A 54640-nucleotide genomic window follows, 5' to 3' on the forward strand; every position below is an offset into this window, starting at 1 on the left:
TGTCCGGTCGTGTCCAGGAGGGCGCCGATCGCGGTGCGGTCGAGCTTGTCGACCAGCTCGAACAGCTCCGTCAGCAGGCCGGCAGGCGATCCGCGCCCGAGGAATCGGCGCCGCAGTTCCTCCCGGTCGCAACGCAGCCGCACGAGCGTGAGGTCGATGTGGCCCGCCTCAGCACTGCCCGCGAAGAACGGTTCGACGCCCAGCTTCGGATCCACGACACCGGAAACGATCACCTGCTGAACACCGCGACGTCGCAGCAAAGCGATCACCCGCAGCAGGTTGGCGGCCTTGATCTCGTGGCTCGCATCGCCGCCACCCGGCGGCGGCCCGATCAAGCCGAGCTGATCGATGTCGACGTAGGCGACGCTGCCGCCCCGCCCGGAGATGCGGGTGAACAACCCCCAGCCGCTCGTCGACTTCCCCGCCCCAGGCGCCCCGGTCACCCAAAGCACCGGAATCTTGCTGCTCCCCATACCCAACGATCCTAGGAACCTTGGTCAACTGAAATTCACCAATCGAGGCCAGGAATCGCTGCTTCGCACTCGCTCAGCGGAGCAGGGCTGCGTCCAGTTCCGCCAGCAGTTGTGCCTTCGGCCGCGCGCCGACGACCGCGTGCACGGGCCGACCATCGAGGAAGAGCATCAGCGTCGGCAGTGACATGACCTGGTATTCCCTTGCCACGAGCTGGTTCTCGTCGGTGTTGACCTTGCGGACGGCCAGCGAGTCGGCACGTTCGCTCGCGATCTCGGCGAGGACCGGCGCGATCATGTGGCAGGGCGGGCACCACTTCGCCCAGAAGTCCACCAGAACGGGCTTTTCGTGTCGGAGGACGTCCCGTTCGAAGGTTTCGTCCGTGACCGCGGAAACCTCGCTGGGAAGGTTGGTGGCCGGCATCAGGGCTCCTCTGTTTCGTTCGCTTCGCTGGAGATTCGGTCGGTCACGCCGCACGTCCCGGGGTGCCTCGCCAACGCCTTGCCCAGCTTGGTGAGGAGACTCGTCCGCACCGAGTTGAGCTGTTCGAGGCAGGCGTCCACCTCTGCCAGCTTTCGCTGGTAGACCTCGATCGAATCGGCGCACGAGTCGCCGGACTCGTTGCCGGCGCGCAGGCATTCGACGAACGGCCTGGTGTCGTCGAGGCAGAATCCGACGGCTTGCAGCGCGCGGATCTCGTTGACGAGCCGGGCGTCGTCCTCGCCGTACTCCCGGTAGCCGTTCGTCGAGCGGCGCGCTTCGAGGAGGCCCTGTGCCTCGTAGAACCGCAGCGCGCGTGTCGTCGTTCCAACGCGTCTGGCCAGCTCACCGATCCGCATGACGTCGAAGTTAAACGTTGCCCTTGGCGTCAAGGCAACGCGCTGATCCCGCGTCCCACGCTGCGGTCGATCCAGAACAGTTCAGCCCTTGCTGTTATATCATTGCTCGATGTACTGTTCGACTCATGCTGACGTGTGAGACGCGGGGTGCGGCGCTGGCTCGACTGGGCAAGGCGCTGGCCGATCCGACGCGGTGCCGGATCCTGGTCGCGCTGCTGGACGGGGTGAGCTATCCGGGCGTGCTGGCCGAGCAGCTGGGGCTGAGCCGTTCGAACGTGTCCAACCACCTGGCCTGCCTGCGCGGTTGCGGGCTGGTCGTTGCGACCTACGAAGGCCGCCAGGTTCGCTACGCGCTGGCCGACGCCCACTTGGCGCGTGCGCTCGGCGAGCTGGTCCACGTCGTGCTCGCCGTCGAAACGGACCAGCCGTGCCTCAACGATGCCCAGCCCGCGGCAGCGACGGTCGAACCGGAGGCAGCGCGGTGAGCGAGGATCTCGAGCGCCGGAAACCGGTCGAGCCGGATGCCTGCGTCGACGACTGCTGCGCGGCGGATGCCACGATCGATCCGCATCGACGGGCAGTGCTGGCTCGCCGGGTGCGGTGGCTGGTCGCCGCGACGATCACCTACAACGTCGTCGAGGCGGTCGTGGCGATCTCGGCCGGAACGGTGGCCTCCTCGACAGCGTTGATCGGCTTCGGCCTGGACTCGGTGATCGAGGTCGCCTCCGCAGCCGCGGTCGCCTGGCAGTTCTCCGGCAGCGATCCCGAGGCCCGGGAGCGGGCGGCGCTGAAGGTGATCGCGGTGTCGTTCTTCGCGCTGGCCGCCTACGTCACGGTCGAATCGGTGCGCACGCTGCTCGGCGCGGAGTCCGCCGACCACTCGACGGTGGGCATCGCGCTGGCCGCCGTGTCGCTGCTGGTGATGCCGTTCCTGTCGGCCGCCCAGCGCCGCGCCGGCCGAGAACTCGGCTCGGCCAGTGCGGTCGCCGACTCCAAGCAGACCCTGCTGTGCACCTACTTGTCCGGCGTCCTGCTGCTGGGACTGCTGCTCAACAGCCTGCTCGGCTGGTCCTGGGCCGATCCCATCGTCGCCCTGGTGATCGCAGCAGTGGCGGTCAAGGAAGGCCGCGAAGCCTGGCGCGGCCAACACTGCTGCTAACACCCGAGACCGCGAGAACACCCGAGATCTCGACTACACGGCCGCGCCGAGCGGCCGGATGGTGACGGTGTTGACGTCGACGCCCTCGGGCTGGTTCAGCACCCAGACGATCGAGTCGGCCACCTGCTCGGCACTCAGTCCTCCGCCTGCCGGCGCGCCCCCGACCGGATCCCAGAACGCGGTGTCGACTCGGCCCGGCGAGATGAGGCTGACGCCGACTCCGTCCGCGGTCACCAGCCTCCGGGTGTTCTCGGCCAAGCCGGTCACCGCCCACTTCGTCGCCCCGTAGAGGTTGCCGGGCGTGTGGACCATGCCGGCCACGCTGCCGACGAGCACGATCCGGCCCCGGCTGCGGGTGAGCTGCGGCAATGCGGCGTTGATCAGCAGCGCCGGGCCCAGCACGTTGGTCCGCACCATCCCGTCCCAGGCAGCCGGATCGCCGTCGGCGACGCTGTCGTGGAGGGCGTAACCGGCGTTGGCGACGACCGCGTCCAGCCGCCCGAACCGCTCGACGGTCGCGGCGACCGCTTCGGCCGTCGCCGCGTGATCGCCGGCGTCGGCGACCAGCGTCAGCAGGTCGGGGGTGTCCAGTTCTGCGGCCAGCTCGGCCAGCCGTCCGGGATCGCGGCCGGTCACGGCCACTCGCCGACCCTGCACCAGCAGCCGCCGCGCCAGGGCGGCGCCGATACCGCTGGAACCGCCCGTCACCAACGAAACGTGGGAGTTGCTCATGGGGCGGCACGGTAGGAGCTGGAGTCGACTCCAGCTCAAGTCCCTAAGCTCGGCACCATGACCGACCCCACTCCGAATCTGACCATCGGGCAGGTCACCGACCGAACCGGCCTGAGCGTGGACACCCTCCGCTTCTACGAACGCGAGGAGCTCTTCGCGCACCCGGTCGGCCGCGATCGGCAGGGACGCCGCGTCTACAGCGAGTACGACGTGGAGTGGCTGGGCATCTGCACCATGCTGCGCGCCACGGGAATGCCACTGGCCGAAATCCGCCGCTACACCGCGCTCGTGCGCCAGGGCAACGGCAACGAACGCGACCGGCTGGCCATCCTGCGGGAACACGAAGAGCGCGTAACCGGCCAACTGGCACAGATCAACCGGTGTTTGGACCTGATCAGCTACAAGGTCCGCGTCTACCAGGAACGCCTCGGCCAAGGCACCGCCGACGAGCTGTGGACCGCGCAGCGCCACTAGCGAGCGCGGTACTCACAAGATCGCCTCCGACCGGACGTCACCGAGTCCGGCCCCGAAAAGCAAGAATCCCCCTGCACGAGGGGGCTTCTGCTGTCTCGACCAGACGTGCGCCCGAAGGGATTCGAACCCCTAACCTTCTGATCCGTAGTCGTTCGTCGAACCTGCTGGGTGAGGTTGCAGCGTCCGCCCCGATCCGATCCATGCTGGTCGAGTCGGGGCGGCGTTCTCACTCGTGCCGCGCAGTGCCGCCCCGAACTCCCCGGTCCCGGTCCGTCCGGTCTCACTTCGGTCTCACCAAGAATCCACTATGGATGTTTACGCGCGAGAGCAAGGAGTCGATCCACACCCACCAGGCGGACACGCACGGTAATGAAGTGCGACACCAGGCGCTCCCAGCTCCCCCGACCAATCAAGATCCATTGTGGATGGCATGCGCCTCTTCCCGGCCGTATGCGGACTCCAGGGTCTGCTTGATAACGGCGAATCCCTGCTCCATCGCTGCCGCCAATGGCTTCGCGAGATCGTCGGGCAGGACGTCGTGGATCCACACCAGTCGGCTGTGGTCGGTTCCTTCAGGCAGGACTTGCATCGAGCTGTTGTCGTGCACCGGCTGGAGGGTGTCCCCGATGACCGCGTAGACGATGCGGCGTGCCTCTTCGTCGATGGTGACAAGCCGTTCGCGGGCTACCGTTCCGTCGGTGAAGGTGACGATGCGGACGTCATCCTCAAGGCTGGTACTGGAAACGAAGCCCGGTGCCATCCGGTCCGGCCCGCCGCCGAAGTCCCGGATCACAGACCAGACCTCCTCGGCAGTGGCCTCGATCAGCAGTTCCCGTTGCACGGAAGCCATGCTTCGCTCCTCTGTCAGCTCGCCGCGATGCAGAACAGGTGCCCCTCGGGATCGGCGAGAACCGTCCACTCGCCGTCACCGGGCTGGAATTCGGGCCGGCTCGCCCCGATCGCGACCAATTCCTTGATCGCCCGTTCCACATCGCTGACCGCGAAGTCGAGATGGGCGTGCTTGGCGTCGTCCGGCCAGCCAGGACCCCGGTAGCCCTCGACCCGTTGGAAGATCAGGGAAATCGGGCCGTTGAGGCTCGCGGACTCCTCGTCGCTGTGCGCGAGTTCCCAACCGGTCACTTTGCGGTAGAACTCGCCCAGCGCGGCGGGATCGGCGCAGTCGATGGCGATCGTGGTCAACTCGGCGATTGCGGACATACTGTGGTGCCTCCTCGAATCCATGTCCTCGATGCACAACAGCCTGTCCTGACGAGCAGCGCCGCGTCTTGTACATCCTTGCGCTGTCGGAGCCGTGGCGTAGCTTCCGGACGTGCTCTCGACAGTCGCCTCCGTCCACCGTCCCGCTTTCACCATCAGTGCGGTGGAATGCCGCAGCGACCACCGGGGATGGTCGGAGGCGGAGGTGCACGAGAGCTACCGGATGGTCCTGGTCCGAAGCGGACGTTTCCGCAGGCGCGTGGCCGGAGTCGCCGCCGACATCACGCCCACCAGCGCTTACCTCGGAGTACCCGGTGAAGAGGAGCACTTCGCGCATCCCGCGGGCGGCGACGTTTGCACCTCGATCGGCTTGACGCCGGAGCTCTGGCGGAGCCTGGCCGGCGAATCGTCCCGGCCGCGCCCGACCGCCTACGTCGATGCCCAGCTCGACCTCGCGCACCGGCGCGTCCTGGCGACGATGGCCACTGGAGACGCGGGCTACGCGCTCACCGAGCAGTTGCTGGGCCTGCTCACGACCGCCCTCACCCAGGTCGTCGACGGCCGGACGCCGTCGGAAGCGCCGCCCGCTACCGCGGTCCTGGTCTCGGCCGCGCGCGAGGCGATCGCCGCGGGGCATCCGGCGGCACGCGGGCTGCTCCCGCTCGCGGAACTCCTCGGCGTCTCTCCGTACCGGTTGAGCCGGGCGTTCCCACTGCTGCTGGGGGTGTCGCTGACCCGGTACCGAAACCGCGTCCGCGTCGGCCAGGCGCTCGACCGGCTGGAGCAGGGCGAACGCAGCCTCGGCGAGCTCGCCGCCGACCTGGGCTTCGCGGACCAGGCACACCTGTGCCGGACCGTGCGGGCGCATTTGGGACACACCCCGACCGAACTGCGCCGCCTCCTCGCGGCTTGATCCCTTCACCCGGGTGCTCAGCAGGGCGGCAAACGCTGGACCGTCGAATCCCGGAAAGGCCCCGAAAAGCAAGGAACCCCCCTTGACTAGAGGGGGTTCCTGCTGTCTCGACCAGACGTGCGCCCGAAGGGATTCGAACCCCTAACCTTCTGATCCGTAGTCAGATGCTCTATCCGTTGAGCTACGGGCGCGTCTTCAGTTATGTGATCTCCACCTTGCGGTGGAGGCCACAGCGGAGGCTCCGGGATTTGAACCCGGGAGGGGGCGTAACCCCCAACCGCATTAGCAGTGCGGCGCCATAGACCAGACTAGGCGAAGCCTCCCGGTAACCCTCGTGGCCACCGGAGAAAAGATTACACAACCCTCCGAATGGCCGTCACGGGGGGGTCGGTTTTTCGTCCGTCAGCCCTTCGGGTGAGCGCTGAGCTGCACGAACGGCTCCAGGGCCGCCGGGTTCAGCAGGGCGTCGCGGCTGACCGCCCGCTCCGGCGGCGTGCCGGCGAGGATCTTCTTCACCGGAACCTCCAGCTTCTTGCCGTTGAGGGTGCGCGGCACCTCGTCGACGACGATGAACCGGTTCGGCACGTGCCGCGGCGAGAGCTCCGTGCGCAGCGCCGCCTTGAGCTTCGGCCGGACCTCGTCCAGCTGTGCTCCCTCGGCCAGCACCAGGAAGCACAGCAGTTCGCCGTCGGCCTCGCCCGCGCCCGAGGTGTCGATCACCAGCGAGTCGGCGATCTCCTCGAAGCCCTCCACCACCCGGTAGAACTCCGCGGTGCCCATCCGGACGCCACCGCGGTTGAGCGTCGAGTCGCTGCGGCCGTAGATCACCACGGTGCCGCGGTCGGTGAGCCGCACCCAGTCGCCGTGCCGCCACACGCCCGGGAACGTGTCGAAGTACGCCTCCCGCAGCCGGGAGCCGTCCGGGTCGTTCCAGAAGAACACCGGCATCGTCGGCATCGGCTTGGTCAGCACCAGCTCGCCCACCTCCTCGTGCAGCTCCCGGCCGGACTCGTCGTAGGAGGCCACCGCCGCGCCGAGCAGCGGGCAGGAGATCTCGCCCAGCCACACCGGCACGTCCGGCGCGGCGCCCACGAACGCGGTGCACAGGTCGGTGCCGCCGGAGACGCTGGCGATCTGCACGTCCGCACCGATCGCGTCGGCCAACCAGCGGAAGCCGTCGGTGCTCAGCGGCGCTCCGGTCGAGCCGACTGCGCGCAGCGCCGACAGGTCGAAGTCGTCCTTCGGGCGCAGGCCGCGCTTCAGGCAGCTCTGGATGAACGGCGCCGACGTGCCGAAGTAGTTCACCCGGTGCCGGGCCGCCAGTTGCCACAGCGCCGACAGCGACGGGTAGCCCGGGTTGCCGTCGAACAGCACCAGGGTCGTGCCGGTCAGCAGGCCTCCGACCAGGAAGTTCCACATCATCCAGCCGGTCGTGGTGAACCAGAAGAACCGGTCGCCCGGGCCGAGGTCGCAGTGCAGGCCGATGGTCTTGAGGTGCTCCAGCACCATGCCGCCGTGGCCGTGCACGATGCCCTTCGGCAGGCCGGTGGTGCCCGAGGAGTACAGCACCCACAGCGGGTGGTCGAACGGCACCGGGTCGAACTCCAGCGGCGCGCCGCGGTGCCGCGCGAGCAGGTCGTTCCAGCCGACGGTGCCCGCGAGCTCGGCGCCCTCGCCGAGGTAGTCGACCAGCACCATGCCCGCCAGGCCCGACATCGCCCCGCGCAGTTGATCCACAGTGGACCGAACGTCGAAAGTGCTTCCGCCGTAGCAATATCCGTCGACCGCGATCAGCACCTTCGGCTCGATCTGCACGAAGCGGTCCGCGACCGCCCGCGCGCCGAAGTCCGGCGAGCACGACGACCAGGTCGCGCCGAGGCTCGCCGCGGCGAGGAACGCCACGAGCGTCTCGGGGCAGTTCGGCGCCAGCGCCGCGACGCGGTCGCCGGCCCGCACGCCCAGCGCCGCGAGGCCCGCGCGCGCCGCGGCCACCCGGGCCCGCAGCTCGCCGTATGTGATCTCCTCGCCGCGGCCGTCCTCGCGGGCGAAGATCACCGCCAGGTCGTCGTCCGCCTTGCCCGCGCCGTCGCGCAGCGCGTGCTCGGCGTAGTTCAGGGTGGCGCCGGGGAACCACTGCGCGCCGGGCATGACCTCGGCGACCAGGACCTGCTCGGCGCGGTCGCGGAAGCGGACGTCGAAGAACTCCGCCACCGCCGACCAGAAGGCGTTCAGATCCGACACCGACCACTGCCACAGCGCCCGGTAGTCGAGCAGGTCGACGCCGCGCTCGGTGCGCAACCAATCGCGGAACGCGGCCATCCGGCTCGCGGCCACGCGTTCCGGGCTGGGCTGCCACAACAGCTCGGGAACCTGTTCGGAATCGGTGCTCGACGGCATGTGCTCTTCGTAACCCACGAGACCCTGTTCAGCCAGCCATCGGCGCCGGTGAGCTGCCGGTTCGCACCGGCAGCCCCAGACGTCACCGCAGGTGGAGATCCAGCCAGTTGCGGGCTCGGCGCCACGCCTCCGCCGCCGCTTCCGCGTCGCGGTCGAAACGGTGCCCGACGCCCTCGTAGCCGACCACGTCGGTCACCGTCGGCGAGGCGTCGGTGACCTCGCGGAGCTTCTCGACCTCACCGGCCTCGATCTCGTCGTCGTCGCCGTACAGGCCGAGCCACGGGCAGGACAGCTCGCCCGCGATCTCCACCAGCGGCGGCAGCCCGGCCGACAGCGGTTCGAGGATGCCGCGCCCGCCGACGCTCACCGCGGCGCCCACGGTGCGGCTGGCCGCCACCACCAGCGCCGCCGAGCCGCCGATGTCGAACCCGATGACGCCCTGCCGGTCGGCCGGCACGCCGCGGTCGGAAAGCCAGAGGAAGGAGGCGTCGGTGTCGGCCAGGATCGCGTCGCCGGACAGGCGCCGCACCTGGTCGTCCACGTGCTCGTCCGGGTGGTGGTCGTGGATTTCGTCGGTGCCGTCGCGGTGGTAGAGGTGCGGCGCGACGGTGAGCCAGCCTTCCTCGGCGAGGGCGCTGCTCAACCGGCGCACCCGCTCCGTGACACCACGGGCCTCGTGCAGGACGACGAGCCCGCCGCGTACCACGGTGTCCGGTTCGGCAATGGTGAGCCGGAGTTGCGTGCCGTCGGTGAGCGCGAGCGTCTCGGTCCGGGTTTGGGTCATGCCGAGCAGGTAATCACGCCGAAGTGAACATGAGTCAACGACTTCAACCGGTCGGACGAGTGAATTCAACGGATGGTCACCAATATGAGGCACCGGATTGGGCCATCCGCAGCACACCCCCATCCGTGAGCGCTGTCACACGCACAACTTGCACAGTCTCGAGTGCTCATCAACCGCTCCCGCTGCACAAAATGACCCGTGCCCCCAATTCCTCTCTCGGGAGGGTTAACGTCCAGGTGACCGACCTGAGCTAGGAGTCGTAAATGACCGTGCGCACTCGTGCCGACCTCGACCAGTTGCCCGCTTATGTCGCGGGTCGCACCATCCCCGGCTCGATCAAGCTCGCCAGCAACGAGGTTTCCGAGGGCCCGCTGCCCAGCGCGGTGGCGGCGATCAACCAGGCGGCCGGCGAGGTGCACCGCTACCCGGACATGGGCGTCGGACTGCTGACCGAGGCGCTGGCCGCGCGGTTCGGCGTGGATCCGGAGCGGATCGCCGTCGGCTGCGGTTCCGTCGCGCTGTGCGAGCAGCTGGTGCAGGCCACCTGCACCGCCGAAGACGAGGTCATCTTCCCGTGGCGGTCGTTCGAGGCGTACCCGATCATCACGCACGTCGTGGGCGCCAAGCAGGTGCGGGTGCCGCTGACCTCCGAGCACGCGCTGGACCTGGAGGCGATGCTCGCCGCGATCACCCCGGCCACCCGGCTGATCTTCGTGTGCACGCCGAACAACCCGACCGGCACGCTGCTGCGGCGGGCCGAGCTGGAGTCGTTCCTGGACCGGGTGCCGTCGGACGTGCTGGTGGTGCTCGACGAGGCGTACTTCGAGTTCGTCAGCGACCCGGACGGCCCGGACGGCGTCGAGATCGCTCGGGAGCGCGAGAACGTCGCGTCGATGCGGACCTTCTCCAAGGCCTACGGCCTCGCCGGGCTGCGCGTCGGCTACACCGTCGCCCCGCCGAAGGTCGCGGCCGCGCTGCGGAAGGTGGCCATCCCGTTCAGCGTCAACGCGCTCGCCCAGGTCGCCGCGATCGCTTCGCTTGAGGCGCAGGACGAGCTGCAGAAGCGGTGCGCGAACGTGATCGCCGAGCGGGAGCGGGTGCACCGCGAGCTGGTGGCCATCGGCTACGAGGTTCCCGAGACGCAGGCGAACTTCGTGTGGCTGCCGCTGGGCGAGCGCACCGCCGAGTTCAACGAGCACTGCCTGGAGAACCGGGTCGTGGTCCGGGCCTTCGTCGGGGAGGGCGCGCGGGTCACCATCGGGCAGCCGGAGGAGAACGACGCGTTCCTGGCCGCGGCCCGCTCGTTCGACCGGATCGGCGGCTGACCGGGATTTCCCGGGATGGCTGGAAAAACAGTGGTGGTGCCCGACGAAGAGAGGGGGAGTACTTCGTCGGGCACCACCACCGGGGGTGTGATCGTTTGAGCCGAAACGACCACGTGGAGTGCGTAGTGATCTACGCAGCACCGGAATCTAGTGCTGATCAATCGTCACTGGCCACCAACGGCTTAGCCATATACCCGTTCGAGTGACATAAACCAGTCGGTCGGATGATCTCAGCCCGTGACGGCGTGGTGCCCGCGGACCGCGACCGGCGCCGGCGCGGTCGGCAGCGGCTTGGGGTCCGACACCCTCTCGATCGGCCGCGGGGTCGACCCACCGGGGTCGCAGCCGAGTCCGCCGCCGGGGTTGCCGACACCAGTAGAGCCGTTCCCGCTGGGGTTGCCGACACCAGGAGAGCCGTTCCCGCCGGGCCCGCCGGGAACGCCCGGCTGGCAGGGCTCGGGGGTGGGGGTGTGCGGCTTCGGCTTCTCGGGAACCGTCGGGTGGTCCACGATCGGCGCGTTGACGCAATCGTTCGCCTGCGGCGACAGGATCGGCACCACGGCGCCGAGCAGCGCGATGTTGTTGCCGCACAACTGGATCGGCAGCAGGCTCAGGTTGTTGTCGTTGCCCACGTTGATGCCGTCGTTGTCGGCGCTGTCCGCGAAGGCCGGCGCGGCGCCGGCCAGGAGCCCGGTGCCGGCGGCGAAAATCCCGGCGAGGCAAGCAGTCTTGCGCATACTTCGCACTTCCTTTTCTGTCGTAGTTCGGGGGATTCCATCCGCGGCGATCACCGCAGGTGGACGATGGTGCCCAACGGCAGCGTGGTGAGCAGCCGAAGCGCGTCGTCGGGCACCCGGACGCATCCGTCGCTGCCGGCCTGACCGAAGACCGCGGGGTCGGGCCAGCCGTGCAGCGCAACGGTTCCGGGGCCGCCGCCGTAGGTGCTGAAGGTTTCCGAGTGCACGCCGAGCGGCAGGATGATCGGGCTGAACCGGGTCACGGTCTCCTCGATCGCCGCCATGATGAAGGTGCGGCCGCGCGGGGTCGGGGTGTTCGGCGCGCCGACGCCGACGACCCACTCCCCGATCGCCGCGCCGTCCTTGCGCACCACCAGCCGCCGCCCGTCGATGTCGACGTCCACGACGTAGGGCGACCGCGCCCGCTCGACCTCGCTACCGGTGCGCACCCAGCCGGTCGCGCCGTTGGGCCGGGACGGGAGCAGAACCTGCAGCCACGGCCCGCGTTCCGCGATCACCGGCACCCAGGTCGGGTTTTCCAGCTGGGTCGCGGGGAGCTTGGCGAACACGGCGCCGTTGGGCGCGACGTGCACGGCGACGTCCTGCTTGACGTGCAGCACGACGCCCTCGGTCTCCGCGTTCGGTGCCGGATCCTGCGGCGCCTTGGGGAAATCCGCGAAGGTCGTCGCGGACGCCTCCATCCCGAGGTCGGCTCGCGCCATCGCGCTGGCCGGCCCGATCGACGGCGCACCAGTGCAACCGGCGAGGCCGAGGCAGAGAGCGCCGAGGGCGGCCGCCGTCGCGATGCGAGCGCGGCGTCTGGTAATTGTTGTGCGCAGCCTCATGATCAGCTCCTGGCCCGTTGGCGTACCCGTTGTCGGCAGCGTCCGGCGATGGCCGGGAAGCACCTGCGGTGGGCGACCTGATCCGAGAGATCAGGTGCCGCCGGGACGCTAACGCGGCGCTCGAGAGCACCGACGCGGGTCGACCGGGATCCGATCACGGGCGCGCACCGTCTGATCAGTACAAACAGGTCAGCGCGATCATCGACTTAGAAGCGTTACTAAAACCATATCGCTCGATCGTGTTTGGATTATCCCTCTACCGAGCGACAAAAAAGGCCGGGAAGTCCGCGCCGAGGGGCGACTCGGACAACCCGGCCCAGGGGGCCTCGCGACCTCACTTCCAGGTGGCGAGGAGGCCCAGCGGCTTGCTGTCGACGTCGGTCGGCGAGTACTCGACCGTCAGGCCGGAGGCGTCCGCCGGCACGTCGTAGATGATCTTGCCGGTCTCCGCCTTGCCCTTGTCGGTGAGCAGCTTGATGAACGACCCGGAGATCTCCATCGAAGCGATGGCCGGCTCGTACCGGTTGCCCTTGGCGTCGACGATGACGAACTCGTCCTCGCTGACGTTGCCCGCGACGCCCGAGGCCAGCTCCGCCGACGCGTCGATGACGACGTACTTGCCCTTCTCCGGCTCGAAGTCGGCCGCACCGGTGTAGTCGGACGGCGCGCCGATGGTGAGCTTCAGCTTGGTGCCCGAGTCCGTGCTGACCGTGACCGCCTGCCCGAAGGGGGCGCTCTGCGGGCCGGTGGACTCGGACTCGCCGCCGCTCTCGGTGCTGCTACTGCTGCTCGACGAGGAGGACTTGGTGTCCCCTCCGTCGGAGGTGCTCGGCTTCGAGCCGATACCGCAACCGGTCAGGGTGATCAACAGCGCCACGGATAACGGCGCAATCAGCCTCTTCAATTTTCCTCGCTCGCACGAAAGTATTTCAGGTCTACTCCGACGCGCGGAACTTTCCCACAAGCACCCAGACGGAACAATCGGAATGACAAATGTCCTACAGAACACTTGAGCTGAACTCCGGATGCGTTGCCCGACGCGACCAGATAGCACTGCCATGACCAGGTATTACGTCGCGGAACGAGCTTTCGCCGCAGCTGGGCGGCATCGATCAGCCTGTCTGAATTGTGGCCTACCTCATGCGCCCGACGGAGTGTCGTGAGTGACAAGACCGGTAAGAACCGGCTTTGCCGCTCACGACCGCACGCCCAGGGCGCTGGCCGGTGCGCGGGAGGGGAGCCGCACCGGCCGGCCCGACCCGCCAGCCGCCTATCTGGAGTACGCCGGTGGCGGTTCATGGGTGGAGAATGTGAGCGACGTTCAACATTTCGCGGACATGTTCGCCGAGGTCGCTGGATCGGCGCTCAGCACCGATGAGTCGGCCGAACTGATCCGCGCACATGCGAAGGGTTGGGATGAACAGCCTGAACTGGCGCAAGAGCAGCCGCAGCGGCACGAACAACTGCGTCGAGTTAGCCATCGGCGAGGCGGCGACCCACATCCGCGACACCAAGGACCGCAACGGCGGCACGCTACGCGTGAACCAGCGCGCCTGGGCCGAGTTCCTCAGCGACATCAAGGCCGGCCACTTCGACTGCTGACCGATCCGTGCCGGCCAGGACCCGTGTGTACTTTGTGCTGCTATAGCGACACAAAGTACACACGGGTCACGGGCGACCGCTCACGCCTCGGCCCCGTTCGCGGCGTCAGTCGAGGGCTCGGCGGAGGAAGAACTTGATTCCGAGGGCTCCGAAGACCGTTGTGGCGATCAGCAGGGCCAGGACGCAGATCCACGGTGGCATGTGCGGGACCTCCGGGAGGAGGGCTCCTCTCATGCCTTCGCTTACGTAGGTCAGCGGGTTGATCGCGCACAGGATCTGGAACCAGCGCAGGTGTTCCAGCTGCGCCCACGGGAACTGCGTCGCTCCGGTGAACATCAGCGGTGCCAGGATCACCGCGAACATGATGTTGATGCGCCGCGGCGGCACCGCCGCGCCGACCGTCAGGCCGACCGCCGCGCCGGCCAGCGAGCCCAGCACCATGCACAGCAGCGCGAACGCCAGGCCGGCGAGGTTCCAGTTGATCTCGCCCAGCATCACCATGCCGATCGGCACCATCAGCACCGCCGCGAACAGCCCGCGCAGCGCGCCGAAGAGCATCTTCTCCACCGCCACCCAGCTGATCGGCAGCGGCGCGAGCAGCCGGTCCTCGATCTCCCGGGAGAACGAGAAGTCCAGCACCAGCGGGAAAGACGTGTTCTGCAGCGACACCAGGAACGCGTTGAGCGCGATCATGCCCGGCAGCAGGATCTGCGCGTAGCCGGGCTGGGCGTAGCCGAGCTCGCTGAGCACCCTGCCGAAGATGAACAGCAGCGCCACCGGCTGCACCAGCACCTGCGCCAGGAAGCTCGGCAGCTCCCGACCGGTCACGAAGACGTCGCGGCCCAGCACCGCCGTGAACGCGCGAACCGGACTCATCGCAGCTCCCTTCCGGTCAGGTCGATGAACACGTCTTCCAGCGTCGCCGATCCCAGCGACAGGTCGCTGACCGAAACCCGCTGCTCGTGCAGGGTTTGCGCGACCGGCCCGAGCAGTGCCGCGGGCTCCTCGCCCACGTAGAGCCGCAGCCGCAGCTCCGCCGCCCCGTCCGCGGCGGTGCCGGCGCCGACCTGCTCGACCCGCTGCACACCATCCACATTGGACAGTAGATCGGTGATCCCGGCAGGCTCGTGGCCGTTGGGCCGCAGCGTGGCGTCCACCGTGCCGCTGCCGGGCAGCGACTTGATCAGCGCCTCCGGCGTGTCCAGCGTCAACAGCTTGCCGTGGTCGACCACGCCGACCCGATCCGACAGCTTCTCCGCCTCGTCCATGTCGTGCGTGGTGAGCACCACCGTCACGCCCTCGGCACGCAGGTCGTTGATCCTGTCGTGGACGAATAACCGGGCCTGCGGGTCGAGCCCCGTCGACGGCTCGTCCAGGAACAGCACCTCGGGCTTGTGGATCAGCGCGCGGGCGATCATCAGCCGCTGCGCCTGCCCGCCGGAGAGGTCGTCGACGCGGGCCTTCGCCTTCTCCCCCAAGCCCATCCGGTCGAGCAGCTCGTCGGCGAGCCGCTGCCGTTCACCGCGGGAGACGCCGTGGTACGCGGCGTGCCAGACGAGGTTTTGCCTGGCGTTGAGCGACCGGTCCAGGTTCACGCGCTGCGGCACGACCGCCACCTTGCTGCGCGCCGCGACCGGGTCGGCCGCCACGTCGACCCCCGCGACGCGCGCCGTCCCGCCGGTCAGCAGCACCCTGGTCGTCAGGATGCCGACGGTGGTGGTCTTGCCGGCGCCGTTCGGGCCCAGCAGCCCGAAGATCTCGCCCGCCGCCACCTCGAAGCTGAGCCCGTCCACCGCGTTCGTCTTGGCCTTCGGATACCGCTTGACCAGGTCGGTCACTTCAACCGCTGTGGTCACATCCGCCTTCTCTCTCGTTCAGTTCGCTCAGGATCGCAAGCAGGTACTTCCGGATCACCGCCGCTTCCGCCGGATCGATTTCCGGTTGGATCCGCCGGAACTCCGCGCTGACGCCCCGCCACGCGACGTCCAGCGCCGCCTGCCCCGCCGGGGTGATGCGCAGCCGGACCACGCGCCGGTCGGTCGTGTCGCGCCGCCGGGTCAGCAGCCCGTCTGCCTCCAGCGCGTCGATGACCGGTGTCAGCGTCGCCGGGCGCACCCAGCAGCGCTGGGCTACGTCGCGATGCGTCGGTTCGTCCTGCTCGTCGATCGTGGTCAGCGCTATCAGCGCCGTCTTGCTCAGGTCGGTGCTCTGCGCCACGGCCTGCTCCCAGTAATGCGCCAGCCGCTGACCCGCCAGCCCCACCAGCCGGGTTAGCGGCATGCGCTGCGGATCTTGTTCCAGGAAGCCGGGCATGGAACCGATCGTACCGGTGATGAATGGTTAGGAAGCAAATTGTTTTTTCTCCACCCGAATCGCCTCCGCCGACCTCGAACCTCCCGGTAGCCTGACCGAGTGACCGAGATGACCGAGCAGCGAACCAAGTGGCTGGACGACTGCGAGATGGCATCCTGGCGCTCCTACATCGTCGGCAGCGCGCTGCTGGACTACCGCCTCAACCGCGAGCTGCAGCTCGCCCACGGGCTCTCGATCGCGGACTACGAGATCCTGGTCTGCCTGTCCGAGCAGCCCGACCTGCGGATGCGGATGAGCGAGCTGGCCAACGAGGTCGCGCACTCCAAGAGCCGGATCTCGCACCAGATCCGCCGCCTGGAATCGGCCGAACTGGTGCGCCGCGACGAATGCCCCAACGACGGCCGCGGCGTGCTCGCGGTCCTCACCGAGAGGGGCATGTCGAAACTGCGCGAAGCGGCGCCGGCGCACGTCGAGGGCGTCCGGGAGCACATGATCGACCTGCTGGAGCCCCACGAGATGAAGGTCCTGGCGGAAGTTTTCCAGCGGCTGACGACGCACCTGCGAGCCCTCGACTGACCCCGGACCGGCTGTAGGAAGATCACCGCCGGTTGGCTACGCTGCGGCGTGGAAGCGTGGCAGAGCGGCCGAATGCACTCGCCTTGAAAGCGAGCGTCGCGAGAGCGACCGGGGGTTCGAATCCCCCCGCTTCCGCTTGGTTGACCAGCAAGAACAGAGCCCGGCGGGGATCTTCCCCGCCGGGCTCTGCTTGCGCTGGTCTCGTTCTTCATCCCGGTTGCCCTCGCCGGTTGCCGCGATTCGAATCGCGTACCGACGGCAACTCCACGCGCCGCTACAGCCAGTCGTGTTCGCGTGCGTACCGCGCCGCCTCATGCTGGTCTGGGTCTTCTGCATCGCGTTCGAGAAGTAGTTGCGCACCGTTCCCGCCGCGAGGTGGAGTTGGGTGGCAATGTCGGCGACCGAGTAGCTTTCGCCCGTTGCTCGCGGCACGTCGATCTCCCGATCGGTGAGCGGGCAGTCGTCGACGACGGCGAGCGCGGAGACATCCGGGGCGACCCATCGCTTGCCCTCGTGCAGGGTTCTGATGACCGAAGCGATGTGCGCCGGTTCCGCGGACTTGCTGACGAAGCCCTGAACTCCGAGTTTCAGGACTTTGCGGAGCACGCCGGGTCTGGCATGGCGGATCAGCACGGGGATCGGCTGGTCCGGCAGCGCACGACGGATCTCCGAGACGGCACGAGTCCGTCCACACCGGACATCTCCAGATCGATGACGACCCCAGCCGCTCCTCCTCGGCATCGGCGGCGGCCTCTGGAAGTCTGTGATCGACCGGCTTCTCGAGCGCGGCCTCTCGTCGCGAGAGCAAGCGGGTGCTGGGCGTGTTCCGCACGACCAGGTTGCCGGCCGATGACCCGCGGCACGAGGCCGAACTGCGGCGGAAGATTCGCGCCGTGCTGGAAGACGGCGAGAGTTCCGACACCCGCACCGCAGCGGCGATCGCGCTGCTCTCGTCGAGCGGCACCCTGCCTGCTCTTCGGCCCGCCCTCCCGTGGTCCGCCGAGGTCCCGCAAGCGCGCGAAGGAGCTCGAGAACGGCAGCTGGGGGCTCGGCCGTGAACACCGCGGTGGCTCGGACCGCCGCGGCGAATGCCGCCGTCAGCATCTCCGTGATCACGACAACCACCTAGGTGGTGCCCGGGGTTGCGAACGCAGGAACACGCGGTCCGCCACGTCGCGATGCCCCAGGGCGTGTGCAGTTTCAGCCATCGACGGGTTGGACCAGCATCCCTGTGCTGAGCATGTGCGTTCGCGCGTTCGGGACGCACGGGAAGGTGCGAGGTTGCGTCTGTATGGCGGACCCCATACCGGCGCATCCCCGCGCGCCGATGTGCGTCTTCTGGGATGACGAACCGTTGAGGAGGAATTCCGATGATCACGCACATCCGCCGTACTGCCGTTGCTCTCGCCGTCGCCGGTGCTGCCGCTGGAGCCACCGTGCTCGGCGCTGGTGCCGCGATCGCGAACCCGAGCGACGCGCCGTGTTCGAGCGCCGACGTCTCGGTCCAGGTGACGAAGGACCCCTCGCACTCGGCCGGGCACGAGGCCTTTCTGATCACCTACACGGCCGCGAGCCCGACCACGAACTGCTTGTTGCAGGGCACGCCCACCGGGATGTCCTTCGCCGACGGGGACGTTCCGGTGCCCGGTGTGGGGGTTCAGCCCGACGCGGCGCAGGCGCTGCCGGTCAACCTCACCGCCGCGCACCCGGCCCAGTCGCGGATCATCCAGGCGACCGAGGCCGCGCCGAACCCGTCGGTGCCCACCTCGGTGTCGTTCGCTCTGCCGACTCCGCCCGTGGGCCAGGCCACGCAGGTTGCTGCGGCCTGGCCGGTCGGCGAGCCGCTCAAGGGCGGCACGGTCACCGTCTCGCCCGTCAGCCCAGCCGACCAGCTGCCCACCCAGGTGCCTCCGGGCAGCCCGGGCGACACCAACGGCAACGGCCAGCTCGACTCCAGCGAAACCCCCGACAACCCCGACCAGCCGATGGCCTGATCCGGGAGCCGCGTGGCGGCCAGGATCTGCTTCCGCTGCTGTGCCCACGCCTTCTCGCTCCACACGACGTGATCAGCGGAAACGAAGTTCTGAACGATCACACGCAGACCTTGAAAGCGAGCGTCGCGAGAGCGACCGGGGGGGTTCGAATCCACCCACTTCTGCTCCTTTGAACAGCACAAACAGGGCCCGGCCGGGATCTTTCCGGCCGGGCCCTGTTTGTGCCGACGTTTCCGCGGTGCGCTCTTCGGCTTCTCCCGGCGGCCCTCCCCTACCTCGTCGGCGACCATTCCGAGCACCGCTGCGGTCACGTGCATGTCCCGCTTCTGCCGGTGGCGTAATCGATTCCCGGCACACGGCCGCAGACCTACCGTGGCCGCATGGACTCACCGATCACGGGCACGGCCGCCGGCGTGCCGTTCACCGCCCTGCCACCGGCCGACGGCGGCCCCGCGCCGCTGATCGTCACCTGGCACATGCTGGACGCGCCGAGGTCGGACGCCGCGTTCGCTGCCGCGTTGCCGATGAACGACCTGCCCGCGTGGCGGGTGCACCTCGGCATGCCGATGTGCGGGGCGCGCATGGTCGACGGCAGCATGGACGCCGGCTTGGAGTTGATGCGCAAGGACGTCCTGATGTCCTTCCTGCACCCGTTCGTCCGACAGGCGACCGAGGAATTCCCGGCCGCGCTGGCGTCGATCCGTGCGCAGCTGCCGGTCGATGACGGCCCGATCGGCGTGCTCGGCGGCTCGCTGGGCGGGGCCGTCGCGCTGCGGATCCTTGCCGACACCGAGATTCCGGTCTTCGCCGGCGCCGTCGTGAACGCCGCGATCCGGATGCGGTCCGTCGTCGGCCTGTTCCCGGGCGACTACCCGTATGACGCCGAGTCCGAGAAAGCCGTCGACAGCCTGGACTTCCTCGCCAGGGCGGGCGTCATCGCCGGTCGCGCGCCGCTGCTGGTCGTCAGCGGCGAGCTGGATCACCCGGCGCTGCGTGCCGACGCGTCCCGCCTCGTCGACGCTGTAGGGGAACGGTCCGAACTACTGTCGATCCCCGGGCTGGCGCATCCGCTCGCCGACGAGCCCGGCATCGAGCCCGCGCCGCAGCTGCCGCCAGCCCGCGAGGTGGACGCGGGCCTGACCACGTGGTTCCGGCGCCACCTCGCGGATGCAGGCTAGGCGGCGCCGGCGACCTGCTTGGTCGCGACGTCCAGCCGTGAGCTGTGCCCATCGGGCCGAGCCATCGGGGTAGAGCATGAAACGGCCGTTCTGGATCAGTGGCCGGGGTTGATCCTGCCGCTTTCCGGGTGGGCGAACTTCCGGGCGTCGGCTAGCGCCGAGCTGCTGTACGAGCCCGGGGCGAGGCGGTGTTGCAGGCTGCGCAGCCAGGTTTCCGCCGTCTGACGGCTGCCAGCTGCGCCGCAAGTCCCCACCGCGGCGGGCAAGAGGATGCCGTAGCACACCTTCTCCGAGAGCTGCACCGTCTCAGGCGCCAGCCGCCCCGACAGCACCGTGATCGTCATGGCGAGCCAGATCGCTCCGGCGAGCAACGTCGTGCCCGCCCCGATCCACGTCCAGAGCCGGGCTTTGAGGTAGCTGCGGGCGGCGTCTCCCAGGGCCGCCTCAATTCCGGTGGGCGTCCCGCCGATCGGACCGCCGTTCGGGTTGTTGATCGACATCCGGCGAGCCTGACACACCGAATGCACGCATGTATCCGGATCACGCACATGGGCACCGATCCCAGGAGAATCCTTTGTAGACACTCTTCCGCGCCTCAGCCGATTCGGTGGGCGACTCTCAGTTCCGTTAGATATCGCTTGGTGACGCGGCCGCCGTGGCGCACATCGATCAGATCTCCAATGCAGTTCAGCAATTCGTTGCGTGCAGTCGGAGGCAATGCTCGGTGACCCGAGTAGGTTTGCAGGACGTCCAAGTACTCCGCCGTCGAGTACGTCAGGTCCCGCTCGTAGCGGCGGAAGACCGGCCGCCCGAACCTGGCCGAGCCGTTCAGCTCTTCGCCGTCCGGCGGGATCTCCGCCGCCGCGCGGAGGCGGATGCCCGTCGGTGTCGACGGGTCGAACCGTTCGTAGCAGTTCTGGACTTCGGCGAAGAAGGCTTCGCTCCCGCCCGCCACGTGGTGCGTCGCCACCGTCGCCAAGGCTCCTCCGGGGCGCAGCGCGTCAGCCGTCTTCGTCAGCCGGACCTCGGGGTCGATCCAGTGGAACGCCGTCGCCGCCACCACCACGTCGAACGGATCCGCCGGCAGCGGCCAGTCCTCGAACGCCGCGGTCACGACCTCCACCTGCGGGAATGTCGCCAGGTTTCGGCGTGCCACCTGGGCCATCTCCGCACCCAGCTCCACCGCGACGACCTGGTAGCCGCGCTCCGCCAGCGGCACCGTGGCCTGCCCCGTTCCGCAGCCGAGCTCCAGCACTCGGCAGCCCGGCCCCAGCTCGGTCAGACTCGCCAGATCGTCGAACAGTTGCCGCGGATAGCCCGGCCGCGCCCGGTCGTACAGCTCGGCCGCCTCGGTGAAGGTCGTGCGCAGCCGGTCGCGATCCATCGACGCCATGCGGGAACGGTACGGGCACGGCCCCGGCAAATGGGCGATTGCCGCCTTGCCCCGCCGACTTTTCCCCTGAATGGCGCGGGTTTTGGGATGATCGGTCGATGGGCGATCAGGAACCGGAGCCGCTTCCCGGCAGCACGCGGAACACGTTCACGGGCCGCGCGACCGGTCCGGTGGTGCAGGCCGGGAGCGTCGGGGGCGTGCACTTCCACGACCGGCCGAAGAAGCCCTGGCGGAAGCGGCCGATCCCGATCTTGCTCCTCTTGGTGTTCCTGGGCGTTCCGCTGCTGCTGTTCGGCGCCGCGGCCGTCTTCGTGTTCGTCGCACCGGTCGAGGCGGCTGCGGTGGTGGACGACGTTCTCGGCTTCTTCCGCGACGTGACCGAACAGATCGTCACCTGGTTCTCGTAGGCCCCGAAGTGGCATCCCAAAGGGAATGTTGACTGGCTCTTTTGAAAGGCCAATTCTTGCGGCAGGCTCGGGATCGCTCGTCCGCAAGCCGAAAGGAAACGCCCGCCATGTTCACCGGCCTGAGCGCCTTCCCGCTCACCCCCACCAGCGAAGACGGCATCGACGAGCACGGGTTCGCGAACCTCGTCGCCCGGCTGTCCGCGGCGGGCGTCGATTCGATCGGCGCGCTCGGCTCGACCGGCGGCTACGCCTACCTCACCCGCGAGCAGCGTGCCCGCGCCGCGCAGATCGCCGTCGACGCCGCAGGTGGCGTGCCCGTCATGATCGGCATCGGCGCGCTGCGCACCTCCCAGGTCCGCGCGCACGCCGAGGACGCCCAGAACGCGGGCGCGTCCGCGGTGCTGCTCGCCCCGGTGTCCTACCAGCCCCTCAACGACGACGAGGTCTTCGGCCTCTACGAGGACATCAGCCGCGAGCTGAGCGTTCCGTTGTGCGTGTACGACAACCCCGGCACAACGCACTTCACGTTCAGCGACGAGCTGCACGCGCGCATCGCCGCCCTGCCGAACGTCGGCGCGGTGAAGATCCCGGGCATCCCCGCCGACCAGGCGCGCGACCGAATCGCCGCGCTCCGCGCCAAACTCCCCCAGGACATCGCCGTCGGCGTCAGCGGCGACCAGTTCGCCGCCGGTGGCCTGAACGCGGGTGCCGATCTGTGGTTCAGCGTCCTCGGCGGCCTGCTGCCCGAGCAGTGCCTCGCCATCACCCGCGCCGCGGCCGACGGCGATAGCGGCGAAGCGACCACGCTCTCCGATCACCTGAATCCTTTGTGGACGCTGTTTCGCCGGTACGGCAGCATTCGCGTGGTCTCCGCCGCAGCAGAGCACCTCGGGCTCATCACCGGCCCGAACCTGCCCCGGCCGCTGCTCGGCCTCGACCCGGCCGCCCGGAAAGAAGTCGCCGCCGCGCTCGATCAGATCCTCGCCGAATAGCGCCAAGAATCGGCATCTCCGGTTCAGTTCAAATGAATTCCGGATCAGTTAGTTGATCTTGTTGTTGTGGTCGCTCGCTGCTGGCACCATTCCAACGTTCGCATTCGTTTGAGCTGATGAGGAAAAGTGCAGAAACTGATCGCCCCGCTATCCGCATTGCTGCTGATGGGCCTGGTCGGCTGCGGTAGCGGGGAGACCCGCGACGCGGCGGCTCCTGCGGAAAGCACCGCCGAAGCCGCCGCGGAGGCACAGCAGCCCGCGGAGCAGTTGCCGCCGGAGGCCGCGTTCGGAGAAGAGGCCGGCGCGGCCCACGACGACAGCCAGTTCGCGATCAGCGCGAGCGCGCCGAAGGATTTCACCGAATTCTCGGAACCGCCGGTGGAAGGCAAGTACGTCGTCGTCGACGTGCAGGCGGAACTCCTCGGTGGTGACGGCGGGGCCGTCGCGGCGACGTCGTTCATGCTGGCCGACGCCTCCGGCATCGAGTACCCGAACGCCGCGCCCAACGGCACCAACATGGACGGGATGCTGTTCGCGACGCTGCTTTCCAAGGGCGACACCGGAAGCGGCAAGGTCGTGTTCGACGTTCCCGCCGACGCGACCGGATTCGTGCTGAAGTACCAGCCGATCGGGGCGACCGAGGCCCTCGCCACCTGGCGCTGACGCACCAGCGGCGATTGGGGCGGGCGTCGGTTTTTGTCCCGGGACCGGCGCCCGTTTCGGTCAGCCCCTCGCGGTGACGTGCTTCGCAATCGTGCGGAGGATGTCCCGCAATCCCTCGCGGATCCGCGGATCCTCGATCGTTTCGGCCGGCCCGACGGCGCCCCGTGGAACCGTCAGTCGGACGCAGGCCGGTTCGACGACGTCGGTGCTCAAGTAGCCCAGGACCGTCCTGAGCGTTTCGGACGCGCCGTTCCCGCGCCCCTCCGCAGCGACGTTGACCCAGGCCACCGGCTTCTCGTGCATCTCAGGGCCGCCGACCGTCCAGTCGAGCAGGTTCTTGAAGCTGCCGGGCAGCGTGCCCGCGTATTCCGGCGTGCAGAACAGCACCGCGTCCGCCGAAGCGATCCGGCCGCGCAGATCCGCGGCGGGTGCAGGCAGCGAATCGGTGTCCTGGTCGGGGTTGAACGCCGGAAACGCCGCCAGCCCCTCGTAGAGTGCGACCGCCACGCCGTCCGGCGCGACCTCCAGCGCTGTGCGCAGTGCCGCGGTGTTCGTCGAACCGCTCCGCGTACTGCCCATGACCAGCAAGATCTCGACCACTGCCCCACCTCTCCGAGCCCCGCCGCGCGTCGGACGCGCCGCGCGACCTCCCGATTTTGCCTGAAATCAGAAGCCGCCCGGCACGTCCCGCGAGCATCCCTGCTCTGCCTGAAATCGGGAGCATTCGACGCGCGGCGATCAGCCGTCGGTTTCGTCCGGAACCCGGGCCGTCACGGGTTCTCGAAGCGGACTTCGGGGTAGCGCGGGGACGGGCCGTCCAGCAGGTGCTGCGGCCGTTCCCGCAGGTGCAGGTCCACGAACGCGGCGACGTAGTCCCTGGTGATCTGTGCCGTGCGATCGCCGGTCATCGGCTCGCCGCCCACGTCGATCCCCAGCTGCTCGGCCAGGATCGAGTAGTCCGTGAACGACGAATGCGCCGTGCCCGCAACGGAAAGCCAACGCTTCCAGCCCGTCAGGTGCGGCCAGCTGGCGTCCCAGGTCTCGTCCGCGCCCGGCCGACCGTGCTTGTCCGCGCCCAGCATCAGGAACGGGCGGTCGAGGTCCTCGGTCAGCGCCGGCCGGAAGGTGCCGTCCATGTCGACCCCGGCTCGGATCCGCGGATCTTCCCGCACCGCGTGCGCCGCGGCCGCCCCGCCCATGGAATGGCCGACCATCGCGATGCGGTCCGGGTCGATCCGGCCCGACCTGGTCAGCTCGTCGACCACGAACGAGACGTCGGTCGCCCGGTTGCGCGCCACGGTCGCCGAGTCCGGCTTCGTTTCGCAGATCAGGCATTCGGTCACCCGGCCGTCCGGGAACGTGATCGCGCTCGCTTCGTAGGTGTGGTCCACGGCGGCGACGGCGTAGCCGCGGCTGGCGAGGTCCTCGGCCAGCCCGGTCAGCGACGAGCGCGAGAAGCTGTGTCCGGGCGAGAGCACCACCAGCGGCAGTTTCCGGTCCAGCGGTTCGGCATCCACCACCGCATGGGTGCGGGTCGTGCTGAGGATTCCTTCGGGAACGCCGGTCACCCCCAGGCCCGCCAGGATCAGGCGCGATTCCTCGGGCGTGACGTACTCGGCGCGCGGCCCCTCGCGGTCCTCGGTCGGGTAGAACAGCGACACCATCAGCTCGCGGTTCTCCTCCGGCACCCACGGATCGGGGCGGTCGTGGTCGACCAGGTGCAGCGTGGTCATCCCGACCGCGCGCGGGCCGGTCGGTTCGGGGAGCGCGAGGCGCGCGGGCTCAGCCGCCGCGGCCGGGGCCAGCAGCACACCTGCCGCGACTGCGGCGATCAGTGTTTTCATGCCGCAAGCCTCGACCAGCGGCCATGCCGGACGCGTCCGGCGAAAACCCTTGTTCGCCCCTGATCATGGGCTCAGGGCGAGTGGTGGTCCGAGACGTCGGCGAGCAGTTCGCGACCCAATTCGGCTCGCACGACCAAAACGTCGGCGGCGCGCCCAACAGCCAACACACCTACGGCATCGCCGCGGACATCGTGATCAACGGCAAGACCGCCACCCCGACCACCGGCCACGCGAAGACCTCGGGCATACCCGGCATCATCCGCTACAGCACCTTCACCCACGTCGACAGCCGCGTGGAATACGGCTACGGCACCCAGAACTGGTACTGGAAGATGTGATGCCGGGGCTCAGGACAGCAGGTCGGTCCAGACGAGGTGGTGGTCCGAGGCGTCGTTGAGGCGGGCGAGCTCGTCGTTCGACGTCGGCCAGAAGACCCCGGCGCGCAACGGGATCAGCGGCGCCGACGGCAGGACGTAGTCCACCCGGAGGTTGCCGGGCGTCTTGTCGTTGAAGTCGCCGGTGTCGAAGAACGGTTTGCCGCGCTGATCCACGTTCGCGCCGCCCTGGGCCAGGCTCGCCTCGACCGCTCCGGCGCTACCCGGCAGCGGGTCGATGACGCGCGGAGCGCGCAGGATCTGGCGGGCGCCGTTGCTGTCGCCGTCGACCGGATCGGAGTTCTGGTCGCCCGCGATGACGAACCGGGCACCCGGCGCGAGACCGCCGGAAACGCCCTCGTCGTCGTAGATGTAGCGGCCCCGGCCCGGGCTGACGTAGTCCGCCCAGAAGCGGATCTCGTCGTGGTTGCGCAGGGCGTTTCGCTTCTCCGGGCCGTCGAAGGCCGGCGGCGTCGGGTGCGAGGTCAGGAAGTGCACGGTCCGCCCGCCGACCTCGATCGGCAGGTCCCAGTGCGACTTCGACGACAACCGCAGGACCGCCAACTCATCCGGCGAGTACCAGTCGCCCGGCTGCGGCGTCGCCGGGTCGTCCGGCAGCTGCGCGCCCGGCATGTCGACCCACCGGAATTGCTGGAACGTGCGGGCCTCGCCGATCGGGAACTTCGACAGCACCACCATGCCGTACTGGCCGGGGAACGCGCCGAAGCCGTAGGCGTCGCCCGGGCCGCCGATGACGCCGTCGTCGTCCAGGTCCATCCCGGACTGCACGCCCGTGTTCACCGGCGCGGTGTAGGCGTACGGGTAGTCGATCGGGTCTGCACCGCCCTGGCCGCGCGCCAGGTAGTTGGCGCGGAAGGCGTCGACCGCGCCGCCGCCCTCGACGTAGTCGAACTCGTTGAGCAGCAGCACATCCGGGCGGATCCGCTGCACCACCTCGGCCACCTCGCGGGCCTGCGGATCGTCCGGTGCGGACAGATCTGCGAGCAGCTCGCCCTCGGCGGCACGGTTGAGCGAGGCGTTGAACGTCGCGAAGCGCACCGGCTGCGCCGCGTCGGCGGCGGGCGCCACCAGAGCTGCGCCGACCGCGCCGACTGCGGCGACCGCGAGAACGGCACGTTTCACGACATCTCCTTCGATCGGACCAAACCAACCACCCCACCCGGTGACCTTTTCCGCCCAATTTCAATGGAAATCAGACCTCTGATTTCCATTGGAAATCGCGGACCGCCGGGAGCCGGGCGGGGCACCTCCGGCCGGGCTAGTGGCCGGAAGTGCCCCGCACGCTGCTAGAACCTGCACCGCAGGTGTCGATCAGACCAGGTTGTGGTGACCGGCCGCGGTCTTCACCGGGGCGTCGTGCTGCGCCATCAGCGTGGCATGCGCGGCACGCAGCTGCGCGCGCTCGGCGCGGCTCTGCATCCCGTTCACCGCCTCGGTGCTCTGCGAGTAGCCCTCGATAACCGCGGCGAGGCCCTTGGCGTTCCGCTCCAGCGCAACCCGGTCCACATTGGACAGGTTGTCGCCCGCCGAGTGGTAGTTCGGGTCGAAGGCGACGCCCGCGGTGCCGCCCCACTTCGCCGCCTGCTCCTCGGTCTTGAGCGTCTCGACGCCGGTGTTCAGGCCGCCCGCCGGGATGCCGACCGCGATGAACTCGCCGTAGTCGGAACGGCCGTCGAACTCGTCGCCCTCCACCTCGACGCCCTGCGCGGCCATCGCGGCGGCGAAGTCCTGCTCGATCTGCCCCGAGCCCTGCGGGCCCGTCGGGCCGCCGGTGGAGCCGTCGCCGTCGTAGACGAAGTAGCCGGCGTTCGGCGAACCGATCATGTCGAAGTTCAGGTACAGCGCGATGTCGAGCTGCTGCTCGAAGCTCAGGCCCTGCACGTACTGCGTCGACCCGACCAGGCCGGATTCCTCCGCGCCCCAGAACGCGAACCGGACCGCGTTGTTGACCTTGGGGCTGCCGCCCAGCTTCAACGCCGCCTCCAGCAGGCCCGCGCTGCCGGTGCCGTTGTCGTTGATGCCGGCGCCCTCGGGAACGCTGTCCAGGTGCGCGCCGGCCATCACGACGTTGTCGGTGCGACCGGTGCGGGTCTGCGCCACGATGTTGCGGGTGGTGACGGTCTCCAGGCGCGCCTGGACGTCCAGCTTCACCTCGGCGCCGGCCTGCCCGGCGAGCGCCTCGCCGACCTGCTTGGTGACCCCCGCAGCCGGGATCTTCGCGGCTTCCGGGTCGCCGAGCGTGCCGTTGAGCGGACCGTCCACGTTGTTGTAGATGATCGCGCCCGCGGCGCCGCGCTCGCCCGCGAACTGCGCCTTCTCCGCGAAGGTGCACGTGCCGCGCTGGATCAGCACGACCTTTCCGGTGATGTCCAGCCCGTCGTAGTCGCTGACGGAGCAGCCCGGCGAGTCGTCGACCGGCGCGACGGCCAGCGGCGCGGTGATGCCGCCCTGCGGAGTGGCCGGCGAGTACTCGAGCGCGTCACCCTCGACCGGCTGACCGGCCACCGCCAGGCTGAACGAATCCAGGAAATAAGCCTGATAGGTGAACTCCGGTGTGGTGACGTCGAAACCCGCGCCGCGGAGCTTGCCCGCCACGTAGTCGACGCTGGCCTCGTAGCCCGACTGGCCGGACGCGCGGTTTCCGCCGTTCTGGTCGGCGATCCGCTGGAGCGCGATCAGGTGACGGTTCACGGCGTTGCCGTTGATCTGCGAGCCGAGGTCGGCCGGCGCCGCGCTGGCCGGGGTGACGGTCAACAACGCGGCCGCGCACGTCGCGGCCAGAGCTGCCGCCGAGCGCTTGGGTGTGATGGTTCGCGAACTCATCATGCTCCCCGCTTCGGGTGGACTTTGTGTTGGCTAGCCTTGAGAGGATCACTCAACGAAGTCAAGGCTGCGCCGAGAAGAGTTAAGAAGCAGGGATTATTTCCCATTTTTCCCGAGTTGTCCGGTCAACTTCGGGCTCTCCGCACCACGCGCTGCGAACCGTCCGTCGCTGACTACCGTCAAAAGCATGTACGCGATCTCGATCCGCGAGCCGGGCGAACCGGACGTGCTGGAATGGACCGAACACCCCGACCCGCGACCCGGCCCGGGCGAGGTGCTCATCGACGTCGTCGCAACCGCGGTCAACCGCGCCGACCTGAACCAGCGGCAGGGCAACTACCCGCCACCGAAGGGCGCCAGCACCATCCTCGGACTGGAATGCTCCGGAACCATCGCCCAAATCGGTGATGGCGTGACCGGATGGCAGGTCGGCGACGAGGTTTGCGCGCTGCTCTCCGGCGGCGGCTACGCCGAGCGGGTCGCGGTGCCCGCCGCGCAGGTCCTGCCCAAGCCCACCGGCGTGGACCTCGTCGAAGCCGCCGGACTGCCCGAGGTCAACTGCACCGTGTGGTCCAACGTGGTGCTGGAGGCCGGGCTCCGGAGTGGACAGCTGCTGCTCGTGCACGGCGGCGCCGGCGGCATCGGCAACAGCGCGATCCAGATCGCCAGGGCGCTCGGCGCGCGCGTGGCGGCGACCGCCGGATCGGCCGCGAGCCGTCAGCTGTGCGCCGACCTCGGCGCGGACCCGGTCATCGACTACCGCAACGAGGACTTCGTCGCGATCGTCAAGGAACTCGGCGGCGCCGACGTCATCCTGGACAACATGGGAGCGTCCTATTTGGACCGCAACCTGTCCGCGCTGGCGGCCGACGGCCACCTGGCCGTGATCGGCATGCAGGGCGGCAGGAAGGCCGAGCTCGACCTGGGGAAGATGCTGGTCAAGCGGCTGCACCTGTCGGTGCTCGGGCTCCGCGGGCGGCCGGTGGAAGGGCCGAACGGCAAGGCGGCGATCGTCGCCGACGTGCGGGAGCGGCTGTGGCCGCTGGTCGAGGCGGGCAAGGTGCGGACGCTGGTGCACGAGCGGGTGCCGCTGCCGGAGGCGGCGCGAGCGCACGCGATGCTCGAGGCGGGCGACGTCCGCGGCAAGATCCTCCTCGTCCGCTGACGAGGTGCGCCGGTCAGGGCTCGTGAGTGGTTTGGACTGCCATAGCGCTCCAAAGCACTCACGACCCGTGGCCAGCGCAGGTCGCGGGATGGAGCGAACGGACCGTTCACGCCGATAGAGCAGGCGAACAGGCCGTTCACTCGCAACCGGCACGCGCCTGGGCGCTTCAGTCGAGTTCGGCGACGGCCCGGATCAGCTGGTCCACTTCGGAGGCGTTCGTGTAGTGCGCCAGGCCGACGCGGACCGCGCCACCGACCTCTCCGACGCCGAGCACCGCGAACACCCCGTGCGTGCCCGGATCCGCGAACGCGCAGACTCCTCGCTCCGCGAGGTGCTCCACCGCGTCCTCCGCTTTGACCCCGTTCACCGTGAACGCCATCGACGGCACCCGGCGCATCGCGTCACCGATCACCATCACGTGCCGCAGCTTCCGCAGCCCGTTGGTCAGGTTCGCCAGCAGGCCCGCCTGGTAGGACTTCACCGATCCCAGCGACGTCAGCAGGCGCTCCCGGCGCGGGCCGACCGCCGAATCGTCCAGCTCCGCCAGGTAATCCACCGAGGACACCAACCCGGCCAGCAGCGGATAGGCGTGCGGGCCGAGCTCCAGCCGCTCCGGGCCGCGCGCGCCGGGTTCCAGCGCCACCGACGGCAGCTGATCGAGCATCGCCGGGTTCTTGAACACCAGCGCGCCGACCGGCGGCCCGCCCCACGCCGAGGCGTTCACCGCCACCACGTCCGCGCCCATCGCGGTGATGTCCAGCGGCACGAACGGCGCCGCCGCGGATGCGTCGACCACCACCAGCGCGCCCTGCTCCGCCGCGGCGTCCGCGGCCTGCCGCACGTCCGGCCGGGTGCCGACCGCGCCCGACGCCGCGGTGATCGCGACGACCTTCGTGCGCGGGGTGACCAGCTCCTGGTACTGCCAGGTGGGCAGCTCGCAGGTCTCGATGTCGACCTCGGCCCACCGAACCGTGGTGCCGGAGCGCTGCGCCGCGCGCTGCCACGGCGCGACGTTGGCCGGGTGGTCCAGCCGGGAGACGACGACGTCGTCGCCGATCATCCAGCCGTCGCCGAGCGCATCGGCGAGCCGTTGCAGCAGAACGGCGGAGTTCGGCCCGAGCACCACCCCGGCCGGGTTGGCACCGATCAGGTCCGCAAAAGCGCGACGGGCGGCCTCCACGATCGCCTCGGCGCGCTGCGATGCGGGAAAGATCCCGCCCGGACCGGATACCGGGGCCCGCAGCGCGGTTGACGCCGCGGTCGCCACTTGTTCAGGAACCTGCATGCCTGCCGGGGCGTCCAAGTGCACCCACCCGTCGCCGAGCGCGGGGAAGAGCCCGCGAACAGCCGCGACGTCGAACGCCATGGGGAACACGTTACGTACGAGGCGAGGAGATCTCGCTGCCGGGTGGCAGATATCGCATCACTCGCGCCCCGGCGACGACCCGCGGCGACACCGGTTTCGCCTGCTCAGGACCCGTGCGTACTTTTTGTCGCTATAGCAGCACAAACCACGCACGGCTATCTACCTGGGCAAATGCCTGCATCGATGGCCATGGGCAAGGCACCCTGAATTACGGATCCGACATCGACCCGCCAGGATGGAGACATGACCCACGATCCGAGTGAGGGCCGGCCGCAGGTGTTCGTCGTCGGCGAGGACGGCAAGCCGATCGGGGCCGCCATGAACTCCGACGAGCAGCCGGAGCGCGGCGAGGACATCCACGACCTGGTCGAACAGCCGGCCAAGGTGATGCGCATCGGCACCATGATCAAGCAGCTGCTGGAGGAGGTCCGGGCGGCGCCGCTGGACGAGGCCAGCCGCACCCGCCTCAAGGAGATCCACCAGTCGTCGATCCGCGAACTGGAGCAGGGCCTCGCCCCAGAGCTCATCGAGGAGCTCGAGCGGCTGTCGCTGCCGTTCGCCCAGGAGTCGACGCCGTCCGAGGCGGAGCTGCGGATCGCCCAGGCCCAGCTGGTCGGCTGGCTGGAAGGCCTGTTCCACGGCCTGCAGACGGCGCTGTTCGCGCAGCAGATGGCGGCCCGGGCCCAGCTGGAGCAGATGCGCCGGGGCCTGCCGGCGGGCAGCGGCGGCGAGGTCGAAACCGGTCACCAGCGAGGCACCGGCCAGTACTTGTGACGCTCTGTGGAGGCTGCGCGCCCGGCGTCAGGCGGGCGCTACGCCTTCGAGTGATGCCCACGCCGGAGGGGCACACCTGTGGTCGGTACTCTGACGCACTGTGCAGTCCACGAGCACGGTAGACAGCCCCCCCGCGCCCCCCGAAACGTCGTCGCGGACTTGGCGCAAGGCGTTCAAGGACATCAACGACGGGCTCCAACAGCGACAGCTGTGGGCCCACCTCGGATGGCAGGACATCAAGCAGCGCTACCGGCGCTCGGTCATCGGCCCGCTATGGATCACCATCGGCATGGGCATGACCGCGACGGCGCTCGGCCTGCTCTACTCGCAGCTGTTCAGCCAGGAAATCCGGACGTTCCTGCCCTACCTGACGGTCGGCTTCATCGTCTGGAACTTCATCCTCGGCTGCCTGACCGAGGGCACCGAGGTCTTCATCGCCAACGAAGGCCTGATGAAACAGCTGCCCTCGCCGATCAGCGTGCACGTCCTGCGCCTGGTGTGGCGGCAGTCGCTGCTGTTCGCGCACAACATGATCGTCTACCTGGTGGTGCTGGCGATCTTCCAGATGCCGATCAGCTGGACGGTGATCGCGGCCATCCCGGCCTTCATGCTGCTGATGCTCAACGGCGGCTGGGTCGCGCTGGTGTTCGGCATCATCGCGACGCGGTTCCGGGACATCCCGCCGGTCATCAACAGCCTCTCCACGCTGCTGTTCTTCATGACGCCGATCGTCTGGAACGCCGACATCCTGAAGTCGAAGGCACCGGAACTCGGCTGGCGCGCGAACCTCGCGGACCTGAACCCGCTCTTCCACTACATCGAAATCATCCGCGACCCGCTGATCGGGCAGGATCAGTTGCTGTACCACTGGATCGTGGTCCTCTCCTGCACGATCGTGGGATGGGCGCTCGCACTGGTCGTCCTGCGCAACTACCGCGCGCGCATCACCTACTGGGTCTGATCGGGAGCTGAGGAACTGTGGTCAGCATCGACGTCTGGAACGCAGCGGTCGACTTCCCGATCTTCGACGCGAAGTCCCGCTCGCTGAAGAAGGCCGTGCTCGGCAAGGCCGGCGGCAAGATCGGCACCGACAGCCGAGTGCCGATCATCGAGGCTCTGCACGACATCAACCTGTCGCTGCGGCACGGCGACCGCGTCGCCCTCGTCGGGCACAACGGCGCCGGCAAGTCGACGCTTTTGCGCCTGCTCAGCGGCATCTACGAGCCCACCCGGGGCAGCGCGCGGGTGGTCGGCAAGGTCGCGCCGGTGTTCGACCTCGGCGTCGGCATGGACCCGGAGATCTCCGGGTACGAGAACATCATCATCCGCGGCCTCTTCCTCGGCATGAACCGCAAGGAGATGGAGAAGCGGATCGACGAGATCGCCGAGTTCACCGAGCTCGGTGACTACCTGGCGATGCCGCTGCGCACCTACTCCACCGGCATGCGGGTGCGGCTCGCGCTGGGCGTCGTGACCTCCATCGACCCCGAAATCCTGATCCTGGACGAGGGCATCGGCGCCGTCGACGCCGAGTTCCTGGAGAAGGCGCGGGACCGGCTGAACGACCTCGTCAAGCGATCCGGCATCCTGGTCTTCGCCTCGCACTCCGACGAGTTCTTGATCGAGCTGTGCAGCACCGCGATCTGGATGGACAAGGGCGGAATGCGGGAGCAGGGGTCGCTGCGCGAAGTGCTGACGCACTACAAGGGCTACGACCCCTTCGAGCACCTCAGTGAGGAAACCCTCGCCCGGATCGGCGAATCCGCGGCCACGATCGGGAGCAAAGAAGGCTCATGAGCACCGACTCCGCACAGCAGCTGCCCGCCGGATCCGTAGTCGCGGTGATCGTCACCAGGCACCGTCGCGAGCTGCTGGCCGAGTCCCTGAAAGTCATCGCGAGCCAGACGAGACTGCCCGATCACCTGGTGGTGGTCGACAACGGTCCGGACCAGCCCGCGCAGGACGTGGTGGCCGACTGCCCGATCCCGTCGACCTACCTGGTCTCGCAGCGCAACCTCGGCGGCGCCGGCGGCTTCGCGCTCGGCATGCTGCACGCGCTGTCGATCGGCGCGGAGTGGGTGTGGCTGGGCGACGACGACGGCCGTCCCGCCGACGAGCACGCGCTCTCGACGCTGCTGGACGTCGCGAAGAAGCGGCGGCTCGCCGCGGTGTCGCCCGTTGTGGTGAACATCGACACCCCGGACAAGCTGGCGTTCCCGCTGCGCCGCGGCCTGACCTGGAAGCGCCGGGTCAGCGAGCTCGGCGACGGCGACTTCCTGCCGGGCATCGCGTCGCTGTTCAACGGCGCGCTGTTCCGCGCCTCGACGCTGGACGTGGTGGGCGTGCCGGACTACCGGCTGTTCTTCCGCGGCGACGAGGTGGAGGTGCACCGCAGGGTGGTCCGCTCCGGGCTGCCGTTCGGCACCACGCTGAAGACCCGATTCCTGCACCCTGACGGCTCGGCTGAGTTCAAGCCGATGCTGGGCGGCCGGTTCCACGCCCAGGACCCGTCGGACGCGGTGAAGCGCTACTACACCTACCGCAACCGCGGCTACCTCCTGTCGCAGCCGGGCATGCGGAAGATCGGCGCGCTGGAGGTGCTCCGCTTCGGCATGTACTTCGTCGGCCAGAAGCGCGACCCGAAGGCGTTCAAGGAGTGGCTGCGCCTGCTCCGCCAGGGCCGGCAGGAGCGCTTCTTCCGACGCTGACGAATGAATCAACTCATTTGGCATAGCGGTGCGGGTAGCGGCCCCCCTGCGGGAGTCACCGCGGCCGTCTCGGCTATGGGATCCCCGACTTGTGTATGTACCAATACGCGGCATCGGGGCTGTCCTCGCGAGACGACCTCTGAGAACCCGCGGCGGTGCGAGTTGCGTGCGTGGCGAAAGATAAAGCGGCTTCGCCGCTTACCTGACGTGGCAGTGCCGCCGGGAAGACCGACGTTCAAGCCGATTCGAGTTGATCACCGCCGTGTCACAGGACGCTGAGACTGGCCTGAGAGCAGCCTGAGACCCGCAGCTCACGGCATCGGCCGGAGTGGGCACTTGCACACCGGCCGAATGCCGCGAAAGGGCCCGTACCAGCAACTACTATCCTCCATCCGTGCTCAGTGGCCAGGAAGAAAGCCGCCGAACGGACGATGCTTCGGCGCAATCCGAGACCGACCGCCGGCAACCGTCAGCCAAGCGGCTGAAGCTGTTCGCCTCGGTCTTCGGGCTGCTCGGCACGGTGCTCGCGCTGGCGGTGCCGTTCCTTCCGGTCGACTACAACATCACGACCCTGAAGTGGCCGACGGCGGAAGGCACCAAGCCGGTGTCGGCGCCGCTGGTCAGCTACTCGCCGATGTGGCTGAACGCCGAAGTGCCGTGCGCCGCCATCCGCAGCCTGGACGCCCGCACCAACGGCCCGGCCACGCTGCTGAGCACGAACCCGCCGTCGTCGGACTACGGCAAGCTGACCGGCCTCACGCTGCAGGTCGACAACGGCCACCTGACGATGCTGACCAAGGGCCAGCAGGTGGGCACGGTGCCGCTGCCCGCGGGCGACTGCACGTTCTCGCTGCACTCCGACGCGTACGGCACCACGGCCAACGTCGGCGACGAGTCGCTGGCGAACCTGCGCGGCGACCAGCGCCCGCAGCTGACCGGCATCTACTCCGGGCTGAACGACGGCATCGACGACGTGCGCGGCCTGTCCTTCGAAGCCCGCGTGGACAACCGCTACGAGAGCCAGGCGACCACGATCAAGGGCGCCGCGATGGTGCTCGCGGTGCTGGCGTTCATCGGCTCGGTGGTCTGCCTGCGGCGGCTGGACGTGCGCGCCGGCCGGCGCCCGCCGAAGTGGGCCCCCGCCGGTTGGTGGAAGCCGACGTTCCGCGACGCCTCGGTGATCGGTGCGCTGGTCGTCTGGTGGGTCGTCGGCGCGATGACCTCGGACGACGGTTACATCCTGACCATCGCGCGGGCGCGCGAGAGCTTCGGCTACGTCAGCAACTACTTCCGCTGGTTCGGCGTTCCCGAGGCGCCGTTCGGCTGGTTCTACGAGCTGTACTCGCTGTGGGTGCAGGTCTCGACGGCGACGCCGTGGGTGCGGCTGCCCGCGCTGCTGATGGGCATCGTCAGCTGGTTGCTGATCAGCCGCGAGGTGCTGCCCCGGCTCGGCCAGCAGGTGCGGCGCAGCAACGCCGCCGGTTGGGCCGCCGCGGCGGTGTTCCTGGCGTTCTGGCTGCCCTACAACAACGGTCTGCGGCCCGAGCCGGTCGTGGTGCTGTTCTCGCTGCTGGCGCTGTGCTCGGTCGAGCGCGCCGTGGCGACCGGGCGGCTGATGCCCGCCGCGCTGGGCCTGGTCGTCGCGGCCCTGTCGGTCGGGGCGAACCCGCACGGCATGGTGTCCGTGCTGCCGTTCGTGGCGGCGCTGAAGCCGCTGTTCCGGTTGGTGCGCAAGCGGGCCCAGGAATTCGGCTGGCTGCCGGTGCTGGCGCCGATCGCGGCCTCCGGGTTCGTGATCCTGACGCTGGTGTTCTCCGACCAGACCTGGCAGTCGGTGATGGACGCCACGGAGCTGCGCACCGAAATCGGCCCGAGCCAGAGCTGGTACGAGGAGCTCAGCCGCTACAACCTGCTGTTCAGCCAGACGCCGGACGGCTCGCTGACCCGCCGGTTCCCGGTGCTGCTGGTGATGCTCTGCCTGGCCACCTGCGCCGTGGTGCTGCTGCGGCGCGGCCGCATCCGAGGCGCCGCGCTCGGCCCGAGCCGACGGCTGCTCGCGATCACCGCGCTGTCCTTCGTGGTGCTGGTCCTGACCCCCACCAAGTGGTCCCACCACTTCGGCATCTTCGCCGCCTTCGGCGGTGCGCTGGCGGCGCTGACCGCGCTGGCCACCAGCAGCACCGTGCTGCGCTCCCGGCGCAACCGGGCGGGCTTCCTCGCGATGCTCATGGTGATCCTGGCCTTCACTGCCACCGGCCCGAACGCCTGGTGGTACGTCTCCGGCTGGGGCGTGCCGTGGTTCAACATGCCGCCGCAGATCAGCGGCTACAACCTGAGCACGATCTTCCTCGGCGTCGCCGGGATCGCGCTGATCGTGGCGTTCATCGAGCACCTGCGCATCGACGAGAACAACCCGAAGGTCGTCGACGAGCGCTTCGGGCGCGAGGAAAAGCGCAGCAGGGCGCTGCGGCTGGGTACCGCGCCGCTGTCGATCCTGTGCGCGCTGCTGGTGCTGTTCGAGCTCGCCAACTTCGGCAAGGTCATCCAGAAGCAGTGGGGCAGCTACAGCCTCGGCTCCGACAACATCAAGCAGATCGTCGGCTCCAGCTGCGGCCTGTCCGACTACGTCTACGTCGAGACCAACCCGCAGTCCGGCATGCTGCGGGTGTCCGGCGAGCAGCCCGACGCCTCGGCGTCGTCGGAGGACAAGGACATCGGCATCCCGCCGAAGCGGCTGGAGGGCAAGGAAGACGCCGACCAGTACATGCGGGCCAAGATGGTCGGGTTCAACCGGCCCGGCCTGCCGCCCGACGACGGCGCAGGCATGCAGGAGAACGACTGGAAGCCGCCGCACCAGTTCGGCAACGACAACGCGCCGGTGTGGGGCAGCTACGACCCTGCCGGGCTCGGCACCGGCGAGCTGCGCACCCAGTGGTACGACCTGCCGGAACGGGCGAAGACCGGCGAGGTGCCGGTGGTGCTCTCGCTGGCCGGCGCGGAGCTGGGCGCGAACTCGGTGGCACTGGAATTCGGCCACGACACCGACGCCGGATTCCAGATCACCGAGCGCAAGTACGTGGTGCAGCAGCCCGGCCCGGCATGGCGGGACTTCCGGTTCACCGTCGGCGGCAAGTCCGAAGGCGCCACCAAGATGCGTGTGGTGGCCATCGACAACTCGCTGGGCCCGAACGGCTGGGTGGCAGTGAGCGCGCCGCGGGCGCCGCAGCTGGTGAACATGACCGACTTCGTCCGGGACCAGCCGACGTTCGTGGAGTGGACGGCCGCGCTGGTGCACCCGTGCCTGCAGCTGCCGGGCGTGCACAACGGCATCGCCGAGATCCCGAAGTTCCGGGTGGCGGCCGGGGCCGAGGTGCGCGACATCGGGCAGGGCTGGTCGTCGCCGGACGCGGGCGGGCCGTTCGGCTGGCTCAACGTGTCGACCAGCATGCGCGAGCTGCCGACGTACCTGAAGAACAACATCCACCGGGACTGGGGCTCGCTGTACGCGGTCGACCCGTACGAACCGGACGCGCTGCCCGCGCAGGCGGCGATGGACGTGCACCAGGAAACCCATTGGGGAACCTGGACGCCGGGCCCGCTGTCGAAGACGGTCCACCTGCCAGGAGACGTTCCGAGCAGCGACGACCGCAACGACGTGAAGGCCTTCGAACCGCCGGAGGAAGAAGAGCCCGACCAGTAGCCCGCTGAGCGAGGGCCTCGCGACCACGTCGCGGGGCCCTCGTCCGTTCCGGGCATGCTCGAGACGCCGTGCGCGAAAATCGCCGGTGATCTGGGGTTTTTCGGGTGCGCTGAGGGTGAAATCGGGTGCCGGGGCAGCGCGGTTCGTGGTGCGCTGGAGCGGAGGTCCTTGACCGTCAAGGAAACCGCTGCGATTGGGAGATCCGATGCCCGAGACACGACCCGGACTCGTGCTGCACCTTGCCGGAGCCAGCCAGCCGCTGCACATCGCGCTCGACCCGGCCGAGGCCGACGCGCTCCGCGACGAGCTCGCCGACCTGATGACCAACGGCCACACGAAGTCGCTCACCACCGCCGACGGCGGCCGCTTCGCGGTGAACTTCGCACACGTGGCCACGGCGCACATCGAAGAGACCCGCTCCGACGCCTACGGCGCCCCGGCGCGCGGCACCGGCTTCCGCAACTGAACCCTCGTGAGCGATGACTCCGGTTCTTACCGGTAAGAACGCTCACGAGCGCGCAGCGCCAGGCCCTGCACAGACGAAAGCTCCGTTTCCGCTGGTCAGGTGTCGTGAGTACTTTGGAGCGCTATAGCAATCCAAAGTGCTCACGAGCCTTCACCAGCAGAAACGGAGCTTCTCGAAGTGCCGTGGGATCAGTCGCGGAAGATGAGCACCTTGAGCATGATGAAGTTGATCAGCGTGCCCAGGCCTTGTGCGATGACCCAGAAAAGTGTGAACTGCCACGGTTCCTGCGCGTTGAACACCATCACCAGGACCTGGTTGGAGCCCATGTTCACGAAGAACGTGGTGGCGTAGAGCGCGGCGAACGCGCCCATCTTCGCCTTCGTGTTGCCGGTGTTCGCGCCCTGGAAGGTGAACTTCCGGTTGATCAGGTACGACGCGGTGGTGCCAAGGATGAACGAGATCGACTTCGACAGCCACACCGGCCAACCGGCCACTCCGAGCAGCAGCGAGTAGGTGCCGAAGTCGATGATGGCGCAGCCGCCGCCGATGACGATGAAGCGGAGTAGCTGGCTGAAGACGCTTAGGCGCTTCTGTTCGGTCTGGGCTGCGGGTTCGGCCACGGCCACTGGTTCACCTCGGGATCCGACGACAGGGCTTCGGTACCTGGGGCACCCGGCTGGACGCCGAAGACGCGGGAGATCGAACTCCGCGAACGTCCCGAACGAGTGTAGCGATGACGCATCGCACACCGCCGGGGACCGGATGTACCCGCCCGTATCGGCCAGGTCAGCGCGGATAGACTCGGCTGGGTGGGATCGGTAAAGGACGAGCTTCAGACGCTGACCGGCTGGGGGCGCACCGCGCCCACCAGGGCGCACGTCGTCAGCACCCCGGACGTCGAGGCGATCGCCAAGGCGGTCCGCGAGGCCGGTGAGCGCGGCGTCATCGCGCGCGGCCTGGGCCGCAGCTACGGCGACCCGTCGCAGAACGCGGGCGGCACCGTCATCGACATGACCGCCCTCGACCGGGTGCACCAGATCGACGTCGACAACGCGACCGTTGTCGTGGACGCGGGCGTGTCGCTGGACACGCTGATGCGCCGGCTGCTGCCGCACGGCCTGTGGATCCCGGTGCTGCCGGGCACCCGCCAGGTCACCATCGGCGGCGCGATCGGCTCGGACATCCACGGCAAGAACCACCACTCGCAGGGCTCGTTCGGCAGCCACGTGCTGTCGCTGGACCTGCTCACCGCCGACGGCGAGGTCCGCACGCTGACCCCGGACGGCGAGGGCTCCGAGCTGTTCTGGGCCACGGTCGGCGGCATGGGCCTGACCGGCATCATCGTCAACGCGACGATCAAGCTCAAGCGCGTCGAGACCGCGTACTTCCTGGTCGACAACGTGCAGACGAAGAACCTCGACGAGCTGATCGAGCACTTCACCGACGGCTCGGACGACAACTACGTCTACTCGGTCGCCTGGTTCGACTCGCTGGCCCGCGGCGACAAGCTGGGCCGCGCGCTGCTCACCCGCGGCAACTCGGCCCGGATCGAGGACCTGCCGAAGAAGCTGCGCAAGGATCCGCTGAAGTTCAACGCGCCGCAGCTGATGACCGCCCCGCCGATCTTCCCCAACGGCCTGGTCAACAAGTTCACCATCACCGCGTTCAACGAGGTCTGGTACCGCAAGGCGCCGACGAAGTTCGGCCTGGTGCAGAACATCACCCAGTTCTTCCACCCGCTGGATCTCGTCGGCGAGTGGAACCGGGTGTACGGCCCGAGCGGCTTCCTGCAGTACCAGTTCATGGTGCCCTTCGGGCAGGAGGCGATGTTCCGCCGCTCGATCGACAAGATCAGCTCGTCGGGCCACGTGTCGTTCCTGAACGTGCTCAAGACCTTCGGCGAGGGCAACCGGGCGCCGATGTCGTTCCCGCGCAAGGGCTGGACGCTGACCGTCGACATCCCGATCACGCCGGGCCTGGACCGGCTGTGCCAGGAGCTCGACGAGATGGTGCTGAACGCGGGCGGCCGGCTGTACTTGGCCAAGGAGTCCCGCACGTCGGCCGAGATGATCGAGCAGATGTACCCGCGGATCGAGGAGTGGCGCAAGATCCGCGCCTCGGTCGACCCGGAGGGCATCTTCCGCTCCGACCTGTCCCGGAGGCTGAGTCTCTGATGACCACCGCGTTCGAAACCAAGGAGCTCTACGGCTGGGCCCGCACCGCGCCGACCCGGGCGCGCGTGCTGAGCACCGCTGACGTCGAGAAGATCGCCGAGGCGGTGCGCACCGCCGACGACCGCGGCGTCCTCGCCCGCGGTCTGGGCCGCAGCTACGGCGACGTCGCGCAGAACGCCGGCGGCGTGGTCATCGACATGACCCGGCTGAACCGGATCCACGACATCGATCCGGACACCGCGATCGTGGACGTGGACGCCGGCGTCAGCCTGGACCAGCTGATGAAGGCGGCACTGCCCCACGGCCTGTGGGTTCCGGTGCTGCCGGGCACCCGCCAGGTCACCATCGGCGGCGCGATCGCCAACGACATCCACGGCAAGAACCACCACAGCGCGGGCAGTTTCGGCAACCACGTGCTGTCGATGGACCTGATCACCGCGGACGGGCAGGTCCGGACGGTGACGCCGGACGGCCCCGAGTCGGAGCTGTTCTGGGCGACCGTCGCGGGCATCGGCCTCACCGGCATCATCGTTCGGGCCAAGATCAAGATGACCCGGACCGAGACCGCGTACTTCCTGGCCGACCTCGAGCGCACCGACAACCTCGACGAGACGCTCGAACTGGTCAGCAACGGCTCCGAGGACAACTACACGTACTCCTCGGGCTGGTTCGACGCCATCTCCACCGGCGCCAAGCTGGGCCGCGCCGCGTTCAGCCGTGGCTCGCTGGCCAAGCTGGACGAACTGCCCCCGAAGCTGCGCGCGGACCCGCTGAAGTTCGACGCGCCGAAGCTGGCGACGCTGCCCGACGTGTTCCCCAACGGGCTGGCCAACAAGCTGACCTTCAGCGCGCTCGGTGAGGCGTGGTTCCGCAAGTCGCCCAAGAGCAAGCTCGGCGTGGTGGAGAACCTGACCGCCTTCTACCACCCGCTGGACATGTTCGGCGAGTGGAACCGGGCCTACGGTTCCAAGGGATTCCTCCAGTACCAGTTCAGCACGCCGCTGAACGCGCACGAGGACCTGCGCCGGATCCTGCTGAAGATCGCGCACTCCGGGCACTACTCGTTCCTCAACGTCTTCAAGCAGATGGGCGAGGGCAACCGGGCACCGCTGTCGTTCCCGCACCCCGGCTGGATGGTTTGCGTCGACTTCCCGATCAAGCCGGGCCTTTCCCGGCTGTGCTCCGATCTCGACGAGATGGTGCTCGGCATCGGCGGTCGGCTGTACACCGCGAAGGACTCGCGGACCACGGCGGAGACGTTCCACCAGATGTATCCGCGAGTCGACGAGTTCCGCAAGATTCGTCAATCCGTTGACCCCGAAGGCATTTTCGCTTCAGACATGAGCCGGAGGCTTGAGCTGTGATCGACGCCGTTGGAAACCCCCAGTCCCTGCTTGTGCTCGGCGGCACCTCCGACATCGCCCTCGCGACGGCGCAGAAGTACGCCGAGCAGCGCCCGTTGCGGATCATCCTCGCGGACCGCCCGGAGGAGCAGGAGCGCCTGGACGCCGCCGCCGAGCGGCTCCGCAAGACCGGCAGCACGGTGTCGATCCTGACGTTCGACGCCCGCAAGTCCGAGACGCACGCCGAGGTCATCGACAAGGCCTTCGCCGACGGAGACGTCGACGTCACGCTGATCGCCTTCGGCATCCAGGGCGACAACGAGAAGGGCTGGGCCGACGTCGAGGCGGCCCGCGCGGTGGCCGACATCAACTACGTGGCCCCGGTGTCGCTGGGCGTGCTGCTGGCCGGGAAGCTGCGCAAGCAGGGCCACGGGAACCTCGCGGTGATGTCGTCGCCCGCCGGCGAGCGCGCCCGGCGGTCGAACTTCGTCTACGGCTCCTCGAAGGCCGGTCTGGACGTGTTCTTCTCCGGCCTGGGCTACGCGCTGGAGGAGCACGGCGTCAAGGTGACCGTCGTGCGGCCGAACTTCACCCACACCAAGCTGACCGAGGGCATGAAGGCTGCGCCGATGGCGAACACCCCGGAAAGCGTCGCCGAGGTGATCGTGAACGGCGTCCGCAAGGGCAGCCCGCTAGTGTACGCCCCCGCGCAGTTCCGGTTCGTGATGTCGATCCTGCGGCACGTGCCGCGCGCCATCTTCCGCCGCCTGCCGATCTGATCCGACCTCTCGGAGGGCCGTCGGGGCATCGCCCCGGCGGCCCTTCGTCGTCCGGGCTGTCCGGAACCGGCTGGGCGGCACGGGAATTCGGCTTCGCACGCCGGCGAATTGGGCCACTCGGGGGAAGGGAAAGCCCTACGATGCCGAGGGTTATCCCGCCTGTTCCCGCGTTGTGCAGGAAAATCGCGCAGCCTTCGCGAAGAATCAGGGTGATCAGCACGGTGCACCACGATGCACCGTCAGCCCGATTCCGCGCCGCACGAGGGCCAGATGTCAGCCGAACAACCGAGACGCTCCCGCGAGATCAAGCCCGATCACGTGATCCTGGCGTTCCGCGTGATCGCGCACCTAGTCTTCCCGTGGCTCACCGCCAAGTTCCTGTACAAACCGCGGGTCGGGCCGCGGCGGCGGGACCGGGCGTTGGACCGGTTGGCGTTCTGGCGGTCGGTGGTCGGCCTGCTCGCGGTGCTGGTGGCGACCAACGGCTACCTCTCGCCGTTCGTAGTCTTGAGCGACAACTACGGCAAGGCGTTGCGCACCGCGGGCTACGCCTTGCTGGCCGCGCCCCTGCCGTTCCTCGTGTTGCTCGCCGTAACCCGATCCGGCTTCCGCTCCGAGCTCTTCTCCGGCGGCCGGCGCATGTTGGGGCGCGGGGCGCTCGGACTGGCCGCGTTGGGGCTGCCGTTGGCCGTGTTCTTCGCCGCCGACGGCGGCCGCTACTTCGTCGACTCGCTGACAGAGCTGCTCCTGGTGTTGATCGCGGTGGTCGTGATCGGCTGGTACGCGACCTTCTGGGTCTGCACGCTCTACTGGGCCGCGCGCACCAGCTTCTGGATGAGCGAGATCCACCCGCTGCTCGCGCCGGTCGCCTCGGTGTTCTTCGTGCTGCTGATCACCGTTCAGGAGATCATCCAGCTCGACACCAAGGGCGTCCCCATCCCGCTGTGGCTCGCGCTGAACCTCTGCGGGTTGGCCTCGACGCTGGCGCTCGCCGTCTTCGAGTACCGGCACGCCTGGTCGACCGGTTTCCGGTTCCGCGGTGGACCGCGACCGGTGCCCGCGCCAGGGCGCCTGGATCGAACGAAGCTGGCCGGCCAGTGAACCTGATGAGGGGTTTCACCAGGGGAAACGGAACTTCGTCGGGCGCCTCCGCGACGGGGTCCGACCGGGCGTTCCACGAGTCGTGACCGACTCGTGATTCGGGACGGCAAACCCCGAGGGGTGGTCGGAAGTCAACAGAGTATGGGAGTAGTTCCGCCAACCGTTCACGACCTCGCGCCCGGAGACTCGCCGCGGCGAGGCAACCTCCGACTCGCCGCGCTGGCCGGACTGACGATCTTGTTCGGGCTGCTCGCGGTGCTCGCGCCGGTCAAGGCGGATGCGCCCCTGGTCACCTGGCCGAAGGCCGGTGATGCGACGCCGTCGACGGTGCTGCCGCTGTCGCCGTACCGGCCGCTGGACTTCGACGCCACGGTCCCGTGCGAGACGCTGCGCACCAGCCCCGCGGCGGCCCTGCGCACGCACGCCCCGGACGCCCCCGGCCTGGAAGTGGTCGCACAGGCGGGGCAAGCGCGATTCCTGGTCGACGGCAAGGAGATCCTCGCCGACCCGCTGCGCGCGAAGTGCGAGTACCGGGTGCTGGCCGACGCCGACGGCATCCGCGTCTTCCGGGACGGCGCGCTCCTGATCAACCGCCCGGACCTGCTTCCCCCGCAGGTGTCCGAACTGTCCACGACCGGCGCGGTCGACGGCCTGCGGGTCGCGCTGCACACCGATGCCCGCTACGAATCCTCCCCCATCGCTTGGAAGATCGCGCTCCTGCTGGCGCACGCCGCGAGCCTGATCGCGCTGCTGGTGGTCGCCTGGCGGCGCTGGCGCGGGCGGCAGTCGATGCGGGTCCTGACGGTCCCCCGGTTCGCCGCGGCCGACGCCGTCATGGTGGTGGTCGCCGCCGCCTGGGTGGTGCTCGGGCCGGTCAACATGGACGACGGCTGGTACCTGATGATGGCCCGCAACGCGGGCGGGACCGGCTACCTCGGCAACTTCGTCTACATGTTCAACGCGACCGAGAACCCGTTCGTGCTGAGCCAGTACCTGCTCCAGTGGTGGGGCGAGCTGGGCGGCTGGTCGCTGTGGTGGATGCGGCTGGTCCCGATGTTCTGCGGGCTCGTGACTTGGGTGCTGCTGCGCATCGTGTTCGCGACGCTGCTCGGGCGCGCGGCCGAGCTCCGCGCCGTGCCGTGGGCGCTGCTGGTGGCGCACCTGGTCTGGTTCCTGTCGTACGGCATGTCGCTGCGCCCGGAGCCGGTGATCGTCATGTGCGCGGCGGCGGCCCTGCTCTTCGCCGAGGCCGCCTACCTGCGCCATTCGATCGGCGCGCTGGCGGTGGCGACGATGTTCGCGGCGCTGGCGATGACGGCTTCGCCGTCGGGACTGGTCGCGGCCGCGCCCCTGGTCCTCAGCGTGCCGTGGCTGCTGCGTTGGCTGCGTCGACAGCCCTGGTCGGGCCGCGTCGCCGCGCTGCTGCTGGCCGCCGCTTCGGCAACCGTCGTGGTGCCGGTGGGTTTCGCCGACGCGACGCTCGGCGACGTGCTCGAAGCGACCGACATCCACCGCTGGTACTACCTGTCGTTCCCCTGGTACGAGGAGTTCGAGCACTACAACACGCTGCTGGAAACGGCCGGCTGGGCGCGGCGGCTGCCGGTGCTGCTGACGCTGGCGATCGTCGCGGTGGTCGCGTTGGCCAGCGGGCGCGGCGGCATGGGCCGCGACCCGATCCGCCGCCTGTTGCTCACCAGCGCGATCACGACGGCCATCGCGCTGGTGCTGATCGCGTTCAGCCCGACCAAGTGGGTCAGCCACTTCCACGCGGTGGCCGCGGCACCGACGGTGCTGCTGGCGGCGGCGCTGCTGCGTTCGCCGCTGCCGCGGCGGGCCGGGCCGGTGGTGGTCGGCGCCAGCATGGTGCTGATCATCGGGGCGATCTCGTTGAGCTTCGCCGGGGACAACTGGTGGATTCCGTTCTCCGACGCCGGTCAGCGCTTCGGCGAGCACCTCAACCCGGACGAGCAGACCAACGACCTCGAACCGCACTTCGGCCCGCTGTACCTGCGGAATCCGGTGCTGTGGGTCGGTGTCGCGGTGGCCGCGTACCTGTGGGCGAGGTGGCGTCGGCAGCGCGGCGAGCTGGTGCGCGTGGGCCCGGACCGCGCGGTGCTGGGCGCCGCCTCGATCGGTTCGGTGCTGCTGCTGATCGCCCTGTTCTGCTACGCGCCGATCGGGCAGGCACCGGGCTGGACGGTGGCGCGTTCCGGCGTGCAAACCCTGTTCGGTGACGGTTGCGGCCTGGCCAGCGATGTTCGGGTGCAGTTGCCTTCCGGGAACCTCGGCGCAGCGACCGCGCCGGAGCTCTCCGGCGATTTCCAGCGCGGCGAGGTGCTGCCGCCCGGTCCGTGGCCGGAGCCGGTGGCGGTCTGGAACACCGACCGGCCGGACGGGACGACGCCGGGCGTCGGTCGGCTCGTCACCGGTTGGTACCCGCTGTCGGGTCCGGGCACGCACGTGACCGTGCCCGTGGCCGGCCGGCTCGCGGACCAGGAACTCTCGGTGGAGTTCGCGCTTCCCGGCGGTGTCGTCACCGAGGAGCTGCACCCCGAGTTGCGCCGGTCGGCGTTGCGCGAGTGGCAGCAGCTCGCGGCCCCGATCCCGGCGGGTGCGCAGGCCGCGCGGGTCATCGCGGCCGACCAGGTGACCGGCGCGCAGTCGTGGTTGGCCGTCGCCGAGCCGAAGCTGACCGAGTTCCGCCCGATCACCGACCTGACCCGTGGCCGGCCGGTGCTGGCCAACCACGTGAACTCGCCGCTGTGGCCCTGCGTGGACCAGGTCGGCATCCGCGACGGCATCACCGACACCCCGGCGGTACGGCTCACCGAGTTCGAGACGCTGCCCGCGGCGTGGCTGGACAACATCAGCTACCTGGATTGGGGCGGCGCGTGGGTGGAAACGACCCGGGAGTGGACGCAGACCCGGCTGACCGCCGAACTCCCGGGCGGGCCGCCGCGGCTGACCTGGGGAAACGTGTTCGTGATCCGCTACCAGCACCCGGTGGGCCGCTACGACCTGCGCGTTGATCAGGAGACGCGGTGGGGCTGGACGCGCCTGCCGACGCTGGCGGACAACGACTACCCGGACATCGAGCGCAACTCGGGCATCCAGGTATCCGACCAGGGGAGTCACGAGCGGTAGCGCCAGGGGCCCAAAAATGTTCGGCCCGAAGGCAACGTTTCGAGGCGCTTGGGCGATCATCGTGATGACGGAACCGTTGCAGCGTTCCGTCCGGAATGTGACTTCCCGACGCGCTTCGCGCAGAGGAAGCGCGGATACCTGGCGAAGTGGGGTTCACCGGGTGCCCGTGTCCGTGGGTCCCCCACCTGCCCTGAGTCAGGGGGACCCACGGAACGCCACCGACAGCACGTCGTTCTCGGGTCGTGCGCGCCGACCGTCTCGCCATTCACAATGCCTTCGGGGAAAACCCGGAAAACGAAGGCAACCTTTTCGGCTCCACCGGCGATCACCAGTTGACCTGACCGAAAGGGTTGCGAGTGAACGTCAAACGACTCGTGGCGGCCGTGGCCGCCACCGCAGTGATCACCGGCCTGGCCGCCGCCGCACCAGCGGCCGCGCAGACCGAGCCGACGACCTCGGCGCCGAGCACGTCCACCGAGGTCACCAGCGAGCCGACCACCTCGGCTCCCCCGGAACCGACCACATCCGCACCGCCGGAACCGACCACATCCGCGCCGCCGGAACCGACCACGTCCGCGCCGAGCGAAGCCGACCCCGGCGAAGGCGCGATCCAGCAGCGGTACGAGTCGCTGTCTCCTGAGGAGCAGGAGCAGGTCGGCGCGCCCGCCGGGTCGGAGGTCGTCGAGGACGAAGGCCTGCGCTGGCAGGACTTCACGCACGCCCGGTTCTACTGGACGCCCGACACGGACGTGACGATCGTCCGCGGGATGATCTACGACCGGTTCCTGGAGCTCGGCGGGCACGACGAGCTCGGCGTGCCGATCACCGACGAGCGGGCCAGCAGCGGCGGCGGCGGCCGCTACAGCGATTTCCTGACCCGGGACGGCGTGATCCACTCGGCGATCTACTGGTCGACGCGCACCGGCGCGCACCTGGTCGTCGGGCGGATCCTGGAGCACTTCCGCGAGCTCGGCGAGGACGCCCACTTCGGCTACCCGTCGACCGACACGCGGATCACGCCGGACAACTTCGGCGCGTACAACCACTTCCTCACACCGGACGCCCAGCGCGAGAACGCCTCGATCTACTGGACCCAGCCGTCCGGCCCGAACGCGGTGCAGGGCGCGATCCGGGAGAAGTGGGCGGCGACCGGTTGGGAGCGCGGCCCGCTGGGCTACCCGACCACCGACGAGCTGGCCGCGCCGGACGGCGTCGGGCGCTACAACCAGTTCAACGGCGACGGCGTGCTGCCCGCCGGGATCGTGTGGAGCCCGGAGACCGGGGCGCACTCGGTGCAGGGCGTGATCGCGCAGCGCTACGTCGAGCTGAGCGGTCCGGGCGGCGTGCTCGGCTACCCGACCACCGACGAGCTGGGCACGCCCGACGGGCGCGGCCGCTTCAACCACTTCACCGGCACCGGCGGCGCGTCGATCTACTGGACGCCGCAGACCGGAGCCCACGAGGTGTACGGCGGAATCCGCGCCCGCTGGGCGCAGCTGGGCTGGGAGCGCTCCTACCTGGGCTACCCGGTGACGGGTGAGTACCCCAATTCGCTTGGCCGGGCGAGCGAGTTCGAGCACGGGTTCGTCGAGTGGCACCGCGAAGGCGGCCAGGTGGTCGACTACCCGAAGCGCTGACCGAAGGCGCCCCGAGCCGGGCGTCCGCAGTCAGTGTGCCCGCAGTCAGTGTGCCCGCAGTCAGTGTGCCCGCAGTCAGTGTGCCCGCAGTCAGTGTGCCCGCAGTCAGTGTGCCCGCAGTCAGTGTGCCCGCCGAGGCGGTACCCCTGGGGATCCAACGAGCCTCGGCGGGCGCACATCGATCGGCACCGGTGCCCGCGCCGCCCCGCGTTCCAGGACGGCGAGGGCCAACCGGTGGCAGAGCATGTCGACGTTCCGCATGTGGTGACGACCCCGATCCGGGTCCTCGGCCGGCCACGCGATGTTCTCCGACTCCTCTCCCGCGTTTTGGCGCAACTGCCAGACGCTCAAGGTGCCGGGCCCGGAGTGCGCGTGCTGACCGGTCCCGCCGCGCAACGGCATGACCCCGAGCCCGGCCAGCACCACGAGCGCGGCCACGGATATCCAGACGGCGCCGATCATTCCGGCCCCCGTTCCCGAGAATCGCGAAGTTCTCGCGCCTTGCCCATGCAGAACTCGCAGGTCGGATCGAACCAGTCCACTTCGGACGGATCGGCCAACGTGACGGTCCGCCCGCACACGGTCTCGCGGGTCTGCCCGGCCCGAGGCAGCTCGGGAGGCCACAGGGCATGCCGCTGACCCCCATGAGGCCGCCAGTAGACAACGGGCCCGAGCGAAGAAATTCCGAACATGGTTGCCTCCCAAGCAAAAACGTGAACGAAACTAAGAGGGACGGCGGCCCGGCCGGGGGGAAGCGAGCGCAGCTCACACGGGCCGCCGTCTAGGTCAACAGTAGAACTGGATCAATCCACTTGGCCAGTACCTAATGGAGTGATCGAAAAGCCTTCGAATCCGTGCCACCGTAGGCGGCGGACAATTTCCGAATTCGAAGGAATATTCATGAACGCCACCCCGCCGGTCGCCCGGCTCCAGCTCGGCCAGATGTTGCGAGAACTGCGCGAGACGGCGGGGAAGAAACGATCCGAGGCCGCCGACACCCTCGAATGCCAGGTGGCGAAGATCAGCAAGATCGAGACAGGACGCGCGACCCTCAGCCCGGGAGACGCCCGGCTGCTCGTCGATCTGTACGGCGCCGATGACGAGGTGGCCGATGCGGTCTTCCAGCTGGCACGCGATGCCCGGAAGCGGACGCAGGTACGTTTCCCGGACTGGGTGAAGCGTTTCGTGACGATGGAGAGCATCGCGGAGTCGATCGATGTCTACGAACCCGAACTCATACCGGGCCTGATGCAGACGGCGGAGTACGCGATGGCCGTAACCGCAGCAACGCACCCGGAGAAGACGGGCGAAGAGATCGAGCAGATGGCGAACACCCGCGCGTCCCGCCAAGCCCGGCTCGCAGACGAGGACCCGATCAAGTACTCGGCCGTGATCAGCGAGGCGGTGATCCGGCGTCCGATCGGCGGACCCGCTGTGATGCGTCCACAGCTTGAGCACCTCTGCCGATTGAGCGAGTTGCCGAACGTGACCTTGAGGATCATCCCGTTCGCAGCGGGAGCGCACTCCGCCATGGGATCGTCGTTCCGGGTCATCCGGCTGCGCAAACCTTCCGGCGCCCGCACCGTCTACTTGGAGGACGCGGTCTTCGGCCACTACCTCGATGGATCGACGCAGATAGATCGCCATGCCCGCGCGTTCGAGCTGCTGCAATCGGTCGCTTCCAGTGAAGCCGACACCGTAGCTACACTCCAACGGGTTATCCGGGAGCTCACGTAGAGACAAGGGGTGCGCGAGATGGACAACGACGACTTATCTCGCGCAACATGGCAAAAGTCCAGCTACAGCAACGGTTCCGGCGGCGACTGCGTAGAGGTGGCGATGACACCGAAGGTCGTCGGAGTCCGCGACACCAAAGACCGCAACGGCGGCACGCTCACCTTCGACCCCGACCAGTGGCGCAGCTTCCTACGCAGCCTCGACAGCACATCTTGAGACCGCGTGAGGGGCGCCCTTCACTCATCTGACCTCTCTAGATCCCGCCGAACCTCATCGGCCTCGGGGTCGCCAAGCTCATCGAAGATCGTGAGAGCTTGCTGCCAGCACAAGCGAGCTTTTTCGATGTCGCCTTCCGCCTGGAGAGCGATGCCCAAGCCTCGCAGGCTCTGGGCTTCTCCTTGCCGATGGCCGATTTCGCGCCGACGTTCTACAGCCTGCTGGTACATGTCCACTGCTTCGTCCAGCTCACCTGAACCCATGTGCAGACCAGCTAGTTCGTGCATCGCGAACGTCGCACCGAACGTCTCGCCCACCTCATTGAAGAGTCTCAGCGCCGCAGCAAAGTGAGCACGTGCAGCCGAAATATCGCCTTGGCGAGCGTCAGCGGCGGCGAGGACGTTGTGTGCGTAGCCCTGTCCGTGACGATCGCCCAGTTCTAGCTGGACTTCGAGCGCCCGTTGTGCAGATCGGTGTGCATCGTCGAGCGCCCCGAGTTCGATGTGAATCTCGGCCAGCGCGGACAAGGCAGTCGCAGTGCTGTAGCGATCTCCGGCTGCTTCGAAGAGCTCCCGTGCTTGACCTTGATAGATCAGGGCAGTCTCAAACTGCTTGCGTACGAAGTACGGCATGCCGAGTTCGTAGAGCAGCTGTGCCCTTGCGCTGGTTTCACCGACTTGCTCCGTCGCGGCAAGCCCTAGTTCGTAGCTGCTGATCCAGTCCTCGACGTGCCCACGCAGCTTGAAGAAGTACATGAGTGTGTATGCGAGCTGCCAGGTGCGCGCAGGCTCGCTCTGAGCCGCTTGACGGACCGCTGCTACAAGATTCGCGTGCTCGGTGTCCCACCAGGTCAACATCTGATGCTCGTCCTCGAAAACGAGTCCAGTCACGGCTGCCTCCGGAAGCTGAGGCGCGAACTGGCGCGAATGGCCGACGAAGTGCCGGTCGATCGCGTTGCTGGTGCGGAGGTAGTGGTCGAGGAGGCGGCGGATCGCTGCTTCGCGGTCCGTGGGGGCTTCGTCCGCTGCTGCGCATTCGCCTGCGTAGGCGCGGATGAGGTCGTGGAATTGGTAGCGGCCTGGTTTGTGCTGGTCGACGAGGCTGGCTCGGGCGAGCTCCGCGAGGAGAGCTCGCGCTTCGCGGGGCGCCATGCCGGCCAGGTCTGCCGCTGCGGCGAGGCTGATGTCCGGGCCGGTCGGCAGGCCGAGCAGGCGGAACATGCGGGCCGCTTCGGGACGGAGTGAGCGGTAGGACCAGGAGAAGACCGCTCGGACTCCCGTCACGCCTCCCGCGTCGAGGGCGTCGAGGCGGTCCCGTTCGTCTTGGAGTTCCGACACCAGTTCGTCCAGCGGGAAATCCGGGTTCTCGGCCGCCCGCACCGCTGCGATACCGAGCGCCAGCGGCAGTCCGGCGCAGTGCCGGACCAGTTCGCGCACCGCTTCCGGTTCGGCCGCCACCCGCTCGTCACCGAGGTAGCGGGCCAGCAGTTGCTCGGCCTCGTCGTCGGTCAGCACTTCGAGCGCGATCCGCGTCGCGCCTTCCCGGACCACCAGTTCGTGCAACCGGTTTCGGCTGGTGACCAGCACCAGGCAGCTCGGGCTGCTCGGCAGCAGCGGGCGGACCTGTTCGGCCGTGCGGGCGTTGTCCAGCAGGAGCAGCATGCGCTTGCCGTGCACCAGACTGCGGAAAAACGCGGCGCGCGCCTCGGCGTCCTGCGGCATCCGCTCGCCCGAAACACCAAGCGCCGCCAGGAAAGCCGCCAGTGCTTCGGTGGGCTTCACCGGCTCGGCGGCGGGGTCGAAGCCGCGGAGGTTCACGTAGAGCTCGCCGTCCGGGAAGCGGTCTCGCATGCCGTGCGCCCAGTGCACCGCCAGCGTCGACTTGCCGACCCCGGCGATGCCGTCGACGGTCGAGATCAGCACGAATCCCTCGGTCTTCGCGCCCCCGAGCAGTGTGGTCAGCGCGTCCTGCTCCACCGCGCGGTTGACGAAGTGCCGTGCCGCGAGCGGCAGTTGCCGCGGCACCAACCTGTCCTCGGTTCCGCGGTGGAAGTGCACATCACCGTGGATGTGCCCGGCTTGCACGCTGTGGCCACCTACCGAGGCCGCCGAATCGTTGCGCACTCCGTCGCCCGAACCCACGAACTCCCCCAAAGCCGAATGATCAACCCGACCCAGCCTGGCAGAGTCGCAGCCAGCGTCGCTACCGACAACCGGTGCACGCGATCTGTCCGGGCCGGCCGGACGTCGTTCGTTCGTGGTCTGGCGACTGGGCGTGTTTCCCCAAGCAGACGATCATTACTCTTTGTAGACTTCCGTCCACTCTGCGTCACTTGTTGAGGGAGACACATGCCGGATGATCGTGATCGCCTGCCACTTACCGCATCGCAGACCGTAGTTTGGCTCGCGCAGCAGGCGGATCCGGAAAATCCGATCCACGCGGCCGCCGAATACCTCGACATACAGGGGCCCGCCGACCTGCGACTGCTCCAGATCGCGCTGCGCCAGGCGGTGGAGGACACCGACGCGTTCCGCGTTCGATTCGAGATCGATGCCGACGGCCCCTGGCAGGTGGTCGGGCAGATGCGCGACTGGCCGCTGCCGGTGGTGGACCTGCGGACGGCGCTCGACCCGTTGCCCGAGGCACTGGCGCAGATGGAGGCGGACCTGCGCCGGACCACCGACCTCACGCGCGATCTCCCGTTCAACTTCACCGTCTTCGTCCTGGCCGACGACCGGTCCTTGCTCTACGTCCGCGCGCACCACATCGTGATGGACGGCTTCGGGTTCGGGCTCTTCCTGCAGCGCGTCGCCGAGGTCTACACGGCGCTCGAACAGGGGCAGGACTGCCCGCCCAGCGGCTTGGGCTCGCTGCGCGAACTGATCGAGGACGATCTCCGGTACCGGAATTCCGAGCAGTTCGCGCGGGACCACGAGTACTGGATGGAGCAGTTGTCCCCGCTTCCGGCCATCACGACATTGGCCGGCAAGAGCGCCCCGACCGCGCACAGCTTCTTGCGGAACAGCGGCCAGGTGCCGGCCCCGGTCGTCGATCAACTGCGGGATCTGGCGCGGCGAGCCCGGTGCAGCCTGCCGACCGTGGCGATGGCAGCACTCGCGCTCTACCTGCAGCGGACGACCGGCGCTCACGACTTGGTGCTCGAACTCGTGGTGGCCGGCCGCAAAGGGCCGGTGGCGCGATCCGTGCCGGGCATGGTGACCAACGCGCCGCCGCTGCGGATCGAAATGGATCCGGCAATGACCACCGGCGAACTCCTGCGGCACACCGCGGCGCGGGCGCGCGGCGTGATGCAGCACCAGCGGTACCCCTCCTGCCTCCTCGCCCACGACCTCGGGATCGCGGACGCCGGGATCGTGACCGAGCCCCCAGCGATCAACATCATGGGATACACCCCGAACCTGCACTTCGGGCAACACCCGGTGAAGCTGCACAACCTGAGCAACGGCGCCGTCGAAGACCTCACGATCAACGTGTACGACCGCTCGGACGGCTCGCTGCGCATCGACTTCAACGCCAACCCGAGCCTGTACGGGGCCGCCGAGAACGCCGAGCACCACAGCAACTTCATGGATCTGCTCCACGCGTTCGCGACGGCCGATCCCGAGGAACCCGTTGCCGGGTTGGGGCTGCAGCCGAGCTCCGCCGCGACAATTTTCAGTTGCGCCCGTGCATAGCGTCGAACGCATGGAGGACTTCGAGAACGCGATCTCGTCCTACTACCGACTCGACCCGGAGCGCGACCGGCTCTCCACATGGGGATTGCTGGAAGCGCTCCGCACGACCGAGCTGTTGGAACGGTTCCTGCCGCCGCCTCCGGCCGTGGTCTGCGATGTCGGCGGCGCGTACGGGTCGTACGCAATTCCGTTGGCGCGCAACGGATATCAGGTGCACCTGATCGATTTTTGGCCGCCGCACGTGGAATCCGCGGCTGCGGCATCGCGCGAGCAGGCGGACGCGCCGCTGAGCTCCGCTTCAGCGTCGGCGATGCGCGGGATCTGCCGTTCGACGACGACGGCGCGGACGCGGTTCTGCTGCTGGGCCCGCTGTACCACCTCGTCGAACGCGAGGACCGCGTGCTCGCACTGCGCGAGGGAACTGGTTCACGCTGACGTACTTCCGCAGGTCCAGGCCCGTGCGTGTTTTGTGTCGCTATGGCAGCACAAAACACGCACGGGTGGTGACCAGCGGAAACCTGGCGTCAGCGGGGTTCCAGGAGCAGGTGGGCGGGTTCCGCC

General features: G+C 68.7%; 57 protein-coding genes, 3 tRNA genes and 2 pseudogenes (2 of these 62 only partly in view). 33 read left to right on the top strand and 29 right to left on the bottom strand.

The features are described from left to right. The 3 genes from AB0I53_RS10920 to AB0I53_RS10930 form a co-directional block, all read right to left on the bottom strand. On the bottom strand, nucleotides 1–473 hold the 5' end (the start) of the coding sequence (locus tag AB0I53_RS10920) for a hypothetical protein (protein ID WP_358599870.1). It extends 661 nt beyond the left edge of the window; only the first 473 of its 1134 coding nucleotides appear in the window; it begins with the start codon at nucleotides 471–473; its stop codon lies off the left edge, out of view. A 73-nt stretch (nucleotides 474–546) separates the two neighbouring features. Further along, complete coding sequence (gene trxA / locus AB0I53_RS10925) at nucleotides 547–894, bottom strand: thioredoxin (RefSeq protein ID WP_358599873.1); 348 nt, start codon at nucleotides 892–894, stop codon at nucleotides 547–549. Next, on the bottom strand, nucleotides 894–1310 hold the full coding sequence (locus tag AB0I53_RS10930; RefSeq protein WP_358599876.1) for a MerR family transcriptional regulator: 417 nt from the start codon (nucleotides 1308–1310) through the stop codon (nucleotides 894–896). The genes trxA and AB0I53_RS10930 overlap by 1 nt, the downstream gene beginning before the upstream one ends. A gap of 125 nt (nucleotides 1311–1435) precedes the next feature. Here AB0I53_RS10930 and AB0I53_RS10935 point away from each other — a divergent pair, with 125 nt between their 5' ends. Both AB0I53_RS10935 and AB0I53_RS10940 read left to right on the top strand, forming a co-directional pair. Then, entirely contained in the window at nucleotides 1436–1795 is a 360-nt protein-coding gene (locus tag AB0I53_RS10935; RefSeq protein ID WP_358599879.1) for a metalloregulator ArsR/SmtB family transcription factor, read from the top strand. Between the two features lie 74 nt (nucleotides 1796–1869). Next, nucleotides 1870–2469 carry a cation transporter gene (locus tag AB0I53_RS10940; RefSeq protein WP_358600110.1) on the top strand — a complete coding sequence of 200 codons (600 nt, stop codon included), beginning with the start codon at nucleotides 1870–1872 and terminating at the stop codon, nucleotides 2467–2469. 33 nt (nucleotides 2470–2502) lie between these two features. Here AB0I53_RS10940 and AB0I53_RS10945 read toward each other — a convergent pair whose 3' ends face one another. Then, complete coding sequence (locus AB0I53_RS10945; protein ID WP_358599882.1) at nucleotides 2503–3201, bottom strand: SDR family NAD(P)-dependent oxidoreductase; 699 nt, start codon at nucleotides 3199–3201, stop codon at nucleotides 2503–2505. Between the two features lie 57 nt (nucleotides 3202–3258). On the opposite strand from AB0I53_RS10945, the gene AB0I53_RS10950 reads away from it, so the two are divergent. Next, nucleotides 3259–3675 carry a MerR family transcriptional regulator gene (locus AB0I53_RS10950; protein WP_358599885.1) on the top strand — a complete coding sequence of 139 codons (417 nt, stop codon included), beginning with the start codon at nucleotides 3259–3261 and terminating at the stop codon, nucleotides 3673–3675. Nucleotides 3676–4084: 409 nt separating this feature from the next. Here the strand turns inward: AB0I53_RS10950 and AB0I53_RS10955 are convergent, their stop codons facing one another. Beyond that, entirely contained in the window at nucleotides 4085–4525 is a 441-nt protein-coding gene (locus AB0I53_RS10955; protein WP_358599888.1) for an SRPBCC family protein, read from the bottom strand. A gap of 14 nt (nucleotides 4526–4539) precedes the next feature. Continuing rightward, the gene (locus AB0I53_RS10960) at nucleotides 4540–4893 is read right to left on the bottom strand and encodes a VOC family protein (protein WP_358599891.1); all 354 of its coding nucleotides are present in this window, start codon (nucleotides 4891–4893) and stop codon (nucleotides 4540–4542) included. Between the two features lie 163 nt (nucleotides 4894–5056). Between AB0I53_RS10960 and AB0I53_RS10965 the strand changes: the two genes are divergently transcribed. Continuing rightward, entirely contained in the window at nucleotides 5057–5806 is a 750-nt protein-coding gene (locus AB0I53_RS10965) for a helix-turn-helix transcriptional regulator (protein WP_358599893.1), read from the top strand. A gap of 118 nt (nucleotides 5807–5924) precedes the next feature. Here AB0I53_RS10965 and AB0I53_RS10970 read toward each other — a convergent pair. The 4 genes from AB0I53_RS10970 to AB0I53_RS10985 all read right to left on the bottom strand — a co-directional run bounded on the left by AB0I53_RS10970 (nucleotide 5925) and on the right by AB0I53_RS10985 (nucleotide 8987). Further along, nucleotides 5925–5997, bottom strand: a tRNA-Arg gene (locus tag AB0I53_RS10970). A gap of 42 nt (nucleotides 5998–6039) precedes the next feature. After that, nucleotides 6040–6129: transfer RNA gene (locus tag AB0I53_RS10975), tRNA-Ser, on the bottom strand. A gap of 79 nt (nucleotides 6130–6208) precedes the next feature. Next, on the bottom strand, nucleotides 6209–8203 hold the full coding sequence (locus AB0I53_RS10980) for an acetoacetate--CoA ligase (RefSeq protein WP_358599895.1): 1995 nt from the start codon (nucleotides 8201–8203) through the stop codon (nucleotides 6209–6211). A gap of 82 nt (nucleotides 8204–8285) precedes the next feature. Then, nucleotides 8286–8987 carry a dienelactone hydrolase family protein gene (locus AB0I53_RS10985; protein ID WP_358599898.1) on the bottom strand — a complete coding sequence of 234 codons (702 nt, stop codon included), beginning with the start codon at nucleotides 8985–8987 and terminating at the stop codon, nucleotides 8286–8288. Between the two features lie 263 nt (nucleotides 8988–9250). Between AB0I53_RS10985 and hisC the strand changes: the two genes are divergently transcribed. Next, a complete protein-coding gene (gene hisC, locus AB0I53_RS10990) occupies nucleotides 9251–10312 on the top strand; it encodes a histidinol-phosphate transaminase (RefSeq protein ID WP_358599901.1) in 1062 nt (353 codons plus the stop codon). Between the two features lie 230 nt (nucleotides 10313–10542). Here the strand turns inward: hisC and AB0I53_RS10995 are convergent, their stop codons facing one another. From AB0I53_RS10995 to AB0I53_RS11005, 3 genes are all read right to left on the bottom strand, one after another. Beyond that, entirely contained in the window at nucleotides 10543–11049 is a 507-nt protein-coding gene (locus tag AB0I53_RS10995; protein WP_358599904.1) for a hypothetical protein, read from the bottom strand. A gap of 50 nt (nucleotides 11050–11099) precedes the next feature. After that, nucleotides 11100–11894 carry a L,D-transpeptidase gene (locus tag AB0I53_RS11000; RefSeq protein WP_358599907.1) on the bottom strand — a complete coding sequence of 265 codons (795 nt, stop codon included), beginning with the start codon at nucleotides 11892–11894 and terminating at the stop codon, nucleotides 11100–11102. A 334-nt stretch (nucleotides 11895–12228) separates the two neighbouring features. Beyond that, entirely contained in the window at nucleotides 12229–12798 is a 570-nt protein-coding gene (locus tag AB0I53_RS11005) for a hypothetical protein (protein ID WP_358599909.1), read from the bottom strand. Nucleotides 12799–13057: 259 nt separating this feature from the next. On the opposite strand from AB0I53_RS11005, the pseudogene AB0I53_RS11010 reads away from it, so the two are divergent. Next, a pseudogene (locus tag AB0I53_RS11010) lies at nucleotides 13058–13279 on the top strand (hypothetical protein); the annotation flags it as partial. A gap of 31 nt (nucleotides 13280–13310) precedes the next feature. Beyond that, nucleotides 13311–13496, top strand: a complete 186-nt coding sequence (locus tag AB0I53_RS11015; RefSeq protein WP_358599912.1) for a DUF397 domain-containing protein — start codon at nucleotides 13311–13313, stop codon at nucleotides 13494–13496. Nucleotides 13497–13601: 105 nt separating this feature from the next. Here AB0I53_RS11015 and AB0I53_RS11020 read toward each other — a convergent pair whose 3' ends face one another. The 3 genes from AB0I53_RS11020 to AB0I53_RS11030 are packed head-to-tail and all read right to left on the bottom strand — an operon-like array spanning nucleotide 13602 to nucleotide 15809. After that, nucleotides 13602–14372, bottom strand: coding sequence for an ABC transporter permease (locus tag AB0I53_RS11020; RefSeq protein ID WP_358599915.1), 771 nt, complete (start codon nucleotides 14370–14372; stop codon nucleotides 13602–13604). After that, nucleotides 14369–15352, bottom strand: a complete 984-nt coding sequence (locus AB0I53_RS11025) for an ABC transporter ATP-binding protein (RefSeq protein ID WP_358599918.1) — start codon at nucleotides 15350–15352, stop codon at nucleotides 14369–14371. Before AB0I53_RS11025 ends, AB0I53_RS11020 begins: the two co-directional genes overlap by 4 nt. Then, complete coding sequence (locus AB0I53_RS11030) at nucleotides 15336–15809, bottom strand: MarR family winged helix-turn-helix transcriptional regulator (RefSeq protein ID WP_358599921.1); 474 nt, start codon at nucleotides 15807–15809, stop codon at nucleotides 15336–15338. The genes AB0I53_RS11025 and AB0I53_RS11030 overlap by 17 nt, the downstream gene beginning before the upstream one ends. A gap of 108 nt (nucleotides 15810–15917) precedes the next feature. Between AB0I53_RS11030 and AB0I53_RS11035 the strand changes: the two genes are divergently transcribed. Both AB0I53_RS11035 and AB0I53_RS11040 read left to right on the top strand, forming a co-directional pair. Further along, a complete protein-coding gene (locus AB0I53_RS11035) occupies nucleotides 15918–16385 on the top strand; it encodes a MarR family transcriptional regulator (protein ID WP_358600113.1) in 468 nt (155 codons plus the stop codon). 50 nt (nucleotides 16386–16435) lie between these two features. Then, nucleotides 16436–16520, top strand: a tRNA-Ser gene (locus AB0I53_RS11040). Between the two features lie 139 nt (nucleotides 16521–16659). Here AB0I53_RS11040 and AB0I53_RS11045 read toward each other — a convergent pair. After that, nucleotides 16660–17104: pseudogene (locus tag AB0I53_RS11045) on the bottom strand (response regulator transcription factor); the annotation flags it as partial. Nucleotides 17105–17206: 102 nt separating this feature from the next. On the opposite strand from AB0I53_RS11045, the gene AB0I53_RS11050 reads away from it, so the two are divergent. From AB0I53_RS11050 to AB0I53_RS11060, 3 genes are all read left to right on the top strand, one after another. Beyond that, complete coding sequence (locus tag AB0I53_RS11050) at nucleotides 17207–17443, top strand: GPP34 family phosphoprotein (RefSeq protein ID WP_358599924.1); 237 nt, start codon at nucleotides 17207–17209, stop codon at nucleotides 17441–17443. 312 nt (nucleotides 17444–17755) lie between these two features. Next, a complete protein-coding gene (locus tag AB0I53_RS11055; RefSeq protein ID WP_358599927.1) occupies nucleotides 17756–18379 on the top strand; it encodes a DUF4232 domain-containing protein in 624 nt (207 codons plus the stop codon). Between the two features lie 380 nt (nucleotides 18380–18759). Next, nucleotides 18760–19557 carry an alpha/beta hydrolase gene (locus AB0I53_RS11060; protein WP_358599929.1) on the top strand — a complete coding sequence of 266 codons (798 nt, stop codon included), beginning with the start codon at nucleotides 18760–18762 and terminating at the stop codon, nucleotides 19555–19557. A gap of 95 nt (nucleotides 19558–19652) precedes the next feature. On the opposite strand, the gene AB0I53_RS11065 is transcribed toward AB0I53_RS11060, so the two are convergent. Then, nucleotides 19653–20057 carry a hypothetical protein gene (locus tag AB0I53_RS11065; protein ID WP_358599932.1) on the bottom strand — a complete coding sequence of 135 codons (405 nt, stop codon included), beginning with the start codon at nucleotides 20055–20057 and terminating at the stop codon, nucleotides 19653–19655. Between the two features lie 95 nt (nucleotides 20058–20152). Further along, the gene (locus tag AB0I53_RS11070; protein ID WP_358599934.1) at nucleotides 20153–20950 is read right to left on the bottom strand and encodes a methyltransferase domain-containing protein; all 798 of its coding nucleotides are present in this window, start codon (nucleotides 20948–20950) and stop codon (nucleotides 20153–20155) included. Between the two features lie 98 nt (nucleotides 20951–21048). Between AB0I53_RS11070 and AB0I53_RS11075 the strand changes: the two genes are divergently transcribed. From AB0I53_RS11075 to AB0I53_RS11085, 3 genes are all read left to right on the top strand, one after another. Further along, nucleotides 21049–21357 (top strand): hypothetical protein, encoded by a 309-nt coding sequence (locus tag AB0I53_RS11075; RefSeq protein ID WP_358599937.1) that lies wholly within the window; start codon nucleotides 21049–21051, stop codon nucleotides 21355–21357. A 107-nt stretch (nucleotides 21358–21464) separates the two neighbouring features. Beyond that, on the top strand, nucleotides 21465–22349 hold the full coding sequence (locus tag AB0I53_RS11080; protein WP_358599940.1) for a dihydrodipicolinate synthase family protein: 885 nt from the start codon (nucleotides 21465–21467) through the stop codon (nucleotides 22347–22349). A 126-nt stretch (nucleotides 22350–22475) separates the two neighbouring features. Then, a complete protein-coding gene (locus tag AB0I53_RS11085) occupies nucleotides 22476–23012 on the top strand; it encodes a DUF4352 domain-containing protein (protein WP_358599943.1) in 537 nt (178 codons plus the stop codon). Between the two features lie 60 nt (nucleotides 23013–23072). Here the strand turns inward: AB0I53_RS11085 and AB0I53_RS11090 are convergent, their stop codons facing one another. Then, on the bottom strand, nucleotides 23073–23612 hold the full coding sequence (locus AB0I53_RS11090; protein ID WP_358599946.1) for an NADPH-dependent FMN reductase: 540 nt from the start codon (nucleotides 23610–23612) through the stop codon (nucleotides 23073–23075). A 170-nt stretch (nucleotides 23613–23782) separates the two neighbouring features. Next, entirely contained in the window at nucleotides 23783–24856 is a 1074-nt protein-coding gene (locus AB0I53_RS11095) for an alpha/beta fold hydrolase (protein WP_358599949.1), read from the bottom strand. 80 nt (nucleotides 24857–24936) lie between these two features. Here AB0I53_RS11095 and AB0I53_RS11100 point away from each other — a divergent pair, with 80 nt between their 5' ends. Then, entirely contained in the window at nucleotides 24937–25194 is a 258-nt protein-coding gene (locus AB0I53_RS11100) for a D-Ala-D-Ala carboxypeptidase family metallohydrolase (protein ID WP_358599951.1), read from the top strand. Nucleotides 25195–25203: 9 nt separating this feature from the next. On the opposite strand, the gene AB0I53_RS11105 is transcribed toward AB0I53_RS11100, so the two are convergent. Both AB0I53_RS11105 and AB0I53_RS11110 read right to left on the bottom strand, forming a co-directional pair. Then, nucleotides 25204–26373, bottom strand: coding sequence for an endonuclease/exonuclease/phosphatase family protein (locus tag AB0I53_RS11105; protein WP_358599954.1), 1170 nt, complete (start codon nucleotides 26371–26373; stop codon nucleotides 25204–25206). 189 nt (nucleotides 26374–26562) lie between these two features. Beyond that, entirely contained in the window at nucleotides 26563–28074 is a 1512-nt protein-coding gene (locus AB0I53_RS11110) for a M28 family metallopeptidase (RefSeq protein ID WP_358599957.1), read from the bottom strand. Between the two features lie 187 nt (nucleotides 28075–28261). On the opposite strand from AB0I53_RS11110, the gene AB0I53_RS11115 reads away from it, so the two are divergent. Further along, nucleotides 28262–29239 carry an NAD(P)H-quinone oxidoreductase gene (locus tag AB0I53_RS11115; RefSeq protein WP_358599960.1) on the top strand — a complete coding sequence of 326 codons (978 nt, stop codon included), beginning with the start codon at nucleotides 28262–28264 and terminating at the stop codon, nucleotides 29237–29239. Nucleotides 29240–29405: 166 nt separating this feature from the next. Here AB0I53_RS11115 and AB0I53_RS11120 read toward each other — a convergent pair whose 3' ends face one another. Next, nucleotides 29406–30605: a cysteine desulfurase-like protein gene (locus AB0I53_RS11120; protein ID WP_358599962.1), complete on the bottom strand. Its 1200-nt coding sequence runs from the start codon at nucleotides 30603–30605 to the stop codon at nucleotides 29406–29408. A gap of 243 nt (nucleotides 30606–30848) precedes the next feature. On the opposite strand from AB0I53_RS11120, the gene AB0I53_RS11125 reads away from it, so the two are divergent. From AB0I53_RS11125 to AB0I53_RS11150, 6 genes are all read left to right on the top strand, one after another. Then, complete coding sequence (locus AB0I53_RS11125; protein ID WP_358599965.1) at nucleotides 30849–31379, top strand: bacterial proteasome activator family protein; 531 nt, start codon at nucleotides 30849–30851, stop codon at nucleotides 31377–31379. Between the two features lie 100 nt (nucleotides 31380–31479). Continuing rightward, the gene (locus tag AB0I53_RS11130; RefSeq protein WP_358599968.1) at nucleotides 31480–32340 is read left to right on the top strand and encodes an ABC transporter permease; all 861 of its coding nucleotides are present in this window, start codon (nucleotides 31480–31482) and stop codon (nucleotides 32338–32340) included. 17 nt (nucleotides 32341–32357) lie between these two features. Beyond that, the gene (locus AB0I53_RS11135; protein ID WP_132479199.1) at nucleotides 32358–33176 is read left to right on the top strand and encodes an ABC transporter ATP-binding protein; all 819 of its coding nucleotides are present in this window, start codon (nucleotides 32358–32360) and stop codon (nucleotides 33174–33176) included. Then, nucleotides 33173–34087, top strand: coding sequence for a glycosyltransferase family 2 protein (locus AB0I53_RS11140; protein ID WP_358599971.1), 915 nt, complete (start codon nucleotides 33173–33175; stop codon nucleotides 34085–34087). Before AB0I53_RS11135 ends, AB0I53_RS11140 begins: the two co-directional genes overlap by 4 nt. Nucleotides 34088–34481: 394 nt before the next feature. Continuing rightward, nucleotides 34482–37787, top strand: coding sequence for an arabinosyltransferase domain-containing protein (locus AB0I53_RS11145; protein ID WP_358599973.1), 3306 nt, complete (start codon nucleotides 34482–34484; stop codon nucleotides 37785–37787). Between the two features lie 205 nt (nucleotides 37788–37992). After that, nucleotides 37993–38253 carry a hypothetical protein gene (locus tag AB0I53_RS11150; protein WP_358599975.1) on the top strand — a complete coding sequence of 87 codons (261 nt, stop codon included), beginning with the start codon at nucleotides 37993–37995 and terminating at the stop codon, nucleotides 38251–38253. 188 nt (nucleotides 38254–38441) lie between these two features. On the opposite strand, the gene AB0I53_RS11155 is transcribed toward AB0I53_RS11150, so the two are convergent. Beyond that, on the bottom strand, nucleotides 38442–38873 hold the full coding sequence (locus AB0I53_RS11155; protein ID WP_358599978.1) for a GtrA family protein: 432 nt from the start codon (nucleotides 38871–38873) through the stop codon (nucleotides 38442–38444). Between the two features lie 189 nt (nucleotides 38874–39062). Here AB0I53_RS11155 and AB0I53_RS11160 point away from each other — a divergent pair, with 189 nt between their 5' ends. The 6 genes from AB0I53_RS11160 to AB0I53_RS11185 all read left to right on the top strand — a co-directional run bounded on the left by AB0I53_RS11160 (nucleotide 39063) and on the right by AB0I53_RS11185 (nucleotide 48431). Then, nucleotides 39063–40427, top strand: coding sequence for an FAD-binding oxidoreductase (locus AB0I53_RS11160; RefSeq protein ID WP_358599981.1), 1365 nt, complete (start codon nucleotides 39063–39065; stop codon nucleotides 40425–40427). After that, nucleotides 40427–41791, top strand: coding sequence for an FAD-binding oxidoreductase (locus tag AB0I53_RS11165; protein ID WP_358599984.1), 1365 nt, complete (start codon nucleotides 40427–40429; stop codon nucleotides 41789–41791). The genes AB0I53_RS11160 and AB0I53_RS11165 overlap by 1 nt, the downstream gene beginning before the upstream one ends. Further along, nucleotides 41788–42549, top strand: a complete 762-nt coding sequence (locus AB0I53_RS11170) for a decaprenylphospho-beta-D-erythro-pentofuranosid-2-ulose 2-reductase (RefSeq protein WP_358599987.1) — start codon at nucleotides 41788–41790, stop codon at nucleotides 42547–42549. Before AB0I53_RS11165 ends, AB0I53_RS11170 begins: the two co-directional genes overlap by 4 nt. Nucleotides 42550–42819: 270 nt before the next feature. Next, on the top strand, nucleotides 42820–43650 hold the full coding sequence (locus tag AB0I53_RS11175; RefSeq protein WP_358599990.1) for a hypothetical protein: 831 nt from the start codon (nucleotides 42820–42822) through the stop codon (nucleotides 43648–43650). Between the two features lie 141 nt (nucleotides 43651–43791). Then, nucleotides 43792–46794, top strand: coding sequence for an arabinosyltransferase domain-containing protein (locus AB0I53_RS11180; RefSeq protein ID WP_358599993.1), 3003 nt, complete (start codon nucleotides 43792–43794; stop codon nucleotides 46792–46794). 356 nt (nucleotides 46795–47150) lie between these two features. Beyond that, a complete protein-coding gene (locus tag AB0I53_RS11185) occupies nucleotides 47151–48431 on the top strand; it encodes a hypothetical protein (protein WP_358599996.1) in 1281 nt (426 codons plus the stop codon). 120 nt (nucleotides 48432–48551) lie between these two features. Here AB0I53_RS11185 and AB0I53_RS11190 read toward each other — a convergent pair whose 3' ends face one another. Next, complete coding sequence (locus tag AB0I53_RS11190) at nucleotides 48552–48893, bottom strand: hypothetical protein (RefSeq protein WP_358599999.1); 342 nt, start codon at nucleotides 48891–48893, stop codon at nucleotides 48552–48554. After that, entirely contained in the window at nucleotides 48890–49123 is a 234-nt protein-coding gene (locus tag AB0I53_RS11195) for a zinc finger protein (protein ID WP_358600002.1), read from the bottom strand. The genes AB0I53_RS11190 and AB0I53_RS11195 overlap by 4 nt, the downstream gene beginning before the upstream one ends. A 250-nt stretch (nucleotides 49124–49373) precedes the next feature. On the opposite strand from AB0I53_RS11195, the gene AB0I53_RS11200 reads away from it, so the two are divergent. Together AB0I53_RS11200 and AB0I53_RS11205 are read left to right on the top strand one after the other, a co-directional pair. Further along, entirely contained in the window at nucleotides 49374–50168 is a 795-nt protein-coding gene (locus AB0I53_RS11200; RefSeq protein ID WP_358600116.1) for a helix-turn-helix transcriptional regulator, read from the top strand. 18 nt (nucleotides 50169–50186) lie between these two features. Next, a complete protein-coding gene (locus AB0I53_RS11205; RefSeq protein WP_358600004.1) occupies nucleotides 50187–50384 on the top strand; it encodes a DUF397 domain-containing protein in 198 nt (65 codons plus the stop codon). A 20-nt stretch (nucleotides 50385–50404) separates the two neighbouring features. Here the strand turns inward: AB0I53_RS11205 and AB0I53_RS11210 are convergent, their stop codons facing one another. Further along, complete coding sequence (locus tag AB0I53_RS11210) at nucleotides 50405–52537, bottom strand: tetratricopeptide repeat protein (RefSeq protein WP_358600007.1); 2133 nt, start codon at nucleotides 52535–52537, stop codon at nucleotides 50405–50407. 195 nt (nucleotides 52538–52732) lie between these two features. Between AB0I53_RS11210 and AB0I53_RS11215 the strand changes: the two genes are divergently transcribed. Both AB0I53_RS11215 and AB0I53_RS11220 read left to right on the top strand, forming a co-directional pair. Beyond that, complete coding sequence (locus tag AB0I53_RS11215; protein WP_358600010.1) at nucleotides 52733–54079, top strand: condensation domain-containing protein; 1347 nt, start codon at nucleotides 52733–52735, stop codon at nucleotides 54077–54079. A gap of 228 nt (nucleotides 54080–54307) precedes the next feature. Further along, on the top strand, nucleotides 54308–54514 hold the full coding sequence (locus AB0I53_RS11220) for a class I SAM-dependent methyltransferase (RefSeq protein WP_358600013.1): 207 nt from the start codon (nucleotides 54308–54310) through the stop codon (nucleotides 54512–54514). 89 nt (nucleotides 54515–54603) lie between these two features. On the opposite strand, the gene AB0I53_RS11225 is transcribed toward AB0I53_RS11220, so the two are convergent. Continuing rightward, nucleotides 54604–54640, bottom strand: partial view of a hypothetical protein gene (locus AB0I53_RS11225; protein ID WP_358600016.1) — the 3' end only. Its footprint extends 1439 nt past the window's final position; only the last 37 of its 1476 coding nucleotides appear in the window; its start codon lies off the right edge, out of view; the stop codon is at nucleotides 54604–54606.

The organism is Saccharopolyspora sp. NPDC050389, from assembly GCF_040655595.1.
Classification (GTDB): Bacteria; Actinomycetota; Actinomycetes; order Mycobacteriales; family Pseudonocardiaceae; genus Saccharopolyspora.

Excerpts from the sequence above, each read along its gene's own strand:
- trxA (WP_358599873.1), bottom strand. The coding sequence starts at position 894 with ATGCCGGCCACCAACCTTCCCAGCGAGGTTTCCGCGGTCACGGACGAA.
- AB0I53_RS10930 (WP_358599876.1), bottom strand. The coding sequence starts at position 1,310 with ATGCGGATCGGTGAGCTGGCCAGACGCGTTGGAACGACGACACGCGCG.
- AB0I53_RS10935 (WP_358599879.1), top strand. The coding sequence starts at position 1,436 with ATGCTGACGTGTGAGACGCGGGGTGCGGCGCTGGCTCGACTGGGCAAG.
- AB0I53_RS10945 (WP_358599882.1), bottom strand. The coding sequence starts at position 3,201 with ATGAGCAACTCCCACGTTTCGTTGGTGACGGGCGGTTCCAGCGGTATC.
- AB0I53_RS10950 (WP_358599885.1), top strand. The coding sequence starts at position 3,259 with ATGACCGACCCCACTCCGAATCTGACCATCGGGCAGGTCACCGACCGA.
- AB0I53_RS10955 (WP_358599888.1), bottom strand. The coding sequence starts at position 4,525 with ATGGCTTCCGTGCAACGGGAACTGCTGATCGAGGCCACTGCCGAGGAG.
- AB0I53_RS10960 (WP_358599891.1), bottom strand. The coding sequence starts at position 4,893 with ATGTCCGCAATCGCCGAGTTGACCACGATCGCCATCGACTGCGCCGAT.
- AB0I53_RS10980 (WP_358599895.1), bottom strand. The coding sequence starts at position 8,203 with ATGCCGTCGAGCACCGATTCCGAACAGGTTCCCGAGCTGTTGTGGCAG.
- AB0I53_RS10985 (WP_358599898.1), bottom strand. The coding sequence starts at position 8,987 with ATGACCCAAACCCGGACCGAGACGCTCGCGCTCACCGACGGCACGCAA.
- hisC (WP_358599901.1), top strand. The coding sequence starts at position 9,251 with ATGACCGTGCGCACTCGTGCCGACCTCGACCAGTTGCCCGCTTATGTC.
- AB0I53_RS10995 (WP_358599904.1), bottom strand. The coding sequence starts at position 11,049 with ATGCGCAAGACTGCTTGCCTCGCCGGGATTTTCGCCGCCGGCACCGGG.
- AB0I53_RS11000 (WP_358599907.1), bottom strand. The coding sequence starts at position 11,894 with ATGAGGCTGCGCACAACAATTACCAGACGCCGCGCTCGCATCGCGACG.
- AB0I53_RS11015 (WP_358599912.1), top strand. The coding sequence starts at position 13,311 with ATGAACAGCCTGAACTGGCGCAAGAGCAGCCGCAGCGGCACGAACAAC.
- AB0I53_RS11020 (WP_358599915.1), bottom strand. The coding sequence starts at position 14,372 with ATGAGTCCGGTTCGCGCGTTCACGGCGGTGCTGGGCCGCGACGTCTTC.
- AB0I53_RS11030 (WP_358599921.1), bottom strand. The coding sequence starts at position 15,809 with ATGCCCGGCTTCCTGGAACAAGATCCGCAGCGCATGCCGCTAACCCGG.
- AB0I53_RS11035 (WP_358600113.1), top strand. The coding sequence starts at position 15,918 with ATGACCGAGCAGCGAACCAAGTGGCTGGACGACTGCGAGATGGCATCC.
- AB0I53_RS11055 (WP_358599927.1), top strand. The coding sequence starts at position 17,756 with ATGATCACGCACATCCGCCGTACTGCCGTTGCTCTCGCCGTCGCCGGT.
- AB0I53_RS11060 (WP_358599929.1), top strand. The coding sequence starts at position 18,760 with ATGGACTCACCGATCACGGGCACGGCCGCCGGCGTGCCGTTCACCGCC.
- AB0I53_RS11065 (WP_358599932.1), bottom strand. The coding sequence starts at position 20,057 with ATGTCGATCAACAACCCGAACGGCGGTCCGATCGGCGGGACGCCCACC.
- AB0I53_RS11070 (WP_358599934.1), bottom strand. The coding sequence starts at position 20,950 with ATGGCGTCGATGGATCGCGACCGGCTGCGCACGACCTTCACCGAGGCG.
- AB0I53_RS11075 (WP_358599937.1), top strand. The coding sequence starts at position 21,049 with ATGGGCGATCAGGAACCGGAGCCGCTTCCCGGCAGCACGCGGAACACG.
- AB0I53_RS11080 (WP_358599940.1), top strand. The coding sequence starts at position 21,465 with ATGTTCACCGGCCTGAGCGCCTTCCCGCTCACCCCCACCAGCGAAGAC.
- AB0I53_RS11095 (WP_358599949.1), bottom strand. The coding sequence starts at position 24,856 with ATGAAAACACTGATCGCCGCAGTCGCGGCAGGTGTGCTGCTGGCCCCG.
- AB0I53_RS11110 (WP_358599957.1), bottom strand. The coding sequence starts at position 28,074 with ATGAGTTCGCGAACCATCACACCCAAGCGCTCGGCGGCAGCTCTGGCC.
- AB0I53_RS11115 (WP_358599960.1), top strand. The coding sequence starts at position 28,262 with ATGTACGCGATCTCGATCCGCGAGCCGGGCGAACCGGACGTGCTGGAA.
- AB0I53_RS11120 (WP_358599962.1), bottom strand. The coding sequence starts at position 30,605 with ATGGCGTTCGACGTCGCGGCTGTTCGCGGGCTCTTCCCCGCGCTCGGC.
- AB0I53_RS11125 (WP_358599965.1), top strand. The coding sequence starts at position 30,849 with ATGACCCACGATCCGAGTGAGGGCCGGCCGCAGGTGTTCGTCGTCGGC.
- AB0I53_RS11140 (WP_358599971.1), top strand. The coding sequence starts at position 33,173 with ATGAGCACCGACTCCGCACAGCAGCTGCCCGCCGGATCCGTAGTCGCG.
- AB0I53_RS11150 (WP_358599975.1), top strand. The coding sequence starts at position 37,993 with ATGCCCGAGACACGACCCGGACTCGTGCTGCACCTTGCCGGAGCCAGC.
- AB0I53_RS11165 (WP_358599984.1), top strand. The coding sequence starts at position 40,427 with ATGACCACCGCGTTCGAAACCAAGGAGCTCTACGGCTGGGCCCGCACC.
- AB0I53_RS11175 (WP_358599990.1), top strand. The coding sequence starts at position 42,820 with ATGTCAGCCGAACAACCGAGACGCTCCCGCGAGATCAAGCCCGATCAC.
- AB0I53_RS11180 (WP_358599993.1), top strand. The coding sequence starts at position 43,792 with ATGGGAGTAGTTCCGCCAACCGTTCACGACCTCGCGCCCGGAGACTCG.
- AB0I53_RS11190 (WP_358599999.1), bottom strand. The coding sequence starts at position 48,893 with ATGATCGGCGCCGTCTGGATATCCGTGGCCGCGCTCGTGGTGCTGGCC.
- AB0I53_RS11195 (WP_358600002.1), bottom strand. The coding sequence starts at position 49,123 with ATGTTCGGAATTTCTTCGCTCGGGCCCGTTGTCTACTGGCGGCCTCAT.
- AB0I53_RS11200 (WP_358600116.1), top strand. The coding sequence starts at position 49,374 with ATGTTGCGAGAACTGCGCGAGACGGCGGGGAAGAAACGATCCGAGGCC.
- AB0I53_RS11205 (WP_358600004.1), top strand. The coding sequence starts at position 50,187 with ATGGACAACGACGACTTATCTCGCGCAACATGGCAAAAGTCCAGCTAC.
- AB0I53_RS11215 (WP_358600010.1), top strand. The coding sequence starts at position 52,733 with ATGCCGGATGATCGTGATCGCCTGCCACTTACCGCATCGCAGACCGTA.